The sequence below is a fragment of the Streptomyces sp. NPDC026538 genome, from assembly GCF_055567535.1.
The window spans coordinates 54,782-109,705 of record NZ_JBVHQG010000008.1 but is presented as its reverse complement, the minus strand read 5'-3'; the positions used below and the strand labels follow the sequence as shown (position 1 = coordinate 109,705).

Annotated in this window: 51 protein-coding genes and 3 pseudogenes (2 of these 54 only partly in view); 29 read left to right on the top strand and 25 right to left on the bottom strand. The window is 72.4% G+C overall.

From position 1 onward, the window contains the following. Window positions 1–545, top strand: partial view of a sirohydrochlorin chelatase gene (locus tag ACZ4N4_RS29985; RefSeq protein ID WP_450764167.1) — the 3' portion only. It extends 382 nt beyond the left edge of the window; 545 of the gene's 927 nt are visible here — the last part of the coding sequence; its start codon lies beyond the left edge, outside the window; the stop codon is at window positions 543–545. Between the two features lie 154 nt (window positions 546–699). Here the strand turns inward: ACZ4N4_RS29985 and ACZ4N4_RS29980 are convergent, their stop codons facing one another. Both ACZ4N4_RS29980 and ACZ4N4_RS29975 read right to left on the bottom strand, forming a co-directional pair. Next, window positions 700–1,731 carry a lactonase family protein gene (locus tag ACZ4N4_RS29980; RefSeq protein WP_467594577.1) on the bottom strand — a complete coding sequence of 344 codons (1,032 nt, stop codon included), beginning with the start codon at window positions 1,729–1,731 and terminating at the stop codon, window positions 700–702. Window positions 1,732–1,850: 119 nt separating this feature from the next. Then, window positions 1,851–3,338, bottom strand: coding sequence for an FUSC family protein (locus ACZ4N4_RS29975; RefSeq protein WP_467595145.1), 1,488 nt, complete (start codon window positions 3,336–3,338; stop codon window positions 1,851–1,853). A gap of 238 nt (window positions 3,339–3,576) precedes the next feature. Here ACZ4N4_RS29975 and ACZ4N4_RS29970 point away from each other — a divergent pair, with 238 nt between their 5' ends. Together ACZ4N4_RS29970 and ACZ4N4_RS29965 are read left to right on the top strand one after the other, a co-directional pair. After that, entirely contained in the window at window positions 3,577–4,053 is a 477-nt protein-coding gene (locus tag ACZ4N4_RS29970) for an Lrp/AsnC family transcriptional regulator (RefSeq protein ID WP_453563989.1), read from the top strand. Window positions 4,054–4,186: 133 nt separating this feature from the next. Beyond that, complete coding sequence (locus ACZ4N4_RS29965; protein WP_467594575.1) at window positions 4,187–5,629, top strand: MFS transporter; 1,443 nt, start codon at window positions 4,187–4,189, stop codon at window positions 5,627–5,629. 191 nt (window positions 5,630–5,820) lie between these two features. On the opposite strand, the gene ACZ4N4_RS29960 is transcribed toward ACZ4N4_RS29965, so the two are convergent. Beyond that, window positions 5,821–6,600, bottom strand: a complete 780-nt coding sequence (locus ACZ4N4_RS29960) for a LysR family substrate-binding domain-containing protein (RefSeq protein ID WP_467594572.1) — start codon at window positions 6,598–6,600, stop codon at window positions 5,821–5,823. Window positions 6,601–6,958: 358 nt separating this feature from the next. Here ACZ4N4_RS29960 and ACZ4N4_RS29955 point away from each other — a divergent pair, with 358 nt between their 5' ends. The 4 genes and pseudogenes from ACZ4N4_RS29955 to ACZ4N4_RS29940 all read left to right on the top strand — a co-directional run bounded on the left by ACZ4N4_RS29955 (window position 6,959) and on the right by ACZ4N4_RS29940 (window position 10,343). Further along, window positions 6,959–7,351 carry a DUF5997 family protein gene (locus ACZ4N4_RS29955; protein ID WP_450764179.1) on the top strand — a complete coding sequence of 131 codons (393 nt, stop codon included), beginning with the start codon at window positions 6,959–6,961 and terminating at the stop codon, window positions 7,349–7,351. 213 nt (window positions 7,352–7,564) lie between these two features. Next, window positions 7,565–7,972: pseudogene (locus tag ACZ4N4_RS29950) on the top strand (DUF4132 domain-containing protein); the annotation flags it as partial. A 388-nt stretch (window positions 7,973–8,360) separates the two neighbouring features. Then, complete coding sequence (locus ACZ4N4_RS29945) at window positions 8,361–9,266, top strand: helix-turn-helix transcriptional regulator (protein ID WP_453563982.1); 906 nt, start codon at window positions 8,361–8,363, stop codon at window positions 9,264–9,266. A gap of 336 nt (window positions 9,267–9,602) precedes the next feature. Next, window positions 9,603–10,343, top strand: a complete 741-nt coding sequence (locus ACZ4N4_RS29940; protein ID WP_467594569.1) for a class I SAM-dependent DNA methyltransferase — start codon at window positions 9,603–9,605, stop codon at window positions 10,341–10,343. Between the two features lie 52 nt (window positions 10,344–10,395). Here ACZ4N4_RS29940 and ACZ4N4_RS29935 read toward each other — a convergent pair whose 3' ends face one another. The 4 genes from ACZ4N4_RS29935 to ACZ4N4_RS29920 form a co-directional block, all read right to left on the bottom strand. After that, entirely contained in the window at window positions 10,396–10,857 is a 462-nt protein-coding gene (locus tag ACZ4N4_RS29935) for a hypothetical protein (protein ID WP_453563977.1), read from the bottom strand. After that, a complete protein-coding gene (locus ACZ4N4_RS29930) occupies window positions 10,854–11,282 on the bottom strand; it encodes an ATP-binding protein (protein ID WP_467594566.1) in 429 nt (142 codons plus the stop codon). Before ACZ4N4_RS29930 ends, ACZ4N4_RS29935 begins: the two co-directional genes overlap by 4 nt. 324 nt (window positions 11,283–11,606) lie before the next feature. Beyond that, complete coding sequence (locus ACZ4N4_RS29925) at window positions 11,607–12,395, bottom strand: zf-HC2 domain-containing protein (protein ID WP_467594563.1); 789 nt, start codon at window positions 12,393–12,395, stop codon at window positions 11,607–11,609. Between the two features lie 25 nt (window positions 12,396–12,420). Further along, on the bottom strand, window positions 12,421–13,023 hold the full coding sequence (locus ACZ4N4_RS29920; protein ID WP_453563971.1) for a sigma-70 family RNA polymerase sigma factor: 603 nt from the start codon (window positions 13,021–13,023) through the stop codon (window positions 12,421–12,423). Window positions 13,024–13,640: 617 nt separating this feature from the next. Between ACZ4N4_RS29920 and ACZ4N4_RS29915 the strand changes: the two genes are divergently transcribed. The 4 genes from ACZ4N4_RS29915 to ACZ4N4_RS29900 are packed head-to-tail and all read left to right on the top strand — an operon-like array spanning window position 13,641 to window position 15,686. Further along, window positions 13,641–13,937: a plastocyanin/azurin family copper-binding protein gene (locus ACZ4N4_RS29915; protein ID WP_453563969.1), complete on the top strand. Its 297-nt coding sequence runs from the start codon at window positions 13,641–13,643 to the stop codon at window positions 13,935–13,937. After that, window positions 13,934–14,938, top strand: coding sequence for a metallophosphoesterase family protein (locus ACZ4N4_RS29910; protein ID WP_467594559.1), 1,005 nt, complete (start codon window positions 13,934–13,936; stop codon window positions 14,936–14,938). The genes ACZ4N4_RS29915 and ACZ4N4_RS29910 overlap by 4 nt, the downstream gene beginning before the upstream one ends. Further along, window positions 14,935–15,387, top strand: coding sequence for a hypothetical protein (locus ACZ4N4_RS29905; protein WP_453563965.1), 453 nt, complete (start codon window positions 14,935–14,937; stop codon window positions 15,385–15,387). Before ACZ4N4_RS29910 ends, ACZ4N4_RS29905 begins: the two co-directional genes overlap by 4 nt. 26 nt (window positions 15,388–15,413) lie before the next feature. Beyond that, on the top strand, window positions 15,414–15,686 hold the full coding sequence (locus ACZ4N4_RS29900) for a hypothetical protein (RefSeq protein ID WP_467594556.1): 273 nt from the start codon (window positions 15,414–15,416) through the stop codon (window positions 15,684–15,686). 6 nt (window positions 15,687–15,692) lie between these two features. Here ACZ4N4_RS29900 and ACZ4N4_RS29895 read toward each other — a convergent pair whose 3' ends face one another. Next, window positions 15,693–16,115 carry a secondary thiamine-phosphate synthase enzyme YjbQ gene (locus tag ACZ4N4_RS29895; RefSeq protein WP_453563961.1) on the bottom strand — a complete coding sequence of 141 codons (423 nt, stop codon included), beginning with the start codon at window positions 16,113–16,115 and terminating at the stop codon, window positions 15,693–15,695. An 85-nt stretch (window positions 16,116–16,200) separates the two neighbouring features. Here ACZ4N4_RS29895 and ACZ4N4_RS29890 point away from each other — a divergent pair, with 85 nt between their 5' ends. Then, window positions 16,201–17,277, top strand: coding sequence for an NAD(P)-binding domain-containing protein (locus ACZ4N4_RS29890; protein WP_453563959.1), 1,077 nt, complete (start codon window positions 16,201–16,203; stop codon window positions 17,275–17,277). A 33-nt stretch (window positions 17,278–17,310) separates the two neighbouring features. Here the strand turns inward: ACZ4N4_RS29890 and mltG are convergent, their stop codons facing one another. Both mltG and ACZ4N4_RS29880 read right to left on the bottom strand, forming a co-directional pair. After that, entirely contained in the window at window positions 17,311–18,153 is an 843-nt protein-coding gene (gene mltG, locus ACZ4N4_RS29885) for an endolytic transglycosylase MltG (RefSeq protein WP_467594552.1), read from the bottom strand. A 338-nt stretch (window positions 18,154–18,491) separates the two neighbouring features. After that, window positions 18,492–20,279 (bottom strand): annotated as a pseudogene (locus tag ACZ4N4_RS29880) (ABC transporter ATP-binding protein); the annotation flags it as partial. A gap of 94 nt (window positions 20,280–20,373) precedes the next feature. Between ACZ4N4_RS29880 and ACZ4N4_RS29875 the strand changes: the two are divergent. Next, window positions 20,374–20,826 (top strand): MarR family winged helix-turn-helix transcriptional regulator, encoded by a 453-nt coding sequence (locus ACZ4N4_RS29875; RefSeq protein ID WP_450764219.1) that lies wholly within the window; start codon window positions 20,374–20,376, stop codon window positions 20,824–20,826. Between the two features lie 66 nt (window positions 20,827–20,892). Here ACZ4N4_RS29875 and ACZ4N4_RS29870 read toward each other — a convergent pair whose 3' ends face one another. Both ACZ4N4_RS29870 and ACZ4N4_RS29865 read right to left on the bottom strand, forming a co-directional pair. Next, entirely contained in the window at window positions 20,893–22,320 is a 1,428-nt protein-coding gene (locus ACZ4N4_RS29870; protein ID WP_467594549.1) for a cation:dicarboxylate symporter family transporter, read from the bottom strand. A gap of 185 nt (window positions 22,321–22,505) precedes the next feature. Then, entirely contained in the window at window positions 22,506–24,110 is a 1,605-nt protein-coding gene (locus tag ACZ4N4_RS29865) for a peptide-N4-asparagine amidase (protein ID WP_467594547.1), read from the bottom strand. A 130-nt stretch (window positions 24,111–24,240) separates the two neighbouring features. On the opposite strand from ACZ4N4_RS29865, the gene ACZ4N4_RS29860 reads away from it, so the two are divergent. Both ACZ4N4_RS29860 and ACZ4N4_RS29855 read left to right on the top strand, forming a co-directional pair. Further along, complete coding sequence (locus tag ACZ4N4_RS29860; RefSeq protein WP_467594544.1) at window positions 24,241–25,761, top strand: M1 family metallopeptidase; 1,521 nt, start codon at window positions 24,241–24,243, stop codon at window positions 25,759–25,761. A gap of 213 nt (window positions 25,762–25,974) precedes the next feature. After that, entirely contained in the window at window positions 25,975–27,972 is a 1,998-nt protein-coding gene (locus tag ACZ4N4_RS29855; protein WP_467594541.1) for an N-acetylmuramoyl-L-alanine amidase, read from the top strand. 24 nt (window positions 27,973–27,996) lie between these two features. Here the strand turns inward: ACZ4N4_RS29855 and ACZ4N4_RS29850 are convergent, their stop codons facing one another. Next, entirely contained in the window at window positions 27,997–28,710 is a 714-nt protein-coding gene (locus tag ACZ4N4_RS29850) for a L,D-transpeptidase family protein (RefSeq protein ID WP_467595143.1), read from the bottom strand. Between the two features lie 262 nt (window positions 28,711–28,972). Between ACZ4N4_RS29850 and ACZ4N4_RS29845 the strand changes: the two genes are divergently transcribed. From ACZ4N4_RS29845 to ACZ4N4_RS29830, 4 genes are all read left to right on the top strand, one after another. Beyond that, window positions 28,973–30,856, top strand: a complete 1,884-nt coding sequence (locus tag ACZ4N4_RS29845; RefSeq protein ID WP_467594538.1) for an ABC transporter transmembrane domain-containing protein — start codon at window positions 28,973–28,975, stop codon at window positions 30,854–30,856. After that, the gene (locus tag ACZ4N4_RS29840; RefSeq protein WP_467594536.1) at window positions 30,853–32,634 is read left to right on the top strand and encodes an ABC transporter ATP-binding protein; all 1,782 of its coding nucleotides are present in this window, start codon (window positions 30,853–30,855) and stop codon (window positions 32,632–32,634) included. Before ACZ4N4_RS29845 ends, ACZ4N4_RS29840 begins: the two co-directional genes overlap by 4 nt. Window positions 32,635–32,829: 195 nt before the next feature. After that, window positions 32,830–33,300 carry a DUF5709 domain-containing protein gene (locus ACZ4N4_RS29835; RefSeq protein ID WP_360494381.1) on the top strand — a complete coding sequence of 157 codons (471 nt, stop codon included), beginning with the start codon at window positions 32,830–32,832 and terminating at the stop codon, window positions 33,298–33,300. 45 nt (window positions 33,301–33,345) lie between these two features. After that, window positions 33,346–33,606 carry a type B 50S ribosomal protein L31 gene (locus tag ACZ4N4_RS29830; RefSeq protein ID WP_450764237.1) on the top strand — a complete coding sequence of 87 codons (261 nt, stop codon included), beginning with the start codon at window positions 33,346–33,348 and terminating at the stop codon, window positions 33,604–33,606. Between the two features lie 26 nt (window positions 33,607–33,632). On the opposite strand, the gene ACZ4N4_RS29825 is transcribed toward ACZ4N4_RS29830, so the two are convergent. Then, window positions 33,633–34,427, bottom strand: coding sequence for a metal-dependent hydrolase (locus ACZ4N4_RS29825; protein WP_453563945.1), 795 nt, complete (start codon window positions 34,425–34,427; stop codon window positions 33,633–33,635). Window positions 34,428–34,572: 145 nt separating this feature from the next. Here ACZ4N4_RS29825 and ACZ4N4_RS29820 point away from each other — a divergent pair, with 145 nt between their 5' ends. Together ACZ4N4_RS29820 and ACZ4N4_RS29815 are read left to right on the top strand one after the other, a co-directional pair. After that, a complete protein-coding gene (locus ACZ4N4_RS29820) occupies window positions 34,573–37,086 on the top strand; it encodes a DEAD/DEAH box helicase (RefSeq protein WP_453563943.1) in 2,514 nt (837 codons plus the stop codon). A 34-nt stretch (window positions 37,087–37,120) separates the two neighbouring features. Further along, window positions 37,121–37,987, top strand: coding sequence for an acyl-CoA thioesterase (locus ACZ4N4_RS29815; RefSeq protein ID WP_360494390.1), 867 nt, complete (start codon window positions 37,121–37,123; stop codon window positions 37,985–37,987). Here ACZ4N4_RS29815 and ACZ4N4_RS29810 read toward each other — a convergent pair. Both ACZ4N4_RS29810 and ACZ4N4_RS29805 read right to left on the bottom strand, forming a co-directional pair. Then, window positions 37,924–38,856 carry a DUF6397 family protein gene (locus ACZ4N4_RS29810; RefSeq protein ID WP_467594531.1) on the bottom strand — a complete coding sequence of 311 codons (933 nt, stop codon included), beginning with the start codon at window positions 38,854–38,856 and terminating at the stop codon, window positions 37,924–37,926. The two genes, ACZ4N4_RS29815 and ACZ4N4_RS29810, sit on opposite strands and share 64 nt — an antisense overlap. Window positions 38,857–38,982: 126 nt before the next feature. Continuing rightward, window positions 38,983–39,396: a roadblock/LC7 domain-containing protein gene (locus ACZ4N4_RS29805; RefSeq protein ID WP_453383530.1), complete on the bottom strand. Its 414-nt coding sequence runs from the start codon at window positions 39,394–39,396 to the stop codon at window positions 38,983–38,985. Between the two features lie 95 nt (window positions 39,397–39,491). On the opposite strand from ACZ4N4_RS29805, the gene ACZ4N4_RS29800 reads away from it, so the two are divergent. Continuing rightward, a complete protein-coding gene (locus ACZ4N4_RS29800; RefSeq protein WP_450764249.1) occupies window positions 39,492–39,920 on the top strand; it encodes a PPOX class F420-dependent oxidoreductase in 429 nt (142 codons plus the stop codon). 3 nt (window positions 39,921–39,923) lie between these two features. On the opposite strand, the gene ACZ4N4_RS29795 is transcribed toward ACZ4N4_RS29800, so the two are convergent. The 5 genes from ACZ4N4_RS29795 to ACZ4N4_RS29775 form a co-directional block, all read right to left on the bottom strand. After that, window positions 39,924–40,529 (bottom strand): GTP-binding protein, encoded by a 606-nt coding sequence (locus tag ACZ4N4_RS29795; protein WP_453563934.1) that lies wholly within the window; start codon window positions 40,527–40,529, stop codon window positions 39,924–39,926. A 227-nt stretch (window positions 40,530–40,756) separates the two neighbouring features. Then, a complete protein-coding gene (locus tag ACZ4N4_RS29790; RefSeq protein ID WP_450764253.1) occupies window positions 40,757–41,170 on the bottom strand; it encodes a DUF742 domain-containing protein in 414 nt (137 codons plus the stop codon). A 16-nt stretch (window positions 41,171–41,186) separates the two neighbouring features. After that, on the bottom strand, window positions 41,187–41,624 hold the full coding sequence (locus tag ACZ4N4_RS29785) for a roadblock/LC7 domain-containing protein (protein ID WP_450764255.1): 438 nt from the start codon (window positions 41,622–41,624) through the stop codon (window positions 41,187–41,189). After that, a complete protein-coding gene (locus ACZ4N4_RS29780) occupies window positions 41,621–44,122 on the bottom strand; it encodes a sensor histidine kinase (RefSeq protein ID WP_467594526.1) in 2,502 nt (833 codons plus the stop codon). Before ACZ4N4_RS29780 ends, ACZ4N4_RS29785 begins: the two co-directional genes overlap by 4 nt. A gap of 92 nt (window positions 44,123–44,214) precedes the next feature. Then, the gene (locus ACZ4N4_RS29775; protein ID WP_467594523.1) at window positions 44,215–44,988 is read right to left on the bottom strand and encodes an MHYT domain-containing protein; all 774 of its coding nucleotides are present in this window, start codon (window positions 44,986–44,988) and stop codon (window positions 44,215–44,217) included. Window positions 44,989–45,138: 150 nt separating this feature from the next. On the opposite strand from ACZ4N4_RS29775, the gene ACZ4N4_RS29770 reads away from it, so the two are divergent. Continuing rightward, on the top strand, window positions 45,139–45,738 hold the full coding sequence (locus ACZ4N4_RS29770) for a class I SAM-dependent methyltransferase (RefSeq protein ID WP_467594520.1): 600 nt from the start codon (window positions 45,139–45,141) through the stop codon (window positions 45,736–45,738). On the opposite strand, the pseudogene ACZ4N4_RS29765 reads toward ACZ4N4_RS29770, so the two are convergent. After that, window positions 45,735–45,875, bottom strand: a pseudogene (locus ACZ4N4_RS29765) (alpha/beta fold hydrolase); the annotation flags it as partial. The gene ACZ4N4_RS29770 and the pseudogene ACZ4N4_RS29765 sit on opposite strands and share 4 nt — an antisense overlap. Before the next feature lie 118 nt (window positions 45,876–45,993). On the opposite strand from ACZ4N4_RS29765, the gene ACZ4N4_RS29760 reads away from it, so the two are divergent. Next, window positions 45,994–46,290: a hypothetical protein gene (locus tag ACZ4N4_RS29760; RefSeq protein ID WP_453563923.1), complete on the top strand. Its 297-nt coding sequence runs from the start codon at window positions 45,994–45,996 to the stop codon at window positions 46,288–46,290. Window positions 46,291–46,425: 135 nt separating this feature from the next. Continuing rightward, window positions 46,426–47,268, top strand: coding sequence for a hypothetical protein (locus ACZ4N4_RS29755; RefSeq protein ID WP_467594517.1), 843 nt, complete (start codon window positions 46,426–46,428; stop codon window positions 47,266–47,268). Between the two features lie 52 nt (window positions 47,269–47,320). On the opposite strand, the gene ACZ4N4_RS29750 is transcribed toward ACZ4N4_RS29755, so the two are convergent. The 3 genes from ACZ4N4_RS29750 to xylA form a co-directional block, all read right to left on the bottom strand. Then, window positions 47,321–47,503, bottom strand: coding sequence for a hypothetical protein (locus ACZ4N4_RS29750; protein ID WP_181809683.1), 183 nt, complete (start codon window positions 47,501–47,503; stop codon window positions 47,321–47,323). Between the two features lie 248 nt (window positions 47,504–47,751). Beyond that, on the bottom strand, window positions 47,752–48,270 hold the full coding sequence (locus ACZ4N4_RS29745) for a hypothetical protein (protein WP_467594514.1): 519 nt from the start codon (window positions 48,268–48,270) through the stop codon (window positions 47,752–47,754). A 235-nt stretch (window positions 48,271–48,505) separates the two neighbouring features. Then, window positions 48,506–49,672 (bottom strand): xylose isomerase, encoded by a 1,167-nt coding sequence (gene xylA, locus ACZ4N4_RS29740; RefSeq protein WP_453563917.1) that lies wholly within the window; start codon window positions 49,670–49,672, stop codon window positions 48,506–48,508. Between the two features lie 232 nt (window positions 49,673–49,904). On the opposite strand from xylA, the gene xylB reads away from it, so the two are divergent. The 4 genes from xylB to ACZ4N4_RS29720 form a co-directional block, all read left to right on the top strand. Beyond that, window positions 49,905–51,350: a xylulokinase gene (gene xylB, locus ACZ4N4_RS29735; protein WP_467594510.1), complete on the top strand. Its 1,446-nt coding sequence runs from the start codon at window positions 49,905–49,907 to the stop codon at window positions 51,348–51,350. Between the two features lie 54 nt (window positions 51,351–51,404). Then, on the top strand, window positions 51,405–52,613 hold the full coding sequence (locus ACZ4N4_RS29730; RefSeq protein WP_467594507.1) for an ROK family protein: 1,209 nt from the start codon (window positions 51,405–51,407) through the stop codon (window positions 52,611–52,613). Window positions 52,614–52,983: 370 nt separating this feature from the next. Next, window positions 52,984–54,477, top strand: a complete 1,494-nt coding sequence (locus ACZ4N4_RS29725; protein ID WP_467595140.1) for an APC family permease — start codon at window positions 52,984–52,986, stop codon at window positions 54,475–54,477. After that, window positions 54,474–54,924 carry the 5' portion of an acetamidase/formamidase family protein gene (locus ACZ4N4_RS29720; protein WP_453563909.1) on the top strand. It continues 563 nt past the right edge of the window, so the window shows 451 of its 1,014 coding nt (coding positions 1–451); it begins with the start codon at window positions 54,474–54,476; the stop codon falls past the right edge of the window. Before ACZ4N4_RS29725 ends, ACZ4N4_RS29720 begins: the two co-directional genes overlap by 4 nt.

The following is a 54,924-nucleotide window of genomic DNA, read 5'->3' as shown; positions in this document are numbered from 1 at the left end:
GCCCGGACAGCGCGCTGCTGCGCCAGGTCCGCCAGGCCGTCATGGAGAGCCGGGTCGCCGCCGACCTGACCGACGTCCTCGGCCCGCACCCGCTGCTCGCGGAGGCGCTGCACGTGCGTCTCTCGGAGGCCGGTCTGGCCCGCGCCGACCGCGCCCGCCTGTTCACCGTGGCCACGGCCGCCGACGGCATCATCCTCGCCTCCGTGGGCGGCGAGGAGGCCGTGCAGGCCGCCGGGATCACCGGCATGCTGCTCGCCGCGCGCCTGGCCGTGCCGGTGATGGCAGCGGCGCTGGACCAGGAGGGTTCGATCTCCTCCATCGCCGAGCAGCTGCGGGCGTCGGGTTCGCAGCAGCTGGCGCTGGCGCCGTACCTGATCGGTCCCGAGATCGACGGGGGCCTGCTGACGGCGGCCGCCGAGGAGGCGGGGTGCGCCACGGCCGAGCCGCTGGGGCCGTACCCGGCGATCGGCAAGCTGGCGCTGGCCAAGTACACGACGGCGCTGGGGATCGCTCCGCAGCAGCCGCAGGGTGCGCCGGTTCGCTGAGTTGACGTGTGTGCCTCGACGGGTCCCTTCCCGGAAGGGACCCGTCGGCCGTTTCCGGAGTGGCGCGGAGGGTCTTCGACCGGCGCCCGGTGGGGTCTGAGGGCGCCCACGCGGCGGAGCCGCGCGTCCCTTGCGGGGCGCTGTCCGGCCGGGCTCAGTCGAAGATCACGCAGGAGGCCGCCGGGAGCTCCACCGAGCCGTCGTAGCGTGGTACGCCTGTCTCCTGGTCGATGGTGAACCAGGTGATGTCCCCGGAGCGTTCGTTGGCCGAGTAGAGGAAACCCCCGGATTCGGTGAGGTCCCGGGGCCAGTGGCCTCCGCACGGGACCGTGGCCGTCAGGTGGAGTTGGTCCCCGTCGACCGCGAACGTCGTCAGGACGTCCTCGCCCCGGGTCGCCGTCCAGACGAAGCGGCCGTCGGGCGATACGACGATGCCGGACGGATAGGCGTCGCCGGCCGGGGCGCCGGGCAGTACCGGGGTCTCGGCCAGGGGCTTCAGGGCGCCGGTACCGGCGTCCCAGCGGCAGACCGTGACGGTCGGGGTGAGTTCGTTGACCACGTAGGCGTACCGGCCGCCGGGGTGGAAGGCCAGGTGGCGCGGGCCGGAGCCGGGGCGCAGGGCGAACTCGCGGTGGACGGCGAGGGTGCCCTCGTTCAGGGTGCAGACCCGGACCGAGTCGGTGCCGAGGTCGACGCTGACCGCCCAGCGGCCGCTGGGGTCCGGCTGCACCTGGTGGGCGTGCGGGCCGCGCTGACGGCGCTCGTGCGGGCCCGATCCGGTGTGAGGGAGCACTCCGGAGGGGGCGCCGGCGAGGGTGCCGTCGGGGCGGACGGGGACCGCGCTGACACTGCCGGAGCCGTAGTTGGCGGTCAGGACGTGACCGTCGAAGACGCTGAGGTGGGTGGGGCCGCTGGCGTCGACCGGGACCGGCGGTCCGGCGAGCCGTGGCTTGTCGTCGTGGACGTGGTACGCGGCCACCGCGCCGTCGGCGGTCTCGCTGACCGCGTACAGGGTGTGGCCGCCGGGTGCGAGCGCGAGAAACGACGGGTCGGGGACGCCGTCGACGCCCTCCAGGAGGGCCAGGGCACCGCTGTGCGGATGGACCGCCGCCGTGACGACCCCCGGCCCGCCCGCCGCCGTGAACGATCCGATGAACGCCCTCCGCCGCCTGCCGCCGTCTGCCACCGGTGTCCCCTCTCGGTCTTCTCGGTTCTCGCCACGAGCCGGTACGAGTCAGTACGAGCCAGTCCCGGGCCGACGGTAGCAGTTTGCGGTCTAGACCAAGAGGTCCGGGGCGGCGCGTCTCAGGCGCCGACCAGGGGTGAGCCCGAGGGGGCGCGCAACGGCTCGGCGAGTTCGGCCAGGGCGCGCTCCAGGCCGTGCAGATGGGCCAGGGCGGGCTCGGTGGGCGGTTCGGCCGGGCCGGTGCTGTGTGCGGAGCCCCGGGTGAGCGCCTCCACGGCCGCCTCGACGCGCCAGCAGGCGGCGGCCAGCCGGGCGTCGTGGGAGGCCTCGGGGTCGGCGGCGACCGCGACCAGGCCACGGATCTCCCGGGCGCAGTCGTCCAGCAGGGCGAGGACGCGGCGGGCGCGGCGCCTGCGGCCGGGCATCGGGGTGAGCGGATGGACGAGGGGCGCGACCGAGAGCCGTACCCGGCCGAGCAGCTGCTCCAGTTCGGCCACCCGGGGTGCCGGGTCGGGGGTGGCGGACCCGGCGAGCCGGGCGGCGGCCTCGGCCGTGCAGGCGTGGACACAGCGCAGGGCGCGCTGGATCCAGGCGTCGGTGATGAGGTGGGTGGTGACCGGCAGCACGAACAGCACGGCGAGCCCGGCGCCGACGGCGCCCACCGCGGTCTCGGTGAGCCGGAGCGCCAGCAGGCCGGGGGTGAGGACGCCGAGGAGGCCGTAGAGCAGCTCGGCGAGCAAGGTCACCCAGAGCATCATCCAGGTGTAGGAGACGGCGGCCGAGTAGAAGATGCCGAAGACGGCGACCGCGACCAGCACGGCGGTGGGGACGGGCGCGCCGTGCACGGGGACGGCGACGAGCAGGCCGAGCGCGATGCCGAGGACCGTGCCGAGGACCCGGCGGAAGCCCCGGACCAGGGTCTCGCCGCGCGAGGCGGTGTTGACGAAGATCCACCAGGTGGCGCCGACCGCCCAGTACCAGCGCTGGCCCGACACCGCCTGGCCGACGACCAGCGCGAAACCCGCGCCCGCGGTGGCCTGGACCGCCTGCCGGGTGGTCACCCGGGCGAGGCCGCTGCCGGCGGGCGGGGCGGGTACCGGCACCGCGGGCAGGCGGCGCTCGTAGCACCACAGGCCGAAGCGGACGGCGGCCGCGCCGAGCACGGAGAGCAGCACGGCGGCGTACAGCTCGGGCAGCTGTCCGGGCGTGGCGTGCAGGAACTGGGCCACGAAGTAGGTCATGAAGGCGAACACGCCGAGGCTGTGGCCCCGCGGCCCCCAGCGGCGCGCGTACACGCCCGCGCCGACCACGGCGAGGAAGACCAGGTCCCGTGCGACGGGCACGTCGTGCAGTCCGGCCGCGGCGGTCAGCACGGGGAGGCCCACGGCGGGCAGCAGCGCCGTGGTGAAGGCCTGCCCGCGCACGGTCGCGTCGGCGACCGTGAACAGGGTGAGCAGCGCGGCGAGCCCGCCGGTGACGGCGCCCGTGAGGGAGTGCCCGGCCGCCCCGCAGAGCACTACGGCGAGGCCGATGCCCAGTACGGCCCGGGCGGCGAAGCGCAGCCGCACCCGCCCGGGGTCCGGAGCCGTGAACACCCTCTTCAGCACTGCTTTCCCTCCCATGGACCGCACAGAACGGCGCCGCGCGGACGGCACAGAAATGGCGCCGCGGGGATCCGCAGCGCCATCGACACCCCCCATGAGAGCATCGTCGGGCGACCGGCTCAAGTGTTCCCGATTTGACTGAGCCATCGGCCCACTCCCAACCCACGAGGCCGGCTACTCGGGGCACCAATGGCCCAGCTCAGCGCGGATCGACTGTGAGCCATTGGTACAGTCGCACTCCATGAGCGTGGACGAGCTCGACACCCGCATCCTGCGCCTGCTGCTGGAGCAGCCGCGCACCAGCGTGCGCGAGTACGCCCGGATCCTCGGTGTCGCCCGGGGCACCCTCCAGGCCCGCCTGGACCGGCTGGAGCGGGACGGTGTGATCACCGGCAGCGGCCCCTCCCTCTCCCCCGCCGCCCTCGGCCACCCGGTGCTGGCCTTCGTACACATCGAGGTCACCCAGGGCCACCTCGACGACGTGGGGGACGCGCTGGCCGCCGTGCCGGAGATCGTGGAGGCGTTCTCGATCACGGGCGGCGGGGACCTGCTGACCCGGGTGGTGGCGCGGGACAACGCCCACCTGGAGGACGTGATCCAGAAACTGATCAGCCTGCCGGGAGTGGTACGCACCCGCACGGAGGTGGCCCTGCGCGAACGCGTCCCGTTCCGCCTGCTGCCACTCGTGGAGTCGATCGGCCGGACGGCACGCGCGTAACGACATCCTTGGCCGCGGGCCGCACGCTCATCGTCGGCGGGCGGCCGCCGGGACTCACCCGGACGGACCAGTACCGCCAGCCGTTCGCTCCGCCGGTCGTGCGACATCTGTGGTGCCTGCATAGCGTGGCGGCATGACCACGACCTGGGCAAAGCCGCAGCGACCGGCCACCGAGGACCGGCGGTGGCGGGCGCTCGGGGTGTGTCTGGCGGCCGGCTTCATCTCGCTGCTCGACACCTCCATCGTGAACGTGGCACTGCCCTCGATCGAGCACGGGCTCGGCGCGACCGAGGCCGCCCAGTCCTGGGTGGTCTCCGGCTACGCCCTGACCTTCGGGCTGGCGCTCGTACCGGCCGGCCGGCTCGGCGACATGCGCGGGCGGCGCCAGGCCTTCCTCCTCGGGCTGGCCGCGTTCACGGTGGCGTCGGCGGCCTGCGGGCTCGCCGCGAGCCCCGACCGGCTGGTGGTGTTCCGGCTGATCCAGGGCGCGGCGGCGGGCATGGTGGCCCCGCAGACCTCGGGACTGATCCAGCAGATGTTCCAGGGCGCCGAACGGGCCAAGGCATTCGGGCTGCTGGGCAGTGTCATCGGCGTCTCGACGGCGGTCGGTCCGCTGGCGGGCGGCCTGATCATCGACGCGGTCGGTACCGGCGACGGCTGGCGCTGGGTGTTCTTCGTCAACCTGCCCATCGGGGTGGCCGCGTTCGCCGCCGGACTGCGGCTGCTGCCCCGGTTCCCCGCCTCGCCCGGCCGACGGGAGGAGTTCGACCCCGTCGGGGTGGTGCTCCTCGGCGCCGGGGTGCTCGCGCTGATGCTGCCGCTGGTGCAGGAGCAGCAGTGGACCGGGCGGCTGAAGTGGGCGCTGCTGCCGGTGGGCGGAGCGCTGCTGGGCCTGTTCTGGGTGTGGGAACGGCGGCAGGGACGGCTCGGCCGGGCACCCCTGGTCGATCTGGAGCTGTTCTCGCTGCGGTCCTTCACTCTCGGCGCGCTGATCAGCCTGACCTACTTCGCGGGCTTCACCACGGTCTTCTTCGTCCTCGCCCTGTTCCTGCAGAACGCCGCCGGATACAGCGCGCTGGCCTCCGGGCTCACGGTGCTGCCGTTCGCGATCGCCTCGGCGGTCGGTGCCGCCCTCGGGGGCCGGCTGGTGGTGCGGCACGGACGCAAACTGGTCGTCATCGGCCTCAGCGGGGTGGCCGTGGGGCTGCTCGGGATCGCCGCGGTGGCGTGGCTGGTGCCGTTGGAGGACCTGGGGTGGGCCGCGGCGGTGCCGATGATCGTCGGCGGGATCGGCTCCGGTCTCGCGGTCTCCCCCAACACGACGCTCACGCTCACCCGCGTCCCGGTGAAGCGGGCCGGAGCGGCCGGCGGGGTGCTGCAGACCGGCCAGCGCGTCGGCTCGGCGGCCGGAATCGCCGTGGTGGGCTCCGTGTACTTCGCCCACCTCGCGAACGGCGGCCGGGCCACCGAGGCGCTCCAGCTGGGCCTGCTCACGTCCGTCGGACTGATCCTGGTGGCGCTGTGCCTGGCGACCGCCGACCTGCGCGAGCGGTCGCGGGTGCCGGAGGACGACTGAGCCCAGGGTGTTCCGGGCCGGGATTCTCCTAGGCGGCCACCGCCTCGGTCGGGATCTCATGACCGGCTGACGTGTGACTCGTGACCGGCCGGAATGCGGCTCGTGACCGGCTCCTGGCGGGAGGCCGGCGACCGGCCGGCCCGAGGCCTACGACCTGCCGACGCGCCGCTCATCACCCGCCGGCTCGTGGCTCATGACCGGCGGCGGGGCTTTCCGCGTTTCGCGGGCTTGGCGGACTGGGTGCGCTTGGCTCCGCCGGTCCCGGACCGGCCCTGTGCGCCACGGCCCGCCGCGGTCGCCTTCTGTGGCCGTTTCGGCTGCGTCCGCCCGCCCTGGGATCCCTGCGGCGCCTGATCGGCCTGGCGGCCGCGCGTGCTGTTGACCGTGCGGCCGCGGACGATGCCGATGAAGTCCTCGACCAGGTCCGTGGTGGCCTCCTCGGGCCAGGACAGGGCGACGGTCGACTGAGGGGCGTCGGTGAGCGTCCGGTAGGTGAGGTCCCGGCGGTGGTGCAGCCGGGCCAGCGACTGCGGGACGACCAGCAGGCCGACGCCGGCGGCGACCAGTTCGACGGCGTCCTCGGTGGTGGCCGGGCGCTCGAAGGCGGGCTCGCCGGGCGGTGCGTCCCAGTCGAAGACGTCGTCCAAGGGGTGGAAGAGGACCTCGTCGGCGAGGTCGGCGACGGTGACCTCCTCGGCCGCCGTGATCACATGGTCCTTGGGTACGACGACCACAGAGGCCTCGGTGTAGAGGGGGATCGCGCTGAAGAACGTACGGTCCACCGGGAGCCGTACGAAACCCGCGTCCGCGTGCCCCGCGCGCAGCATGTCGGACGCCTCGGCGGCCGTGACCTGGTGGAGGCTGAGGGGGATGCCGGGCAGCCGCTCCTGCCAGATCCGTACCCATTTGGCGGGCGTCACGCCCGGGACGTACGCGAGCCGGAACGACGGTGTTTCCTCCGAGCCTGTCACCTGGCCAGGTTAACCGGCCGGGGGCGGCAGCCCCGCATCGGCCGGGAGCGGCAGCCCCGCATCGGCCGGAGATGGCGGCCCCCGTCGGCCGGAGACGGCGGGTCTGCATCGAGGGGTCTGCATCGACGGTGCTGGCGCCTCGGCGTCGGCCGCGGTCGGCGGCCCCATGTCGGCCGGAGACGGCGGCCCCCCGTCGGCCGGAGACGGCGGTCCTGCATCGACGGTGCTGGCGCCTCCGCGTCGGCCGCGGTCGGCGGCCCCGCGTCGGCCGTGGTCGGCGGTCCCGCGTCGGCCGTGGTCGGCGGTCCCGCGTCGGCCGTGGTCGGCGCCTTCCTACCCGGCCGATACCCTTGACCTCATGAGTTCGCACCAGACCACCCAGACGATGAAGCCCGCGACCGCGGCGAAGAAGCTGGGTGTGTACCTGCCCGCCACGCCCGCCGCTTTCCAGGAGGGCGTGGTCTCGCGCGCCGAGCTGACCGAACTCCAGGCCGACCCGCCCGAGTGGCTGCGCGAACTGCGGGCCAACGGGCCGCACCCGCGTCCGGTGGTCGCGGAGCGGCTGGGCGTGTCCATCGCGGGGCTGGCCCGCGGCGGGGTCACCGAGCCGCTCACCACCGAGCAGATCGAGGAGCTCAAGCGCGAACTGCCCGAGTGGCTGGCGAAGGAGCGCGCCACCCAGGCGGAGGTCCGCAAGGAGGGCGCACGGCTGAAGAACCTGAAGCGCGAGAAGGAGGCGGGGCAGGGCTGACGCCCTCCCCCGACTGACTTCCGCACGGCCCCGGTCCAGGCGTCTCCGCCTCGGACCGGGGCCGTTCCGGTATCCCGCCTCACGCCCCTCGGCGGCCCTTGTCACCCCTGATGAGGGGCGGTTCTCCTCCATCGCCGGGGACCGTGGAGGGCGTTGTCAGTGGTCTCCCCTACAGTCGCCATCACTTGATCAGTGCGGTGCGGGGAGGCAGGCATGGGGCGGGTGGCGGCCGGGGACTACGAAGTGGCCCTGGACGACGGGAAGGTGGTCTGCCACAACGCGGCGGGACGGCGGCTGAAGTCCGTGCCCGCGAAGCTCGCGGACGATCCGGCGGCGGTGGGACTGCGGCAGCTCACCGAGTGGCTGCAGCGGCGCGAGCGGCGGTGTCTGGCCGATGTGGAACGGTGGTTGACCCGTTCGCTGCCGGTGCCGCTGGAGGTCCTCACCCGCGTCTGGCCGGACCCGGCCTGGCAGGCTGCGCTGCGCGACCTCGTGGTCACCGGCGCCGACGGCGAGGTCGCCGGCTTCCTGCGGGACGGCGACGCCGAGCGCGGGATCGGCCTGGTGGATCTCGACGGCGACACCGTGCGCATCGCCCCCGACCTGGTCCGGCTGCCGCACTGGCCTTCCCGGGGAACACGGCCGCGGACACCCGCCGACTGCACCGGCACGGTCTCGCCACAGCCGGGGATATCCTCGACGAATTACTCGCGGCCGCGGCGGAACGCTCGCGCGACGCCTTCGGTCGCCTGCTGCCGGACACCGGCCGGTTCGCGCGGGCCTGGCTGACCGCGGCGCGCTACGCGGACGAGGTCGACCGTGTGCTGTGCGCCGCGGCCTGGGGCGGGTGACCGGGCCGACGACCGACGCGGGCCGCCACTCCCCCGTGCCGGCGGCCCGCACGACCGGAGTCGTCGAACCCGGTCCCGGTGCCCGGTTGAAGCATGCGGCAGCGGGCTGTCGCATGGGTATGCGTATAACTGCGTAGGGCGCGGGCAGAGAGGAACACGTGTTACTGGGGCTGGAGGGGGCCTACGAACGCCTCACCGGGCTGGCCGTGGCCGCGTTGAACGAGCGCGAGCCCGAACGACTGTGGCCGCTGCTCGCCGACGCGGTGACCGACCTGTGCGGCGGCGAGACGTTGATCTACAAGCTGGACGACTGGAACGAGGGCGAGGGCACCCTCGGTATGTCGGCCGCCGCGGCCGCCGAGTTGGGCCGGCTGGGCCACCGGGAGCTGGGCGTTCTGCGCTCGGGCTACCCGTTCGCCCACCACTACGCGGCCGGCCTCGGGCGTGTCCCCGTCACGGCCCGTCGGCTCGCGGGCAAGGCCTGGGCGGCGAGCGAGACCGCGCAGGTCCTCGGCCGGGCCCTGGACCTGGACCAGGTCCTGGCGCTCCCGCTGCCCGGCACGGTCACGCCGATCACCGGCTGCCTGGTCTACCGCTCCGGCGCGGACTTCACCGAGGACCACCTACGGACCGCCGAGCGGGCCCAGCCGCTGCTGGCCGCCGTCGAGCAGCAGCGCCAACTGCTCGAACAATGGCGCCGGTCGGCCGCGACAGCCGGCGAACCGGAGGAACGGGCGGCGGACTGCGCGCTGACGCCCCGTGAACTCACCGTACTGCTGCTGCTCACCGACGCCCTGACGGCGGACGCGATCGGCCGGCGTCTGGGCATTTCGGCCCGCACGGTGCACAAGCACGTCGAGAACATCTACCGCAAACTGGGCACCCGCGACCGTCTCAGCACCGTCCTGCACGCCCAGCGCCTGGGCCTGGTGCCCGCCCCCGACCGGTCGGCGGCCAGAAGGCGTGCGCCGGGCCACGTGCGTTCGCCGGGCCGCGGGCCGTCACCGGCCAGTGGGCGTCCGAAGGGCGGTGGGCGGCCACCGGAGGATCACAACGACCGGTAGCCGGGGACACGACGTACTGCGCCCGGGGCTCGGCGCGTCCCGGCTCACGGTGGATCACAACCTACGGTTCGCCCTCGTCGTCGCGTCGCCGTCCCCCCGCCGCCGAGAGCGGCCGGTACGGGCGGCGGGTCCCGGCGTCCCAGCCGCGTACGAGATGTCCACCGTGGTCATGTCCCCCACCTGATGCGCCGTGATCCGTCCGTGCGGCCCCCGTGGAAAGACCGTACCGGCCGCCACTGACAACGCGGCGTTCGAGGGAATTCGACCGAATCGGCGGAAGCGGAGCCGTGAAATTGCGTGGACGGCGGTTCCGGCCCCCCGACAGAGTGGCTGCCCATGACGAGCAGTGAGCTGTGGAGCCGCGCCGAGGCCGACCGCTACGACGCGGAGGAGACCGAGATGACCTCGGCGGCCGTGCTCGGGCCGACCGTCGAGTTCCTCGCCGAACTCGCCGGAGAGGGACGGGCGTTGGAGTTCGCCATCGGAACCGGCCGGGTCGGGGTGCCGCTCCGGGAGCGTGGGGTGCCCGTGGTGGGCATCGAGTTCTCCGAGCACATGGCGGCCGCGTTGCGCCGCAAGGTCGACGCCGAGACCCTGCCGGTGGTGATCGGGGACATGGCGACGACCACCGTGCCCGGCGAGTTCACCCTGGTCTATCTCGTCTACAACACGATCTCGAACCTGCTCACGCAGGACGAGCAGGTCGAGTGCTTCCGCAACGCGGCCCGGCATCTGGCGCCCGGCGGCCGGTTCGTGATCGAGTTGGGGGTGCCGCCGCTGCGGCTGTTGCCGCCCGGCCAGGTGGCGGTGCCGTTCGACGTGTCCCCGGGGCACATCGGTTTCGACACCTTCGACCTGGTCGAGCAGATCCTCGTCTCGCACCACCTCACCCGCGACGGCGAGGACGGCCGCTACCGCCGCGACGACTCGCGGCACCGGTATGCGTGGCCGGCCGAGCTGGACCTGATGGCCAGGATCGCGGGGCTCGAACCGGAGCGGCGCGTCGCGGACTGGGACGGTTCCCCGTTCACCCAGGACTCGACGAAGCACATCTCCGTGTGGCGCAGGCCCGCGTAGCCGGCAGCGCGGGGGCTGTTCAGCCCTGGGGCCCTGACGGGTCGGTCCGGTTTCAGGTGCCGGGCCGCCCGGCGGACGTCCAGGCGGCGTATTCCTGGCGGACGTAACGGCGGCGGCCGAGGCCCGGTGTGACCGAGTCGGGTAGGTGCGGGCCGGCCACCAGGTCGGGCCGGCGCCGGTCGTGTGCCACGAGTTGTCCGGCGGTCTGTGCGGCGGCGCCGGCCGGCCCGGGGTCGGAGCTCTGCAGGGCCATACGGTCCATGAGGGCCGCCCGGCGCAACAGCCAGGCGCGTTCGGCGACCGCGGCGTCGGCCGGCGGCCCGGCGACGGTCCTGGCCTGACGGCCGTCGCGCTCGGCCCCGAGGGCAAGTACCTGGTGCATCTCGCGGCGCAGGTCGGGCGCGTTCGCGTACGCCTCGTGCGGGGCCGGAGCGTCGATCCCCTCGCCGGCGCCCCGGGTGACGCCCTCGTCCGGTACGCCGGGGCCAACGCCGTGGCGTGCGGGGGCGGTCATGCCGAACACCTCAGGCAGGCGCGGACCTCGCGGCCGCTGCGCGTCTGGTGGATCTCGGTCGACTCTGCGAGGCACTGGACGATGCCGGTGCCGCGTCCGTGCTCGTCCGGGGCGATGTCGGGGCGGGGGCGCTCCACGGCGGTGCCGGAGTCGCTGACGACGATGTGCAGGGTGCCGAGGTCGAGCGTGAGCAGCAGGGTCATGCGCTCGCGGCCGTACCGGGCGGCGTTGGCCGCGAGTTCGTCGACGATGAGAACGGCGGAGTCCCGCTCGCTCTCGGGAACGCTCCAGGTCTCCAGCAGGTCGGCCGCGAAGTGCCGAGCGGCGGGAACGTGCGCCTCCTGCGCGGGCAGGGTGAGCAGTGCCTCGCGACGGCAGAGCGGAGAGAGCAGTGAGCTCAGGCGGGGCGAATCGGTTACAGACATGGTCTTCTGACTCTTCTGTGGATGTGCGGAGACCGGAACGTGGGAGAGCGGATCGTGGGAGACCGGAACGTGGGAGACCGTCGAGACATTCGATGAGCGGTCGGTATGCCGGGTCCTGTAGAGAAGCGCTCATTCAGTTCCACGGACGACGCATGCCGATCGGTTCGAGGAGTTCGCACCTTTTGTGGCGTATTTCCTGCCCGGTCAGATCAAGGCCGGCGGAAGACACGCGGGCCGTCGGGTGGCCGGGGATGGACAGACCTGTCCCCTGACCGGACACCGACGCGCCGAGCAGCCCCAGGGGCGTGCGGACCCCTCGCGACCTCACGCCCGGACCGTGACGAGCTTCTGACCGTTGCCGGCGACGATCTCGAAGTGCTCGATGGCACTCGGAGACATGGGGACCGCACCGGGGACCGTGGTGCCAGGAGGGTATTCGCCCGCCCGCCAGGTGGCGCCGTCCGCCCGGACCCCGCCGCGCCCGACCGCCTGCAGTCGGCAGGTGATCCCGGCCGGCGCTCCCTTGGCGGAGACCAGCAGGACGCTGCCCCAGGCAGAGGGTGAGACCTTCACCGAGGCGGTGACGCCGGTGGTGGGATCGTTTCCGGAGAAGGTGCGCACGGGAGCAGTCGCGGTCGGTCCCGGCTGCTTCGCCTCACTGCTCAGCGACCCGGCGGTCGCCAACCAGGTGCCGGCGACCGCTCCCGCCGTGAGCATCAGGGAGGCGGCGGCGCCCGCCAACTGCAGCCGCCACGTCCTGCGGCGCCGGGCCGCGGCTTGCCGCAGCAACCTCTCCAGCACCCCCGCCTCGCGCGCCGGCGGCACCTCGCTCGGGGCAGGCCGAGCGGGCGGGGCGCCCTGCGCACTCTCGGCCGCCCGCGCCACCAGCCGGCCCGCCAGGTCCTCATCGGCGGCCGGCACCGTCCGGCCTGCGGCTTCGGTCGCGGTCACCGTCGCCAGCAGTGCGGGCAGTCCCGCCAACTGTGCGTGTTCCGCCCGGCACTCGGCGCACCCCTCGAGATGGTCACGCACCTGTTCCATCTCAGCCGGAGGCAGCGTGCCCAGGACGTACCCTCCCAGCGCCAGCCGGAGGGCGTCGCACTCCGCACTCATGGTCGCCACCTCCCGCACGGCGTGGTCATGGCTCGATGCCCCGTTCCCGCAGCGCCAGCCGCAGGGCGTGCAGGGCGTAGTACGTCCGCGACTTCACGGTGCCCAGCGGGATGCCCAGCACCTGCGCGGCCTCCGCCATGGTCCGGCCCCGGTAGTAGGTCTCCAACAGGACGGCGCGGTGGTCCGGGGACAGCGCCCGGAGGGCGTCGGCCACCGCCCAGCTCTGCAGCGCCTGCTCGATCTCGTCCTCGCCCGGCGCCTGCTCCGCGGCCCGCTCGAGCGCCTCGCCGCCGACCTCGGCCGGCCTGGCCTGCCGGGCCCGGTGGGCATCGATGACCAGGTGCCGGGCGACCGTGCACAGCCACGCCCGGGCCGGGCCTCGTGCGGGCTCGAACGCGTCGGGATGCTGCCATGCCCGCAGCAACGTCTCCTGCACGACGTCCTCCGCCCATTGCCGGTCACCCGAGGTCAGCCGGAGCGCGTAGTGGAGCAGTGGCCCCGCGTGCTCGACATACAGGGTGCGCAGCAGTTCCTCGTCCGTGGTCGAAAGTGTCCCTGTACCAGAGACACGGTCCGCGGAGCGATCCGGATCGGTCCTCGGGCCACGTTTTCGGGAACGCCAGGACATAAGACGATCGTCGCTCACACTTACGCCTTTGTCCTGTGATGCACCGCATCGGCGCGATCACCCTCCGTGAGCGCCGCCAGGCTCACGCGTGCGGGACGCCGGCGGCCCGACCAGCCCGCGGCGGTCGCAAGAAAGCGCCACGAGAAAACACCACAAAAAGGTGTGAACCGACCGAACCGTTCGCTCCCGCCGCCCGTGGAGTCACACAAGAGCCGAAGTACGCGGCACGCCTTGCCCGCACCTCAGGCCGATCCCGGCCCTCGGACAGGGAACTGCCGCCTACCGCCCGAGACTTCGCTTCGTCCGCGCACTCGGTCGGCGTACCGCCCATCTCAACCCGATCATGAGGAACGAACAGCATGTACCCGTACCTTCGTACACCCGGCCGGCGGTCACGCACCGCGGCCGGACTTGCCGTCGCCTCCGCCGCCACCGCCGGCGCGCTGGGGCTCCTGAGCGCATGCGGCCAGTCGTCGCATTCCTCACCCTCCGGCGCCGGCGCCGTCACGCCGGGGCAGGGCCAGCATCGGACGGCCGGGATGCCCGGCGCCTCCGGACCGGAAAGTGCTGCACGCTCCGCTCGCGGCGCCTCACCCATGCCCAACATGAGCATGCCCATGAGCGCCCCGAGCACCGGAACGCCGACCGAGCCGGTGGCCGGGAACGCCGTAGCGATCAAGAACTTCGCATTCTCCCCGGCCACCGTGAAGGTCAAAGTGGGCACGACGGTGACCTGGACCAACCAGGACACCGACCCCCACACCGTCACCAGCTCCGGAACGGGCGGCCCGTTGCATTCGGCGGCCCTGACCACCCACGCCGCCTACAGCTACCGGTTCACCCAACCCGGCACCTACGCCTACCTCTGCACCATCCATCCGTTCATGACCGCCACCGTGGAGGTGACCCGATGACCGAGTACCTCGACCCTCACCAAGAAGCACCGACCGGCGGCACCGAGCAGCCCTCCCGGGAACACGACATGACCCGGCGCCAACTCCTCCGGCATGCAGGATGGTTCGGCGGGGCCGTGGTGCTGACCGTGGCCGGTGGCGAGGTGGTCAGTCACATCGCCGGCTCCAGGGACACCGCCGCCGGCGCCGCCCCGGCGGCACTCGCCACGACAGCGAACGGCGCCCTGCGCTTCGTGCAGGTCTCCGACAGCCACATCGGCTTCCAGGGTCCGGCGAACACGGACGTGGCCGGCTCCTTCACCGAAGCGATCCACCAGGTCAACTCGCTCGGTTTCCGGCCCGACTTCGTCATGCACAGCGGCGACCTCACCCACCTTTCCACGGCAGCCCAGTTCGACCAGGTCGGACAGATGATGACCGGCATGGAGACCGACCGCGTCTTCACCGTGCCCGGCGAGCACGACTCCATCGGCGACGCGGGCCGCGCCTACCGGCGGACCTTCGGCAAGGGCACGCTCGGCGACGGCTGGTACAGCTTCGACACCCACGGCGTGCACTTCATCGCCCTGGTCAACACCCTGAGCCTGGAGAAGCTCGGTCATCTGGGCCACGAACAGATCGAGTTCGTGCGCAAGGACCTCAAGGGGCTGCCGTCGGACACACCCATCGTGGTCTTCAGCCACATCCCGCTGTTCGCCATGTACCCGCGGTGGGGCTGGAGCACGGACGACGCGTTGCAGGTCATCGCGCTCCTGCGCCGCTTCTCCTCCGTCACCTGCCTCAACGGGCACGTGCACCAGCTGTTCACGAAGACGGACGGCAACATCACCTTCCACTCCGCCACCACCACGGCCTACCCGCTGCCGAAGCCCGGCCGGGCTCCCGCCCCCGCGCCTCAGGTCGTCCCCGCCCGACAGCTCAAGGACGCACTGGGCATTCGCACCGTCGGCTACCGCCGGGGCGACCGGGAGCTGGCGATCAAGGATGAGAGGCTGACATGACACCCGGAAGACTCCTCGACCCGGCCCTGCGGGTGGCGACCGCCGCCACGCTCGCCGCGAGCGGATACATCCACGCCCGGCTCTACGCCGACGGGTACCGCTTCATCCACATCATCGGTCCCCTGTTCCTGGTCCAGGCGAGCGTGTCCTTCGCGGTCGCCGCCCTGCTGCTGATCGGGATGCCGCCGCTGCTGACGGTCGCCGCCGGCGGCGTGGCACTGGGCGCCCTCGGCGGGTTCGCCGCCTCCCGAACCGTAGGCGTCTTCGGATTCACCGAACACGGGCTGCAGCCCGCCCCACAGGCCCTGCTCAGTCTCCTGGCCGAATCCGGGACCCTGCTGCTCCTCGCCGTCCGGCAGGCGAGCGTGACCAGACGGCGCCGTGCTGCCCGGCCTCCCCTCAGGCCACCGGTCTGGGACCGGGCCACCCTCCACACACCACCCAAGTGACGGAACCACGGAACACGGGAGTCCCCATGTCACCGCGAACACGCCCAGCGACCGCCGGACCGAGCCCACACCTGCGCAGGCTGACGGACAGCGTGCGCGCCCTGCTCGGCCTCGACGACGACACAGCCGTCGTCATCCGCCAGTTCCAGTACGACGAACCCGGCCATCCACCACGGAAGACCGTCGTCGCCGTGCTGCCCATGGACGGCGAGGCACACCGCTGGACGCTCCACCGTCCTCCCGACCAGATCACCGAGCAGGCCCTACGGGCCGCGCTGCTCCCCCACCTGCCGAACTGACGACCGTCATCCGAGGAAGCTCAACCGGACCCGGCGGTCGGGGTTGTCCTTGTTCGTGTCGACCAGGCACACCGACTGCCAGGTGCCCAGCGCCAGCCGGCCGTCGATCACCGGAAGGGTGGCGTGCGGGGGTACGAAGGCCGGGAGGACGTGATCGCGGCCGTGGCCGGGACTGCCGTGCCGGTGCTGCCAGCGGTCGTCGGCGGGGAGCAGGGTGTGCAGGGCGGCCAGCAGGTCGTCGTCGCTGCCGGCGCCGGTCTCGATGACCGCGATCCCGGCCGTCGCGTGCGGCGTGAAGATGTTCAGCAGCCCGTCGCGGCCGGCCGCTGCCTCGCGCAGGAAGGCCTCGCAGTCGGCGGTCAGGTCGACGACCCGCTCGCGGGTCCCGGTGGCGACTTGGAGCACTCGTGTGGTGAAGGCATCCGACATGCCCCCATCCTCGCCCATCCGCCGGGTCGCCCGCGTCGGCGGCAGTGCCGGGAAGATCCCCACCCGGCCCTCTGTTGGTAGAAGCGTGAACAACTTGCGCGAGGTCGAGGTAGTCGTCATAGGCGCTGGTCAGGCGGGTCTGTCCAGCGCCTATCACCTGCGCCGCACCGGTTTCGAGCCGGATCGCGACTTCGTGGTCCTCGACCACTCCCCCGCCCCCGGCGGCGCCTGGCAGTTCCGGTGGCCGTCGCTGACGTACGGCAAGGTCCACGGGATGCACGCGCTGCCGGGCATGGAGCTGACCGGGGCCGATCCCGCGCGGCCGTCCGCCGAGGTCATCGGTGAGTACTTCGCGGCCTACGAGCACACCTTCGGCCTGCGGGTACGGCGCCCGGTGAACGTCCGCACGGTACGCGAGGGCGAGGGCGGACGGCTGCTCGTGGAGACGGACGCCGGGGACTGGTCGACGCGGGCGCTGATCAACGCCACCGGCACCTGGGACCGGCCGTTCTGGCCGCGTTACCCGGGCCAGGAGACCTTCCGCGGGCGGCAGTTGCACACCGCGCAGTACGCCGGGCCCGAGGAGTTCGCCGGGAAGCGGGTGGTGGTCGTGGGCGGCGGGGCCTCCGGCACCCAGCATCTGCTGGAGCTCGCCCCGTACGCGGCCGCCACCACCTGGGTCACCCGGCGGCCGCCGGTCTTCCGCGAGGGGCCCTTCGACGAGGGCGCGGGCCGGGCCGCGGTGGCGCTGGTGGAGGAGCGGGTACGGCAGGGGCTGCCGCCGCGGAGCGTGGTCTCGGTGACCGGGCTGCCCCTCAACGACGCCATCCGGCAGGGTCTGAAGGACGGTGTCCTGGACCGGCAGCCGATGTTCGACCGCCTCACTCCGGACGGGGTGGCATGGAACGACGGCCGGCATGCCGACGCCGACGTCATCCTGTGGGCGACCGGTTTCCGCGCCGCCCTCGACCATCTGACGCCGCTGCGGCTGCGCGAGCCGGGCGGCGGGATCCGCGTCGAGGGGACCCGTTCGGTCGTGGATCCGCGGGTCCACCTCGTGGGATACGGCCCCTCGGCCAGCACCATCGGCGCCAACCGCGCGGGCCGCGAAGCGGTCCGTGACATCAGGCGGCTGCTCGCGGGGGAACCGGTCGCCGCGTGAGGTGTGCGGCCTTGCGCGTGACGTGCCGGCGCCTCAGCCGGACGACTGCGAGGCCTGCGGTGACTGCGGTGACCGCTGGGCCTGCCTCTTCCGCTCCGCGTTGAAGTCGGCCACATTGCGCTGGTGCTCTGCGTAGTCGGCGGTGAAGCGCGTGTCCCCCGGCTTGACCGTGACGAAGTACAGCCAGTTCCCCGGCGTCGGGTTCATCGCGGCGCGCATGGCGTCCTCACCGGGGTTGTCGATCGGGCTGGGCGGCAGGCCCATGCGCTGGTAGGAGTTGTACGGGTTCTCGACACGGGTGTCGTCCGCCGTGGTGTCGAGGGTGCTGCGGTTGAGGCCGTAGTTGAGGGTGGAGTCCATCTGCAGCGGCATGCCGCTCTGCAGCCGGTTGAAGACGACCCGGGCCACCTTCCCCATGTCGGCCTTGTTCGCCGCCTCGGCCTGGACGATGCTGGCGATGGTCACCGCCTGGTAGACGTTCATCGCGTCGCGCTGCGCACCGGCCGCGACGGGCGCCCTGTCGAACCGCTGGTTGGCGGTGTCGACCATGAACCGCAGCACGGACTGCGGGGTCGCGCCCTTGTCCAGGGGATAGGTGGCAGGGAAGAGGTAACCCTCGGGGTTGCCCCCGGCGTCGCCGGGCAGCTTCAGGCCCGCGGTGCCCACGGACCGCCTGGTGCTGCCGGCGGGCAGGGCGAGCGCCTTGTCGACGGCGTCGTAGATCTGGGACGCGCGCCAGCCCTCGGGGATGACCAGGGTGGCGGACCTGACGGCCGCGCCGTGGGCCAGGAACAGCAGCGGCACCGTCACGGCGGCGCCCGCCACGACGGCGACGGCCGCGACGAGGAGGAGCCTGCCCCGACGCGTCAGCCGCATCCTGTTCCGCCGGATCACCCCCGGCCTGATCGTGTTCCGTCGGACCGCGCTCCCTCGGACCGCTTTCCGTCGCGGAGTGTTCATCTGCATGCGGGAACGTTAGCCCGCATAAAGCCCTAAACCCGACATATCGTCAGCTTGTCGACCTCATCTTGTCGCCTTCGGCTCGCCGAAGGCGACTTGCGGAACGCGACCTGCCGACTTCAGCTCGTCGGCGGAGTCACCCACTGACGCCCCCGTTCGCCTCGTCGGCGCCCCGGCCGTCTGGCCGTCTCCCACTGGGCCGCGGCGTCGGTCCCGGCCGGCCCCTCGCCCGCCGTCTCCGCTGCCGCCGCCGTCTCCACTCGGGCGTCCCGGCGCACCAGCGCCGCGTACCGTCCGTCGAGTTCCAGCAGCTCCTCGTGCGTGCCCCGTTCGGCCACCTGGCCGGAGTCGAGGACGACGATCTGGTCGGCGCCGCGGATGGTGGACAGCCGGTGGGCGATGGTGAGGGTCGTCCGGTTGGCCGACAGGGCGTCGATGGCTTCCTGGACGGCGTGTTCGGTGCGGTTGTCCAGAGCGCTGGTCGCCTCGTCGAGGATGAGGACCGGCGGGTCGCGCAGGATGGTGCGCGCGATGGCCAGCCGCTGCTTCTCACCGCCGGAGAAGCGGTGACCGCGTTCGCCGACGACGGTGTCGTAGCCGTCGGGCAGGGCGGCGATGTGGTCGTGGATCTGGGCCGCGCGGGCGGCCGCGTGGAGTTCCTCGTCGGTGGCGTCCGGCTTGGCGAAGCGCAGGTTGTCGGCGACCGAGGCATGGAAGAGGTACGTCTCCTGGGAGACGACGCCGACCGCGCGGGCGAGGGTGTCGAAGTCGAGGTCCCGGACGTCGACGCCGTCCAGGGTGACCCGGCCGCCGGTGACGTCGTAGAGCCTGGGCACCAGGTAGCCGAGCGTGGACTTGCCGGCGCCGGTCGGTCCGACGACCGCCAGGCTGCCGCCGGCCGGGACGGTGAGGTCGATGCCGTCGAGGACGGGGCCGCTCTTGTCGTCGTAGCGGAACTCGACCTTCTCGAAGCGCACCTCGCCCTTCACCCGGTCGAGGTGGACCGGCTCGTCCCGCTCGGTGATGTCGATGGGCAGGTCGAGGTACTCGAAGATGCGCTGGAAGAGGGCGAGCGAGGTCTGGATCTGGACGCCCGTCTGCAGCAGGCTCACGGCCGGGCGGAACAGGCCCTGCTGGAGCGAGACGAAGGCGACGATGGTGCCGAGCGAGATCTTCGGGCCGTCCAGACGGAGGGCCATACCGGCGGTCCAGTAGATGACGGCGGGCATCGCGGCCATCACGATCGTGATCACGGCCATCCGCCAGCGGCCGGCCATGTTGGAGCGTACTTCCAGGTCGACGAGTTGCTCGGACTCGTCCGAGAAGGAGGCGGTGAGCGAGTCGGCGCGGCCCATGGTCCGGCCGAGCAGGATGCCGCTGACGGAGAGCGACTCGGTGACCGTGGCGGCCATCGCCGCCATCTGCTTCTGGCGTTCGGTGGTGATCTTCTTGCGCTCCTTGCCGACCCGGCGGCTGATCCACACGAAGGCCGGGAGCAGGACCATCGACACGATGGTGAGCCGCCAGTCGAGGGCGAGCATCGCGACGATCGTGGCGACCACGCTGGTCAGGTTGGAGACCAGGGAGGTGGCCGTCGAGGTGACGGTGGCCTGCATGCCGCCGATGTCGTTGGCTATGCGGGACTGCACCTCGCCGGTGCGGGTGCGGGTGAAGAAGGCGAGCGACATGCGCTGCAGGCGGCCGTAGACGGCGGTGCGCAGGTCGTGCATGACGCGCTGGCCGACGGTGGTGGATATCAGCGTCTGCAGGACGCCGAAGATGCTGGTGAGGACGGCGCTGAGGATCATGCCCAGGGCCAGCAGGCTGAGCAGTCCGGTGCGGCCCTGCGGGATCGCGGTGTCGAGGATCGCCTTCAGGAGGAAGGGGGTGGCGACCGAGACCAGCGAGGCGGCGCCGACCAGCAGGCCGACGATGGCGAGCCGGCCGCGGTAGGGGCGGAAGAGGCGGAGGATACGGCGCACCTGGCGGGGTTGTCCGGCCGAAGTGCTGTCGGGGGTCCAGTTGATCTCGTCTCGGGGCATGGCTCCTACGGAGGGTGTGGTGTGTACGGATTCACGGAGCATAGCTCACTGTTACCTATACTCACAATGAACATAGTCCTGATATTGTTCCCGTATGAGCACCCCCGACTCCGACGGCCCGCTCGCCGAGCAGCTGCTACGCCTGACACGCCGGGTGTGGCGTATCCAGAAGCGCCATCTGCAGGCGCGGGATCTGGGCGTCACCCCGGCCCAGTCTCGGCTGCTGCGCACCCTCGCGCACTACGACGCTCCCCCGCGCATGGCCGACCTCGCCGAGCGGCTGGAGGTGGTGCCGCGCGCGGTGACGACGCTGGTCGACGGCCTGGAGGCGAGCGGCAAGGTGTGCCGGGTGCCGGATCCGACGAACCGCCGGGTGACCCGGATCGAGATCACGGACGAGGGGCACGAGACCCTGCGCGAGCTGCGGGCGGCCCGGAGGTCCGCGGCCGAGGAGATCCTGGCTCCGCTGTCGGAGGAGCAGCGGGAGGTGCTGGGCGGCCTGCTGGACACGCTGGTCGACGGGGCTGCGGTCGCGAAGCACTGCTGAGACACGACGAAGCGGCTCCCCTCCGGGATTTGGGAGGGGAGCCGCTCTCCTTCCGCATTCCGCACGTCAGCGTTCGGACACGGACTCCTTGTCCGGCACCTGCGCGGGCACCTCGGCCTCGGTGACCGCGACTTCGGCGACCGCGACATCGGCGGGCGCAACGTCGGCGGGCGCAGCGTCGGTGACCGGGACGTCGGTGGCCGCGTCCTCATCGCCCAGCACCTTCTTCGCCCGCGCGACGTCCAGCGCGCCCTCCCAGCGGGAGACCGCGAAGACGGCGACGCAGTTGCCGAGCAGGTTGGTGACGACGCGCATCGAGTCCATGATGCGGTCGACGCCGAGCAGCAGGGCGACGGCACCGGCCGGGATCGCCCCGAGCGAGGAGGCGGTCGCGGACAGGGCGAGGAAGGCCGAACCGGGGATGCCGGCCATGCCCTTGCTGGTGAGCATCAGCACCAGGACCACGGTGATCTGCTGACCCAGGCTCAGGTCGACACCCACCGCCTGGGCGATGAACAGGGTGCCGATGGAGAGGTAGAGCGAGGCACCGTCGAGGTTGAAGGAGTACCCGGTGGGCAGCACCAGGCCGACGGCGTCGTCGCGGGCGCCCGCCCTGCGCAGCTTCTGCATCACGCGCGGCAGCACGGACTCCGTGGAGGCGGTGCCCAGTGCGAGCAGCAGTTCCTCGCGGATGTAGCGGACGAACTTCCAGAGGCTGAGCCCGGTGAGCGCCTTCAGGGCTACCGCCAGCAGGGCGACGAAGAGCGCCGCGGCCGCGTAGCACAGGACGATCAGCTTGGCGTAGGTCTCGATGACACCGAGGCCGTACTGGCCGATCAGCACGGCCATCGCACCGAAGACGGCGATCGGCGCGAGGCGCATCACGAAGCCGACGATCGCGAAGATGATCTCCTGCGCCTGCTCGATGGCCGGCAGCACCTGCGGCACCTTGGTGTGGCCGAGGTGGAGCAGGGCCGCGCCCACCAGGCAGGCCAGGACGAGCACCTGGAGCAGGGAGTTGTCGGCGAAGGCGCCGATGAAACTGGTGGGCAGGGCTTCCAGGACGAACTCGGTCGTCGAGGGCAACGAGCCGCCGCCCGTCTTCGCGTCGACCGCCTTGGCGCTCAGTGTGGCCGGGTCGACATGCATTCCGGAGCCCGGCTGGACGACGTTGGCGGCGACCAGGCCGATGACCAGCGCGAGCGTGCTCGCCACCTCGAACCAGATCAGGGCCTTGAGCCCGATCCGCCCGAAGGCCTTCAGATCACCGGCCTTGGCGATGCCGACGACGACCACGCAGAACACCAGCGGGGAGATGATCGTCTTGATGAGCCGGGTGAAACCGTCGCCGAGCGGCTGCAGGTCCGAGGCGAAGCCGGGCCACAGCCTCCCGACGACGATTCCGAGCACGAGCGCGCAGGCGACCTGCGCGAAGAGAGAGGTACGCAGTATGCGTGCGGCGCGTCGCGGCAGGGACGGTACGGACTGCGGCACGGGCACTCCTGGTGTGGGGGGGTCGACTCGCGGAAGCCGAGCGGGACTTCCGCGACAGCGGGACTTCTGCCATACGGAAAGCGGTTTCCGTGTCGATCACTCTGGAGGGTTTCTTGATCCCGTCCGAGACCACCGGGTATCAGCCGTGTAAATCACGCGCCTGGTGACGCATCGCACCAATCGGTTCAGCAGCCGCTGCGGTCCTCCGTCAGCACCCCCTGTTCGGTGGCGAGCGAGCGGTCGTAGCATCCGCCGGACCCGTACAGCCGGTAGCGCTCGCTCGACGTACCGACCGCGTGCCGCTGGTCGCGCGGCACATTCAGGGTGTACGTCGCGTCACCGCGGTAGGTGTCGTCCAGCCGCGACCATCCGCGCCCGGGCCGGCGGACCGCCGCCCGGTCGCCGAGGGTGAGTTCGGTGCGCAGGCGATCGTCGGTGCCGACGGTGGTGGCGCCGTTCATCGTGTACGTCCGGTCGGTGCGTGTCGTCCGGGACCTCCCGGCCGCCTTCACCGTGACGTTCTGGTCGTCCGTCCAGACGGCGTCGAGCGCGTCCGTCGTCTCACCGTTGTTCCAGCGGTGCGCGGACGTGTTGGCCAGCGTCCGGCTGACGGTGGTGGTCACCCGGCCGTGCGAGGTGTCGACATACCCGGAGACGGTCAGCCGGTGCCCGGCGTCGGTGTCGACCCGGTACTCCCCGGAGCCCGGGGTGTACACCGAGGAGTTGACGGGGTCGGAGGCCCTGACCGCGGTCAGCTCGCCGGTGACGTGGGCGCGGTGCGCGTCCTGCCAGACCAGCACGTTCACGGGGGCGCTCCAGCCGGCCTGGCCCTCGGGCACCCCGGCGACGGAGACCTCGACCCGGTGCGGGCGGCCGTCGTCGAGAAGCCCGGCGAACGGCGTCAGGTCGTATTCGATCGGCTTGACGTCGAAGGCGCGGGGGCCCGGAACGACGTACCAGAGGAAGGGGTTGGACCAGCCGCCGGTCCACACGTTCGGGAACGGCGCGGCGATTCCGGCCGGCCGGCCGTCCACCGCGATCTGCACCTCGCGGTACGGCCCCTTGTCCGCCTTGCAGGAGTACGACGCCGGGTCGGCCACCGTCAGATACCAGAACTCCTCGCAACCACCGCCGGACCCGGTGGCGTACACCTCGGCGACGATGCGCTCGCTGTTGCGCGGGGCGGTGAGGGTGGTACCGCCGTCCAGGGTGAGCACCTTGTCGGGGACCGTGGCCCGGGGGCGCCCCGCGTAGAACGTGAGCGTGACCTTGACGTCGATGACGCCGGTGTACGTGTCGTCGACGACGTTGCCGATCAGCATCTCGACGTCCTGCGTGCCGCGGAAGGTGTCGCTGTAGCGGGTGACGTCCTTCTCCACGTGCCACTCGATGCCGTCGGGCGAGGGCTCGGGGGTGGAGGTGCGCAGCACCTCGACGCCTCCGACGTGCAGATAGCCGAGCCGGTCGTACTGACGGCCCTTCACCTTGCCGTCGAGCCGCAGCACCACCTTGCTCCAGCGGTCGCCGCAGCCCTGGGGTGGCGTGTAGGTGCCCCGGTACGGCATGAAGTCACGGAACTGGGCCTCCGCCAGGGTGACTTGGCAGGACTTCGCGCCCTTGGGCACGGACACCGGTGGGGCGGCGGTCACCGGGTCGTGCCAGTCGGTGCCGAACTCCGCCGGGACGTCGGCGGCTACGGCGGCGGAGGCACCCGTACCGAGGAGCGCGCTCACCAGGAGGGGCACCCCGGCCAGCCCGGCAAGCATGGACATGACGATCCGTCTTCTCATGGCCGGTGTTCTACGGGGAGTTGGCCGCCGGCCGCAATGAGGAGACCGGCCGACCGCTCCGCGACCCGCGTGGACCCACGCCAGGAGAACAAAAAGTGCTATAAGCGGATCTTACTGACACAGTGCTCCCATGGAGATCACGACCGCTCGCGTCCGTCGCGCGGCCCTCGCCCTCGCCCTCGGCGGTGCCGTCGCCCTCACCTGCGACGCCGTGCTCGCCGACCTCCCGCACCGGAGCCACGGCTCCCCCGCCCCCGGCCCCTCGGCCGCCGCCTCCGACCCGGCCCCGGCGCCCGGCGCCCCGGGCATCGGCGACCCGCTGATGCCGCTGGACGGCAACGGCGGCTACACGGTGCGCCGTTACACGCTCGACTTCGACTGGCGGGCGCCCGAGACGCCGTTCGAGGCCGGCGCCACCATCAGCGCCACCGCCACCCAGGCCCTGTCCCGGTTCGACCTGGACTTCGCCGGCAACACCCTGCACAAGGTCACCGTCGACGGCGCACCGGCCGGCGCCGTACGGGACGGTGACGAACTCGTCGTCACGCCCGCGCGACCGATCCCCCGCGGCCACGCGTTCGCCGTCCGCGTCACCTACACCGCCGACCCTACCCAACGCCGGCGGCGCGGCGACGCGATCCGGGAGTACGGCTGGGTCCCCACCGCCGACGGCACCCTGCTCTGTGCGCAGCCCGACGGCGCCAAACTGGTCTTCCCGGTGGACGACCACCCCAGCCTGCGAGCCCCGGTCACCTTCCGCATCACCACCCCCGCGGGGCTCCGCGCGGTGGCCAACGGCCGGCTCGTCGACCGTGCCCAGCGGCCGGGCGGGCGCGTGCGCTGGACGTACGACTCCGAGGAGCCCATCGCGGCCCAGCTGATCCAGGTGGCGATCGGGAGGTTCACGGTCGTCGACAGCACGGGCCCACGCGGCCTGCCCGTCCGGGACGTGGTGCCGGACGGCCTGGTCGCGGACACCGAGGCCGACCGCGCGCTCACGCCGGAGCACCTCGCCTGGCTGGAACGGCGGCTCGGCCCGTACCCGTTCCGCCGCTACGGCGTGCTGGTCGGGGACACCGACCTGCCGGTGGCGCTGGAGACGCAGTCGCTGTCCGTCGTGCCCAAGGACGACCTGCTCGGCGACCGGGTCGACGCCGAACGCAATCTCGTCCACGAGCTGACCCACCACTGGACCGGGGACAGCGTCGCCATCCGGCGGTGGTCCGACCTGTGGCTGAGTGAGGGTCATGCCCGGTTCTACGAGCGGCTGTACTCCGACGAGCACGGCGGCGTCCGCATGGAGGACGCCATGCGGGACGCGTACGAGCAGCACGACCAGTGGCGCCACGACGACGGAGCCCCCGCCGAGCCGACGGAGCCGACGCTGTTCAAGGTGATGCGGTACGACGGTTCGGCGCTGGTTCTGTACGCCCTGCGGGAGAAGGTCGGTGACGAAACGTTCGACCGGATCGAGCGCACCTGGGTGACCAGGTACCGGGGCCGCGCGGCCGGCACCAAGGACTTCGTCGCGCTCGCCTCCGAGGTCGCGGGCGAGGATCTGACGCCCTTTCTGACGCCCTGGCTGTACGGCCCGGACACCCCGCCGATGCCCGGGCATCCCGACTGGCGGGTGGACCCGGTCGAGGACTGAGTCGGGACGTCCGGCGACCGTCCCTCGGACGCGATCCGCTGCCGCCGACCGGGTGGCCTCTGCCGGACCGCTGGTCCACCCGGTTGACGTTCGGCGCGCCGTGCCGCGCCGAACACGGAAACGTACGGGGGGTGACGTTAAGGGCGATCCCTTCGCCCTGGTTGCGACGAGCGTGGTTGGAGACCCTCAGCAAGCGGTTGGAGACCCTCCGGTATGAGAAGAACTGTCGCCCCACGTGTGCCCGGCGCCCTGCGGAACTGCCGACTGACGGCCTGTCTGCTCGCGACGGCCGCGCTGCTGCCACCGCTGCTGATCCTCCCGGCGTCGGGCGCCGACGAGGCGCAGGACCAGCGCCTGCAGAACGCCTTCACCGATGCCGCCCGCGAGTTCCACGTGCCGCGCAGTGTGCTTCTGAGCGTGTCCTACATGCAGTCGCGCTGGGACTCCCACCCGGGCACCCCCAGCGTCGCGGGCGGCTACGGGCCGATGCATCTGGTGGAGACCGGCAGCGGCCGCGCCCCCGCCCCGGCGGCGGCGCCGGCGCCGGCGGCGCCGGACGGCCCTGGGAACAGCCCCCTCGCGGGGACGGTGTTCGCCGCGGGCGGGCACGCCGTGCAGCCGGCGGACCTGGAACGCGCCGCACGGCTGATCAAGGTCCCGCCCGCGGCGCTGCGGACGGACGCCGTCGCCAACGTACGCGGCGGCGCGGCCCTGCTGGCCGCCGCACAACGGCATCTCGGCAAGCCGCTCAGCAACAACCCGGAGGACTGGTGGCAGGCGGTGGAACGTTTCCCCGGCACCCGTGACATCGCCACGGCCACGACGTACGCCGACGACGTCTTCACCCTGATCCGCCGGGGAGCGCACCGCACCACCGCCGAAGGCCAGGAGGTCACGCTCGCCGCCTCCCCCGGCGTCCGCTCGCACCCCGGCCCGCAGGTCCCGCACCGGCCCAAGGAGGTCGAGTGCCCTCGGGAGCTGTCCTGTGACTGGCTCGCCGCGCCCTACGAGGAGATCGACGAGGACGGCGACTACGGCAACCACGACCTGGCCGACCGGCCCCGGGACCAGAAGATCGAGTACATCGTCATCCACGACACCGAGTCGACACTGCCGAACATGTTCAAGACCGTGCAGGACCCGACCGAGGCGTCCTGGCACTACTCGATCCGCTCCAGCGACGGCCACGTCACCCAGCACGTCAGGACCAAGGACGAGGCCTGGCACTCGGGCAGCAAGTTCGTCAACGGTCGTTCGATCGGCATCGAACACGAGGGGTTCCTCGCCCACCCCGGCACCTGGTACACGGAGCAGATGTACCGGTCCTCGGCCCGCCTGGTGCGCTTCCTGGCGAAGAAGTATGGCGTCCCGATGGACCGGCAGCACATCTTCGGCCACGACAACGTGCCGGCCCCGACCGGCGACAGCATCCCCGAGATGCACGAGGACCCCGGTCCCTTCTGGGACTGGCAGCACTACTTCGACCTGCTCGGCGCGCCGTTGAAGGCCACGGCCGGACCGGACAGCGACATGGTGATGATCCTGCCGGACTACGCGACCCACAAACCGCGGTACACCGGGTGCGAGGGCGACGGGAAGCGGTGCCAGCCGCACGGCTCCAGCGCCGTCCGCCTGCACACCCAACCGGCCGACGACGCCCCGCTGATCCAGGACCCGGGCCGCAGGCCGGACGGCGACGAGTCCACCGAGGACGTCAGCGACCTCGGTTCGCGCGTCTCCACCGGCCAGACCTTCGCCGTCGCCGACCGCCGGGGCGAGTGGACGGCGATCTGGTTCCAGGGCAACAAGGCCTGGTTCAAGAACCCCAAGGACCACCCGACGGCCGTCGGCGCGAGCGGCCGCATGGTGACACCGAAGGAGGGCCTGGACGAGATCCCGGTGTACGGACGCGCCCTGCCGGAGGAGGAGGCCTACCCGGAGGGAATGGAGGAGGAGACGGACTCGCCGCTCCCGTACAGCCTGCGCGCGGGCCAGCGCTACGTGACCCAGTCCGGTGTCGGCAGTTCCTATGTCGACAGATCGACCTTCTCCGGGACGCCCCAGCCCGTGGTACTGGGCCAGGAGAGGTACTACGAGATTCAGTTCGGCCACCGGCTGGCCTACGTCCGGGCGAACGACGTGGACCTGGTGCACGCGAGCACCGGCACGGCCGGGGCGCCCGAGCAGCAGTCCGCCCCGGCCGGCCGGTGACCCGGCACGGCACCCGGGGTCGCGCTAAGTCAGCAGGTCCGCCCGGTCTCCCATCACCACGACGGGATCGCGGTCCGGGTCGAGCGTGCGGAGCAGGACCCGCATGGCCTCCTCGGAGAGGCCGATACAGGCCGAGGTGCCGCTGCCGTGGTCGAGGTGCAGCCAGATCTTGCCGCCCCGTTCGGCTCCCCAGGGGCGGGTGGCGTCGTGCGGCGGTGCGCCTCGCAGCCGGTTGTAGTCGATGGCGATGACGTAGTCGAAGTCGTGCCGGTACGCCGGCCTCCAGTAGGACGGGGGCGCGTAGGCCGTCTCGTCGTGGGTGTAGGAGAGCCGGGTGCCCGGGTCAGGGAGCACACCGCCCGCGTCGGTGACGGTGAACACGCCGACCGGGCTGCGTCCGTCGCCCGCGTAGTGGTCGGTGGTCCAGCCGTTCCGGCCGTTGCGGGCGGGCCAGCTGCCCACCGGGTGCCAGCCGTCGTCCCGCCGGCTGTAGAGCACGGCCGTGGCGTCGGCCGAGTCGTCGCCCTCGCCGTACACGGCCAGGACCTGGCCGGAGTCGGCGGGGATCTCCGCGTGCAGCCGCTCGCCGACGCCGGGCAGCGCGGTCGGGTCGCCGACGGAAACAGCCGGCCAAGGCTGCGGGACCCTGCTCGCCCGGACGGCTGCGCCGGGCAACCCCGACACTCCGTTCTTCGCACCGCCGCCGTTCTCCGGTCCCCCGCAGCCGGCCAGGGCCATCAGGACGGTCGCGGAGGCCACCGCCGTCACGACCGTCGCACACCGAACGCTCTTGATCTGCACCCGGCCATCCTGACATCACATATCGGCACATTGACTGACTTTACGAACAAAGGCCCGCGTGTTGGGCGGCGAGCCCCTGACCGGAAGCCGGCGGATTTCACCGACCGTCCGGGAAAACCGTTTGATTTCGACCACGCTCCGACGCGAACCTTTCACGGCTTGTCGCCACCTTCCCGCCGACACGAGCCGCTGGGACGTCATGCAAATTCAAGATCTTCCGTATTCCGATCCGGGCGTGCCGGACGCACGTTCGGGTCCCCGATTCCTGTGGTGGCTCGGGCGGAACCAACTGGGTGGCCAGCTCAAGGCGCTGGCCTGGGGACTGCTGCACTTCGTGGCCGTCTCCGCGCTGCCCTTCTGCGTGGGGTTCGCCGTCCAGGCCGTCGTCGACCGCTCCGGCACCCGTCTGGCGCTGACGGGCGCTCTGCTCGTGCTGTGCGGTGCGGCCATCGCCGTCGGCGACACCTTCCTGCACCGGGCCGCCGTCACCAACTGGATCACCGCGGCCGCCCGCGTCCAGCAACTGCTCGCCCGCAAGGCCGCCCAGCTGGGCTCGGCGCTGACCCGGAGGGTGGCGGCCGGCGAGGTGGTCGCCGTCTCCACCGGCGACGTCGAGAAGATCGGCTGGTTCGTCGAGGCGGTCTCCCGGTTCACCGCCGCCGCCCTGACGGTCGTCGTGGTCGGCGTCGGCCTGCTCTTCTACCAGCCCGCACTCGGCTGGGTGGTCGCCGCGGGACTGCCGCTGGTGGCGCTGGCCGTGCTGCCGCTGCTGCCCCGGGCGACCCGGCGCGCCGACTTCCAGCGCGCCAAGGCCGGCCGGGCCACCGAGTTGGCCTCGGACACCGTGGCGGGGCTGCGGGTGCTGCGCGGCATCGGCGGTGAGGACCTCTTCCTCGACCGCTACCGCCGTGCCTCCCAGGAGGTGCGCCGGGCCGCCGTGCGCAGCGCCCGGATGTGGTCCCTGATCGCCGCGATCCAGGTGCTGGTGCCCGGGCTGCTGCTGATCGCGGTGGTCTGGCACGGCGTCCACCTCGCCCGGCAGGGCCGGGTCACCGTCGGTGAACTGGTCACCGTCTACAGCTCGGTCATGATCCTCAACTACCCGTTGCAGCACTTCACCGAGATCGCCATGGCGTACTCCTTCTCGCGCCCCTCGGCGAAACGGGCCGCCCGGGTGCTCTCCCTGGAGCGGGCCACCGACACCGGCGGTTCGCGCGCGGACGCGGTGCCTGAGGGTGACCTGTACGACCCGGACACCGGTCTGCTGGCGCCCGCGGGCCGGCTGACCGCCGTGGTCTGCGGCGACCCCGACGCGGCCGGCCACCTCGCCGAACGGCTGGGAGGCCACCCCGCCGAGGCCGCCGCCTCCGTGCTGCTCGGCGGTGTACCGCTCGACGAGCTGCCCCTGGAGACCGCCCGCACCGCGGTACTCGTCCAGGACAAGGACCCGGTGCTGCTCTCCGGTTCGCTGCGCGAACTGCTCGACGTGCCGGCCTCCGGCGCCGTGCGGGCCGAGGAGGCGCTGGCCGCCGCCCAGTGCGCGGACGTCCTGGAGGCCCTGGTCCAGGGCTCGTTGGACGTCACCGACCCGCTGGACGCCCGGATCACCGAGCGGGGCCGCTCGCTGTCGGGCGGCCAGCGCCAGCGGCTCGCGCTGGCCCGGTCGCTGATCACCGACCCCGAGGTGCTCGTCCTGGACGAGCCGACCTCCGCCGTCGACTCGCACACGGAGGCGCGGATCGCGGAGGGCATCCGCGAGGTGCGGTCCGGCCGTACGACCGTGCTGTTCACCTCCTCGCCGCTGCTGCTCGACCGGGCCGACCGGGTGGTCCTCGTCCACGAGGGCGAGGTCGAGGCGGTCGGCGTGCACCGCGAACTGGTACGCACCGACCCCCGGTACCGGGCGGTGGTGACCCGGGAGACGGACGACGAAGCCGCCCTCCGGAAGACGAGGGACGGGGACGCCGCCCTGCGGGGCGGCGCGCTCAAGGAGACAGGGGCCGCGCTACGAGGCGGCACGCCCGAGGAGAAGGAAGCCGCGCTGCGAGGCGGCGCGCTGGAAGAGATCGAGGAAAGCGCATGATCGGTGTCGCACCACCGGCGTACGACCCGGCGGCCCCGACCACGGCCACCACCCTGCCCGTCGGCGCCACCTCGACCGTGCGCGCCTACGTGGCCGAACTGTTCCGCCGGCATCGCCGGGCCCTCTCCGTCCTCGTCCTGGTCAACACCGTGGCCGTGATCGCCTCCATGGTCGGCCCGTACCTGCTCGGCGGACTGATCGAGCGGGTGTCGGACGGTGCCCGTGACCTCCATCTGGGCCTGACCATCGGCCTGTTCGTGCTCGCGCTGGCCGTCCAGGCCGTCTTCGTGCGCGAGGTACGGCTGCGGGGCGCCGTGCTCGGCGAGCGGATGCTGGCCGACCTGCGCGAGGACTTCCTCGTCCGGTCCGTCGGGCTGCCGCCGGGCGTCCTGGAGCGGGCGGGCACCGGTGATCTGCTGTCCCGGATCACCACCGACATCGACCGGCTCGCCAACGCCATGCGGGAAGCCGTGCCACAGCTGTCGATCGGCGTCGTGTGGGTGGTGCTGCTGCTCGGCGGCCTCGTGATCACTGCGCCGCCGCTGGCCGCGGCCGTGCTGCTCGCCCTGCCGATCCTGGTGATCGTCTGCCGTTGGTACTTCAAGCGGGCGCCCGCCGGCTACCGCTCCGAGGCCGCCGGGTACGCGTCGGTGGCCGCCGCCCTCGCCGAGTCCGTGGACGCCGGGCACACCGTCGAGGCACACCGGCTCGGTGCCCGGCGCATCGCCCTGTCCGAACGCCGGGTCAAGGAGTGGACGGCGTGGGAGCGCTACACGCTGTGGCTGCGCTCGGTGCTGTTCCCGGCCATGAACGCCACCCACACCACCGTGCTCGGCTCGGTACTGATGATCGGCGGCGCCCTCGTCCTCGACGGCCGGCTCGACGTGGGCCAGCTGACCACGGGCGCCCTCATCGCCCAGATGCTCGTCGAGCCGGTGAACCTGATCCTGCGCTGGTACGACGAGGTCCAGGTCGCCCAGGTGTCGCTGGCCCGGCTGGTCGGCGTCCGGGACATCGAGCCGGACGCCGGTGACGCCTCGCTGGCCCCCGAGGGCCGTGCGGTGCACGCGGACGAGGTCCGCTTCGGCTACCTGCCGGGGGTCGACGTGCTGCGCCGGGTCTCCCTGGAGGTCGCGCCCGGCACCCGCCTGGCCCTGGTCGGGCCCTCGGGTGCGGGCAAGTCCACCCTGGGCCGGCTGCTCGCCGGGATCTACGCGCCCCGCGACGGCCGGATCACCCTCGGCGGCGCCGAGCTGTCCCGGATGACCGCCGAACGGGTCCGCTCCCATGTCGCCCTCGTCAACCAGGAGCACCACGTCTTCGTGGGCTCCCTGCGCGACAACCTGCTGCTCGCCCGGACCGGCGCCGAGGACGCCGAGCTGTGGGCGGCCCTGGGCGCGGTGGACGCGGACGGCTGGGCGCGGGCCCTGGAGCAGGGTCTGGAGACCGAGGTGGGCTCCGGGGGCCTCACGCTGACCCCGGCGCAGGCCCAGCAGATCGCGTTGGCCCGGCTGGTCCTGGCCGACCCGCACACCCTCGTCCTGGACGAGGCGACCTCGCTGCTGGACCCGCGCGCGGCCCGCCATCTGGAACGGTCCCTGGCCCGGGTCCTCGACGGCCGCACCGTGGTCGCCATCGCGCACCGGCTGCACACCGCCCATGACGCGGATGTCATCGCCGTGGTCGAGAACGGCCGGATCAGCGAGCTCGGCAGCCACGACGAGCTGGTGGCGGCCGACGGCGCCTACGCGGCGCTGTGGCGGTCGTGGCACGGGTGACCGGCCGTGGCACGGGGTGCGCGCCGCAGGTCGCGCCCCGTGCCGTTGCGCGGGTACGAGCAGGGGTGGAAGGCTGGAGAGCGGCACCGGTTCGGGGACGGGCCGGGAACCGGAGGGTTCGCGGCGCGTGAAGCCCGTGCCGAGCGTGCCGGCGGCCCGCCCCTCGGACCGCCGCCTCACCCCCTGGAGGTAGCCGTGACCACCGCCGACGGATGGGGGGACGACGTCTACCAGCCCGACGGATCCGAGATCCGCGAGGACACGGGACTTCTCGACGTGGAGGACACCCTGGAGTCCGACGGCGTCAGCGATCCCCTGGACCGGGGCTGGTCCCCGCCCGAGCGGCCGTGGGCCGTGGAGCACACCGGGGTCACCGCGGCGGAGGGCCACCGGGGCGAGACCCTGGACCAGCGGCTCGCCGAGGAGCTGCCCGATCCGGCCGCGCCCGACGGCGACGGCATCGGCGACTGTCAGGGCAGCGACGGCGAACTCCTGGACAACGAGGTCGGCGATCTGCGCTCCGGCCGCCTCGTGGCGCCCGACGAGGGGGCGCACGAGGACGACGAGAACGGTCTCGTCGCCACCGACGTCGGCATCGACGGCGCCGGGGCCTCCGCCGAGGAGGCCGCGATGCACATCGTCGACGAGGACACCGCCTACGGCTGAGCACCCCGGCCGTCCCTGCCCGAACGCCCCGTCCGAGGAGCCGCCATGCAGCAGGACAAGCACCCCGACTACCACCCCGTGGTCTTCCGCGACCGCGCCGCCGGATACGCCTTCCTGACCCGGTCCACCGCGACCAGCGACCAGACCATCGACTGGGACGACGGCGAGACCTACCCGGTGGTCGACGTGGAGATCTCCTCCGAGAGCCACCCCTTCTACACGGGGAAGGCCCGCACGGTGGACACCGAGGGCCGTGTCGCCGCGTTCGAGCGGCGCTACGGAGGTGGCTCCGGAGAGGCCGGCTGACCCTGGAACCCCTGGGGCCCCTGCGGTCAGATCACGTTCAGTGCGGCCGCGCAGCCTATGCCGCCCAGCACCATGAACACGGGCATCAGCACCCTGAGCTCGACCCAGCTGCCCGCGCGGAACCGCATCACCTTCGGCGGGCCCAGCGGGTACCAGCGCTTGCGGCCGATCGGGATGGGCCACAGGATCGGGCAGCCGGAGACGGTCAGGGCGTCCCCGATGTCGTGCACCAGCGCCCCCAGCACCACCGGCAGCCCCAGCCACAGGTACTCCTGGCCGGGCTGGGTGAACAGCCAGTCGGAGCCGTTGCCCGGCTTGTCCAGGACGCCCGCCAGGATCCAGGCGCTGGTCGCCGCGAGCAGCCACACCAGCACGTCGCTGCTGGAGCCGCGGGCGGCCCGCCACAGCAGGCCCTCGATCGCCAGCACCATGTGTGCGAAGAGGATCGCCAGCACCGCCCAGCGGCCGCCGAGGATCGCCGCGGCGGAACAGCTCCCGCCGATCAGCACCGCCCATACCCAGGTGTGGGTCAGTGTGCGGTGGCCGCCGGAGCGGCGCGGGTCGCCCGGCTTCCGGGTCGACTTGTAGACGGCGTAGGAGATCTTGTCGACGATCTCGCAGAGCCAGCGCGACAGCGGTCCGAAGGCGCGCGAGATGGTGGCGGCCTTGTGGTCGAGGTCCGGGGCGAGCGCGGCGCCGGCGCAGATCAGCGCCCCGACCAGGAGCACCGGCCAGGGCATCCCGTGCCCGGCCGCGGCGGCCGCGGCTCCGACGCCGAGCCAGGCGGCGGCTCCCGACAGTGAGTGAGCTGGTCCCATCATGGCCGCTGTGCGCCCCATTCCTCGTGTGCCGCTGTCCAGTTGACCGGGTGCGATGACGCTCCGTCGGCGACACAGCATAGGGCTCTTGATCTTCGGGCTCGCAGCCGATTCCCCCCTCGGGGGTCGGGCCAGGCAAGATGGGTGCGTGACCCTCATCGATCGACTGCCGCCGACCGCCGACCCCGACGCCCTGTACGAAGCCTTCGAGTCCTGGGCTCAGGAGCGCGGTCTCACGCTCTACCCCCACCAGGAGGAGGCGCTGATCGAGGCGGTCTCCGGGGCGAACGTGATCGTGTCGACGCCGACCGGCTCCGGCAAGAGCATGATCGCCGCGGGCGCGCACTTCGCCGCCCTGGCCCGGGACGAGGTCACCTTCTACACGGCGCCGATCAAGGCGCTGGTGTCGGAGAAGTTCTTCGAGCTGTGCAAGATCTTCGGCACCGAGAACGTCGGCATGCTCACCGGCGACGCCTCCGTGAACTCCGACGCTCCCGTCATCTGCTGCACCGCCGAGGTTCTCGCCTCGATCGCCCTGCGCGACGGCAAGCAGGCGGACGTCGGCCAGGTCGTCATGGACGAGTTCCACTTCTACGCCGAGGGCGACCGCGGCTGGGCCTGGCAGATCCCGCTCCTCGAACTGCCGCAGGCGCAGTTCATCCTGATGTCCGCCACCCTCGGCGACGTCTCCTTCTTCGAGAAGGACCTCACCCGCCGCACCGGCCGCCCCACCTCGGTGGTCCGCTCGGCGACCCGCCCGGTACCGCTGTCCTACGAGTACAAGTTCACCCCGCTCACCGAGACGCTCACCGAACTGCTGGAGAGCAGGCAGGCGCCGGTGTACATCGTGCACTTCACGCAGGCGCAGGCGGTGGAGCGGGCGCAGGCGCTGATGAGCATCAACATGTGCTCGAAGGAGGAGAAGGAGCAGATCGCCGAACTGATCGGCAACTTCCGCTTCACCACCAAGTTCGGCCGCAACCTCTCCCGGTACGTCCGGCACGGCATCGGCGTCCACCACGCCGGCATGCTGCCCAAGTACCGGCGGCTGGTGGAGAAGCTCGCCCAGGCCGGTCTGCTGAAGGTCATCTGCGGCACCGACACCCTGGGCGTGGGCGTCAACGTGCCCATCCGCACGGTGCTGTTCACCGCCCTCACCAAGTACGACGGCAACCGGGTGCGCACGCTGCGCGCCCGTGAGTTCCACCAGATCGCCGGCCGGGCGGGCCGGGCCGGATTCGACACGGCCGGGCTGGTGGTCGCGCAGGCGCCCGAGCACGTCATCGAGAACGAGAAGGCGCTGGCGAAGGCGGGCGACGACCCGAAGAAGCGCCGCAAGGTGGTGCGCAAGAAGGCGCCGGAGGGCTTCGTCGCCTGGACGGAGACCACGTTCGAGAAGCTGATCGCCTCCGAGCCGGAGCCGCTGACGTCGCGTTTCCGGGTGACGCACACCATGCTGCTGTCGGTGATCGCGCGCCCGGGCAACGCGTTCGAGGCGATGCGTCATCTGCTGGAGGACAACCACGAGCCGCGCAAGCAGCAGCTGCGGCACATCCGCCGGGCGATCGCCATCTACCGTTCGCTCCTCGACGGCGGCATCGTCGAGAAGCTGGACGAGCCGGACGCGACCGGCCGTATCGTCCGCCTCACGGTCGACCTCCAGCAGGACTTCGCGCTCAACCAGCCGCTGTCCACGTTCGCCCTCGCCGCGTTCGAGCTCCTCGACCCCGAATCGCCGTCCTACGCTCTCGACATGGTGTCCGTCGTCGAGTCCACCCTCGACGATCCGCGGCAGATCCTGGTCGCTCAGCTGAACAAGGCGAAGGGCGAGGCGGTGGCCGCGATGAAGGCGGACGGCGTCGAGTACGAGGAGCGCATGGAGCGCCTCCAGGACGTCACCTACCCGAAGCCCCTGGAAGAGCTGCTCTTCCACGCCTACGACACCTACCGCAAGAGCCACCCGTGGGTCGGCGACCATCCGCTGTCGCCGAAGTCGGTCATCCGGGACATGTACGAACGGGCGATGTCCTTCACCGAGTTGGTGTCCTTCTACGAGCTGGCCCGCACCGAGGGCATCGTGCTGCGCTACCTGGCGAGCGCGTACAAGACGCTGGACCACAACATCCCCGACGACCTCAAGTCCGAGGATCTGCAGGACCTCATCGAGTGGCTGGGCGAGATGGTCCGCCAGGTCGACTCCAGTCTGCTGGACGAGTGGGAGCAGCTCGCCAACCCGGAGGAGATGACCGCCGAGGAGGCCCAGGAGAAGGCCGACGAGGTCAAGCCGGTCACCGCCAACGCGCGCGCCTTCCGGGTCCTGGTCCGCAACGCGATGTTCCGCCGCGTGGAGCTGGCCGCCCTGGACCACGTCGACGAGCTGGGCGAGATGGACGCGGAGTCCGGCTGGGACGCCGACGCCTGGGGCGAGGCGATGGACAAGTACTGGGACGAGTACGAGGACCTGGGCACCGGTCCCGACGCGCGCGGTCCCAAGCTGCTCGTGATCCAGGAGGAGCCGCAGAACGCGCTGTGGCGCGTCCGGCAGATCTTCGACGACCCGAACGACGACCACGACTGGGGCATCAGCGCGGAGGTCGACCTGACGGCCTCCGACGCCGAGGGCCGCGCGGTCGTCCGCGTCACCGATGTCGGCCAGCTCTGACCCGGCCCGTTCTGACCTCAGGAGAACCCCACCCATGACGAACCCGGCCGAGAGACTGGTCGACCTCCTCGACCTCGAGCAGATCGAGGTCAACATCTTCCGTGGCCGCAGTCCCCAGGAGTCCATCCAGCGGGTCTTCGGCGGCCAGGTGGCGGGCCAGGCGCTGGTCGCCGCCGGCCGCACCACGGAGGGCGACCGCCCGGTCCACTCGCTGCACGCGTACTTCCTGCGACCGGGCCGGCCCGGCGTGCCGATCGTGTACCAGGTCGAACGGATCCGGGACGGCCGGTCGTTCACGACGCGCCGGGTCACCGCCGTGCAGCAGGGCCGCACGATCTTCAATCTGACCGCCTCCTTCCACAAGCCTGAGGTGGGAGCTTTCGAGCACCAGCTGCCGCCGGCCCGCGAGGTGCCGCACCCGGAGTCGCTGCCGACGCTCGCCGAGGAGATCCGCAAGTATCTGGGCGAGCTGCCCGAGCAGTTGGAGCGGATGGCGCGCCGCCAGCCCTTCGACATCCGTTATGTCGACCGGCTGCGCTGGAATCACGAGGAGATAGCGGGCGCCGAGCCGCGCAGCGCGGTGTGGATGCGCGCGGTCGGTCCGCTGGGTGACGATCCGCTGGTGCACACCTGCGCGCTGACCTACGCCAGCGACATGACCCTTCTGGACGCGGTGCGGGTCCCCGTCGAACCGCTGTGGGGGCCCCGGAACTTCGACATGGCCTCGCTGGACCACGCCATGTGGTTCCACCGGCCGTTCCGTGCCGACGAGTGGTTCCTGTACGAGCAGGAGTCCCCCATCGCCACGGGTGGCCTGGGACTGGCCCGCGGGCGGGTCTACGACCTGGAGGGGCGGCTGCTGGTGTCGGTCGTCCAGGAGGGGCTGTTCAGGGCCTTGTAGTGCAGACGCAGCCAGCGGCGCAGGCCGCGCGGCCGCCCCGGTCGGGCCGGTGCCGGGTGCGGCGATGGCGGGGCGGCGGTGTGCGGCTGCTCGGCAGGGCGGGGCGCGGGCCGGAACGTGCGGGCCTCCGCCACGGCCCGTGCCAGGTCGTTCCGGAACCAGTCGATCTCGTCCGGCTCGTCAGCCGTCATCAGTTCCTCGGCGAGCAGCGCGGTTGGCGAGCCCGGTGTGCCGTGGGCGGGCGGGGCCGGCCGGAGGGCCTTCACACAGGCGCGCTCGTGAGGATCCGTCAGAGCCTCGTCGATCTCCTCGGGGTCCAGAAAGCCGGCCACCGCCCCGGCCCGCTCCCACGGGCCGTCCGCCTCCCTCAGCAGGAAACCGCGGTGGCGTCCGCGCCAGTTGCGGGCCCGCCGGTCCGCTCCCGCCCTCAGCCGGTCACGCAAATCCTCGGGCGTACGGCCGGTGAGCAGCGGTGCGTTCTTCTCGTCGGCCGCGAACCGCCGTAGCTCCTCGGCCAGGTAGAGCCAGACCACGGCCCGATAGCGGTTCGGATACCAGTTCACGGGGGTCACCAGGCCGAGTTTCGCGAAGCGGGTGAACCTGCCCGCCGGGATCTCCATCAGGGCCGCGCCCTCGGTCGTACCGACGGCTCGCACGCTCTCGCGGAGGGACTCCGCCCGGTCCTGGAGCCGCTCGATCTCGGCCCGGGTGACACGCCGGCCTCCGCCGCCGCCCTCGTCGGGTACTGTGCGGATCCGGCCAAGATGTACCGCGAGGTCGAACTCGCCTCGCCTGAGGCCCAGTTCACGGGCGGCACGGCTGAACGTGCAGCTGAGCGGGCGGGGTCGGGCGATGGTGGTGCCGGCCATGGTCGTACTCCCCCGTGGAGCGGGTGGCTCGCGCCGGATGCGCTCGCCGTGGAAAAACCGTAGCCGCTCCGGCGGATCTCCTGGCGGGCCTGTGGACAACTCCGCAACAGAGGGTGAAACAGCAGGTCAGAGGTCCACTGTGGAGGAACGCTCCGGCTGCCGGGCGTCCACGCCGAGGTGTTCGCCGACCCGGTTGACGAGCAGCGTCATCTCGTAGGCGATCTGGCCGATGTCCGCCTCCGCGCCGCTGAGCACGCACAGACAGCTGCCGGTTCCGGCGGCGGTGACGAACAGGACCGCGTCGTCGTACTCGATCATCGTCTGGCGGACCTGGCCCGCACCGAAGTGCCGTCCGGAGCCCTTGGCGAGGCTGTGCAGCCCGGAGGCGACGGCGGCCAGATGCTCCGCGTCCTCCCGGCGAAGGCCGGTGCTCGCTCCCGTCACCAGCCCGTCGTTCGACAGGACCAGCGCGTGCCGTACGTGCTCCACGCGTTCGGTCAGGTCGTCGAGCAGCCAGCCGAGTCCCTGGTTCTGCGCCATGTCGTAGCGTCTCCCCGTGTGCCGTCTCCCCCTGGCTGGAGGATCTCCCCGCCAGCCTTCCCCACCACCGGCGTCCGGGCAAGGAGGATGGGGACATGGCACAGAAGATGACCGACGAGGAATGGCGGGCGTTCGTCTCGCACGGCACCCGCACCGGCAAGCTGTCCACCGTCAACGCCGACGGCAGCCCGCACGTGGCCCCCGTCTGGTTCCTGCTGGACGGGGACGACCTGGTCTTCAACACCGGCAAGGACACCGTGAAGGGGCGCAATCTGACCCGCGACGGGCGGGTCGCCCTGTGCGTGGACGACGACCGGCCCCCCTTCCATTTCGTGGTGCTGAACGGGCGCGCCCGGCTGTCGGAGGAATCGGGGCCGTTGCGTGACTGGGCCACCCGGATCGCGGCCCGTTACATGGGAGAGGACAGCGCGGAGGAGTTCGGCGCCCGCAACGGCGTCCCGGGCGAGCTGCTGGTCCGGGTCACCGTGGAGAAAGTGGTGGCGCTCAAGGACCTCACGGGCTGACGCTCAGCCCACCGAGTCGAGGAGCCGGGCGGTGTGCATCCGCCCGGCGTACTCGACGAGTCGGATCAGCACCTCCTTGCCGGAGTCCCGGTCGCGGGCGTCGCACAGCACCACGGGCGTGCCCTGGTCCAGGTCCAGAGCACGGGAGACGTCACGAGCGCCGTAGCTCCGGGCGCCGACGAAGCAGTTGACCGCGACGACGAACGGGATGTGCCGGTGCTCGAAGTAGTCGACCGCCGGGAAGCAGTCCTCCAGGCGGCGGGTGTCGGCGAGGACGACGGCGCCGAGGGCTCCCTGCGACAGTTCGTCCCAGAGGAACCAGAAGCGGTCCTGGCCCGGGGTGCCGAAGAGGTAGAGGGAGAGCCCGGAGCGGATGGTGATGCGGCCGAAGTCCATGGCGACGGTGGTGGTGACCTTCTGGTCCACACCGTCCGTGTCGTCCACCAGCTGGCCGGCTTCGCTGAGCATTTCCTCGGTGCGCAGCGGCCGGATCTCGCTGACGGCGCCGACCAGGGTCGTCTTCCCGACGCCGAAGCCGCCGGCGACCAATATCTTGAGCGCCATGGCCGACGTGTCGTCGTCGGCGGGCTCGGAGTGCTCGGAGACCATGATCACTTCTCTCGTGAGGGCCGGCTACGGACGACATGCTCAGAAGGCTCGGAGGACTGGGGACACCGCTCGGGCTTCGCAAGGCGCTGCTCGGGCTCAACGCGACGCCGGTCGGGCCGGTCGGGACGCGAAGCCAGCATCATGCCAACCGTCGGCCCTTCGCGGGCGGTTGGACCGGAACGCGTCTGTTCTGACCGGGGCGCGCCCGGTTGGTTCCGGATGCTCATCTACAGTGCCCGCAATCCCGCGATGACCTCGCGCAGAATCCGTTCGTCGGGAAGCTGGGCCGGTGGCACCGGACGGCTCACCGTGACGCAGCCCAGTTCCAGCAGATCGCCCAGGAGCACCCGGACCACGCCCACCGGAAGGTCAGCGCCTGCGGCGAGTTCGGCGACGGACTGCGTCTCCACCCGGCACAGGTCGATCAGCGCCCGGTGTTCGGGGCCGAGCGCGGTGTCGTCGTCGACGCCGGGCGCGCCCGGGTCCAGTGTGACCAGGGCGATCAGGTCGAACCGCACTCCGGTGGGGCCGGGTCTGGTGCGGCCGCCGGTCATGGCGTAGGGACGGACCAGGGGCCCGGCCTCGCCGTCGTACCACTGGCTGCCCGGCTCACGCGCGGCGTCGGTCGTGTACTCGGTCATCGGTGACGCTTCCGGCTCATCCGGCGGCGGGCGGCCGGGCGGCCATCCGCGGCGCTGTGTAGAGGTGCTCGCCGACGCGCTTGACCAGGCGCGCCATCTCGTAGGCGACCAGGCCGATGTCGGCGGTGACGGCGGTGAGCACGGCGAGGCAGGAGCCGTCGCCGGCGGCGGCCACGAAGAGGAAGGCGTCGTCCATCTCCACCATGGTCTGGCGCACCCCGCCTGCCCCGAAGTGCCGTCCCGTGCCCTTGGCGAGGCTGTTGAAGCCGGAGGCGACGGCGGCGAGGTGCTCGGCGTCCTCGCGCCCGAGGGCGGTCGAGGCGCCGACGGCCAGGCCGTCGTTGGACAGCACCACCGCATGCCGTACTTCCTCGACCCGCAGCACCAGGTCGTCCAGCAACCAGTCGAGTTCGCCGGAGTGGCGGTCGGCCCTCATGCTCGGGTCCTGGATCATGCGCGGTCTCCTTCGGTGCTGTCGGTGCCCTCTTCGGGTTCCGGAACGGCTGCCCGGCCGGGTTGCCTGCCGCCGCCGCGCGCCCAGCCGTCGCGGTAGGCCGTCATGCGGTCGCGGACGACTTCGGGGGTTCGATCGTCCTCGCGCCGGGCGGGCGCGGGTTCCTCGGTGCGTGGATCGCGCAGTTGGGGGGCGAGGCTCGCCTGCCGCACCCGGCGCGGGAGGTCGTCGTCGTTGGGTTCGGAGTCGTGCGGTGGGCGGTGCGGCCTCAAGGTCGTGACTCCGGGGGGTGGTGGCTCGGGCGCCGGGCGCGGGGTGGTGTGGGTGGTGGCCAGAGCGGGACGGACGGCCGGGCCGGGGGCGGGTGGAAGAGCGGTGCCCGGCACGCGCGCGTACTCGCGTTCCGGTGCCTGTTCGAGGCCGGCCGCCGGACGGCCGGAACGTTCCGCCGTACCACCGTGCAGCAGGGCCTTCGGCAGCAGCACCACCGCGGTGGTACCGCCGTAGGGGGAGGTGCGCAGGTGCACCTTGATGCCGTGGCGGGCGGCGAGCCGGCTGACGACGAAGAGGCCGAGCCGGTCGCTGTCGAACAGGTCGAGGGCCTCGGACTGCTCGATGCGCCGGTTGGCCTCGGCAAGGGTCTCCTGGCCCATGCCGAGACCGCGGTCCTCGACCTCCAGCGCGTAGCCGTTGCCGACGGGTTCCCCGGAGACCCGCACGCGCGTGTGCGGCGGTGAGAACTGGGCGGCGTTTTCCACGACTTCGGCGAGCAGATGGGTGAGGTCGGCCACGGCCGCGCCGATGACGGCCGCCTCGGGGAGCTGGCGTACCTCCACGCGCGCGTAGTCCTCGACTTCCGACACCGCGGCCCGTACGACGTTGGTCAGGGAGACCGGCATGCGCCAGGCCCGGCCGGGGGCCGCCCCGGAGAGGATGATCAGGCTCTCCGCGTGGCGGCGCATACGGGTGGTGAGGTGGTCCAGGCGGAAGAGGTCGCTCAGCTCGTTGGGGTCGTCGGAGCGGCGTTCCATGCTGTCCAGCAGGCTCAGCTGGCGGTGGACCAGGACCTGGCTGCGGCGGGCGAGGTTGACGAACACGCCCGAGATGCCGCTGGCGAGTTCGGCGCGCTCCACGGCGGCGCGCAGGGCGGCGCGGTGGACGGTGCCGAGGGCCTCCGCCACCTGTCCGGTCTCGTCCTCCGCGGGCGGCCCCGAGGGTGCCTCCGCCCGGATGTCGATCTCCTCGCCGCCGCGCAGCCTGCGCATCGCCTCGGGGAGCTTGCGCCGGGCGATCTCCAGAGCGCTGTTGCGCAGGCTCACCAGCTCGACCACGAGGCCGCGGCCGATGCGTACGGAGATGACGAGCGAGGCGGCCACGGCGAGGAGACCGAAGACGACGGCCGCTCCGGCGGGAGTGAGCAGACCGCGCGCGAACGGATCGGCCCGGCCCGCGACCACGTGGGCCGTGCCGGTCTGGATGGTCTGCATTCCGTCCTGCACGCGCGCGTGCGCGATGTTCCAGGTCGCTTCCGGGGCCGCGTCGAGCGCCTTGGCTCCGGGTTGGCTCGCGAGGATCCTGTCCTCGGCGGCGCCCAGCGCGGTGTAGTCGTCGCCGCCGGCGAGCCGGCGCCAGGCGGTGCGCTGTGCGCCGGGCAGGTCGGCGGCGGCCGCGTCGGTCAGGACACGGCGGGAGCCGACGGCACCGGAGAACAGGCGCAGCCGCTCGCCGTCCAGGCCGCCGGTCTGCCGGGCGCCGGCGAGGACCGCGTCCTCCTGGGCCAACGCCTCTCCCGCGCGGGAGAATTCGAGCAGCACGCGCGCCTCGGCGCCCATGTCGTCGGCCTGGACGCCGGTGAGGGCACCGTCCACGGCGAAGGCCGTGTCGATGGTCTGTGTGTACCGCTCGTAGGTCTCGTCCCAGCCGGCGCCCCGGTTCCGAACCGCCGTCCGCAGGGTGCGCAGTTGCTCGGCGCCGGTGACGAAGGTCCGCAGGCGCCCGGCGACGTCGGAGGGCAGTTCCTCGCTGTCGGCGACGGTGCTCCCCCTGCCGAGCCGCAGCTCGGCAACGGCCTGGTCGGAACGGGCGCCGAGGCTCTTGAGGGCACCGGCCTGTTCGGCGGTGGGGTCGGTCGCGTACCGGACGGCTGCGGTGCGCTCGGCCTGGAGCGCGGCGACGGCGGCGGCGACCGGGGTCCGCAACGCGGCGTCGACGCGCTGGGACTGGCGCAGCCGGGCGACGTCCTGTGCGGTGCTGACCGTGGCGTACGCCCACAGGGCGAGCAGGGACATGACCGGCACCATGAGCAGGCAGACGACCTTGGCCCGTACGGTCCGGGGGCGGATCCGCCAGCCTCCGCCGGGCGGGTTGTCGGCCGGGGTGCCGACGACGTCGTCGACCGGTTCTTCGGCGGGTGGTCCGGCGTGCGCGCGACGGCCGCGCGGCGGGCGCGGGGACGGTGTCTGCGGGCCTGCTGTGGGGGTCCTACGCGGTGTACGCATGGCCTCCTCGCTCGGGAGTGGGTCGGGGCACATCGGGGCCGGTGCCGGTCGGCGTGCGGCGCTCGGCCGGGGCGGCCGCGGGCTGGGCCGGGTCAGCGTGCGGCGCTGGTGACGGGCCGCTGGGCCGAGGCGGACGCCTCGCGCTCCCCGGCCGTGGGCGAGAGTGCGACGAAGGCCGAGGTGAGGAACAGATAGGACCCGAGGCCGACGGCGAGGGGGAAGATGAACTGCATCGCCGTCGCCCCGGGCAGGGGGGTACCGGAGGGCGTGACGTGCACGCTGACCGCGAACATCCCGGTGTAGTGCATGCTGCTGACGGCCGCCCCCATGACCAGGGAGGCGATGGTGACCGCCACGGGTGACTGGATGTTGAGCGCCGCCCACAGGGCCGCGGTCGCGGCGGCCACCGCGATGAGCACCGAGAGCCCGACGAGCACCGGGTCGTAGTGCACGTCACCGTGCAGCCGGACCGCCGCCATGCCGAGGTAGTGCATGCTGGCGACGCCCAGGCCGGTGGTGAGCCCGCCCAGCAGAAGTGCTCGGTTGCGGTCACGGCCGTAGCCGACGGCGAAGACGCCGGCGGTGACCACGATGACGGCGACGAGCAGGCTGAGGATGGTCAGCGGCACGTCGTAGCGGATGTCGGTGCCGCTGACGCCGAAGCCGAGCATGGCCACGAAGTGCATGGTCCAGATGCCGGTGCCGAGCGCGGAGGCCGCGGTGAGGAGCCAGTTGCGGCGCGAACGGCCTGTGCTGCCGAGCGCGCGGACGGTGCAGCGCAGACCCAGTGCGGCGCCTATGCAGGCCATGACGTACGACAGCACGGGGGTCAGCCAGCCGAAGGTGGCGTGGTCCAGGTGTCCCATGGCCAAGGGACGCTAGGGGGCACGGAAGCATAAAGGGGGCGCATTTCGAAAGGTGTTGCAATATGACCCGGAGATGTGTCGGAACGATCGGGTCCGGCTCGAACGTGCGCACAGGTTCGTCCTCCGTGACGGTGAGGGAACATGCGGAACATGAGCGACGACCACACGCACGTTCAGGAGTTCTTCACTGCGCGAGCGGCCGACTGGGACACCAGATTCCCCGACGACGGTCCCGCGTACGCGGCGGCCGTGACGGAGTTGGGGCTGCGCTCGGGTGACCGCGTGCTCGACGCGGGCTGCGGCACGGGCCGCGCGCTGCCACCGCTGCGCGCGGCCGTGGGGCCCTCGGGCGCGGTCCTCGCGATGGACCTGACCCCGGCGATGCTGCAGGCCGCCGTGCGGGCCGGCCGGCACCGTGACGGGCGCCTGCTGCTCGCCGACGTGGCCGCGCTGCCGGTGCGCTCGAAGTCCCTCGACGCCGTGTTCGCCGCGGGTCTGATCGCTCACCTGCCCCGGCCCGCCCGGACCCTGCGGGAGTTGGCGCGCGTGGTCCGCCCCGGCGGCATGCTCGCCCTGTTCCATCCCATCGGCCGCGCCGCCCTGGCGGCGCGTCAGGGACGGCGGATCACGTCCGACGACCTGCGCGCGGAGGGCAACCTCGGTCCGCTGCTCGCCGGCTCGGGCTGGCACATGGCCTCGTACGTGGACGAGGACGCCCGATTCCTCGCGCTGGCGGTCCGCGGGGGCTAGCCGGCGACCGCCGCGGCGAAGGCGTCGGGACGATCGAACGCGATGTCGTGCCCGGCGCCGGGAACCGTCACCCCCCGCACTCCGGAAGCCTCCAGCCGCTCCCGCCCGACGAGTTCACCGCTGAGCTCACCCTGGAGGCCGAGGCCGACCGAGGCGTCCCGAGCGGGCCCTCTTCTGTCGCCGGGACTTCAACTCTACGTTCGGTAGGGAACGACGAATGTTCGCAAGCGACACCCGACAGGAAAGGTGGCCGGCGTGTTCGACCGGATGCGCAAGTACGCGGACAGATTTCGTGGCACCGGGGGCGCGGAACCGCCGGAGCGGCGCAAGAAGCGTGCACACAACTTGTTCGAGGCCGCGGCCGCCTATGTCGCGGCCCGCGCGGAGGACGACCAGGACCGGATCGAGGAGGCGGCGGGCTGGGTGTCGCCGGAGGCGCTGTCGTTCGGGGTGAGCGAACTGGCCTGCCGTGCCGTCGTCGCGCTGGCGCGGGAGCGCGAGGAGTCGCCGCGGACGGTGGCGCGCGACCTCCTCGGGCTGCCGGTCGCCTGAAGCTTCGCCCCGCCGAGGTCGTTTCGTCCCCTCCCGGTGGAAAACTGCAGCTCCGGGTGTGGTGGCCGGTCGTGACAACGGCCTTCCGCTCACACTAGGGTGCGCGCCGTTGGACGAACGACATGGGAGGCAGGCATGGCCGGGACGGACGAGGAGGCCCTCGCCGCCGCGGACGAGGCGCTGTACGTGCTCACAGCGGTGCTGCTCACGCCGGCGCAGTTTCCGAGCGTGCTGGGCGACGACTACCCGGAGGCATGCGCGGCCCTGGAGCTGGCGCCGCGCGCCGACGGCTACGGACTGGTGCTCGGCCAGGACGGTGGCGGGGCGCGCTGGACGGTCGTCGTCGACGACGTCTCGCTGGTCGCCGTCGCGATCGCGTCCTGGGACTGCGGCATGGAGCACGACCTCTCCCCGGACGAGCGCACGGTGGTCGCCGCCCTGCCCGGCTGGCCGCTGGCGGTCGCCGTGGCGGCCCCGAACGTGCCCGCGCCGCACGACCCCGGCCCGGAGATCGCGGACCGGGTCCCGCTGACCCCGCCGGACACCAGTTCCTGGGGCCCGGCGCAGCGGCGGCTGGGCGCGGACGAGATCGCCCTCCAGTGGGCGGTCTGGCGGGAACAGATCGGCGCCGACCACTTCCCGGCGCCGACAGCCGCAGCGTCGGAAGCCCCTGAGGACGCCGCCGGGGAGGGCGAGGCGGCCCCGAAGGGTCACCTCGGCATCCGGCGTGTGCTGGCCGAGGCGCGGGCCTATGTGGACACGCCTCCGCCGCTCGGCCGGGTCCGCTCGTCGTTCGCCCCGGGCGACGCCCGTACGCTGCGCGCCGACGGGCCCGGCTGGTCGATGGTGGCCCGCACCGACGACATCGCCTTCGTGCTTCTCGACGAGGAGCCCGGCGAGGTCCTGCCCGTCGGCCGGGGCCCGGAGCTCCCCGGCCTCCTGGAGGCCCTCGACAAGATGGCCGTACGGCCTCTGTGAGCCCTCCCGGGCCGCATCCCCGCCGAGGGGACCGCGGCCTCGGGCGGGTGCCTCAGCGGCCGATCTCCTTGCGCGTGACCCTGCGCAGCCTGCGGCGCTGCGAGGGGTCGAGGGTGAGGTAGGCGGCCACCGGGACACCGACCACGATCAGGAACGTCACCCACCAGGGCAGCCATATCAGCAGGATGAGCCCGACCGCCACACCTCCTGCGGCGATCTTCGCGTTCTTCGACATCAGCGTCGCCTCCTTCGCGGCCACTGCCGCTCTCTGATCTGAAAACGGGCCCGCGCCTCCCGCGGTTCCGGACCGCGGCCCTGAGACATCCCTGACGAGCGACCCCTACTGGTCCCTGATACCGGGTCGAACAGCTTGTGAAGCACTCCCGCTTCAGCCTAGCCACTCCCGGTCGGCTGCCGGGACGGGCGGTTCTGCGATTTGCCGGTCCGCGCCGGTCCGCGGAAACGATGACCGGCCGGCGACGGTTAGCCCGGCAGCGAGGGCAGCAGTGAGTCCAGACCGCTCGGCAGCCGGCTGGGGAGTTCCGACGGCCAGTCCGTAGGGAGGTTGCTCGGCAGTCCCGACGGCAGGCCGCTGGGCAGACCCGACGGCAGGCTGGTGGGCAGCTCCGTCGGGAGGCTGAAGGAGGGCCGTGAGGTGCCGGATGTGGTCGGGCTGCTCGTGGTGGACCTGTCGCGGGGGGAACCGTCGCCGCCGGACATCATCAGGACGACGGCGACGACGGCCACGGCGGCCACCAGCAGGACCAGGACCGCGTACAGAGGACCCCTGCGTCGGCGGGGCGGCTCCGGGGGCGGCCCCGGCGTCCAGCCGACGGCGGTGGGCGGGTCGTAGTCCCCGAAGCCCCCTCCCGCGGGTGGCCCGAAGCCCTCTCCCGGGGGTGGTCCGAAACCTTCGTACGGGGGTGGGTCGTAGCCGCCGTCCGGGGGCGGGGTGCCGTTCGGCGGGCCGGGCGGGCGGGGCGGTACGGGTGGCATGGCCATACCGCCAAGAGTCACCGCGTACCGGTCACCGCGCGAGCCCCGCGCGGGAGTTGATACGGACTCATGCAACGGATGGCACGATTCCGGAGCATTTCCCGCGCGGACGGTCGCACCGGCGCCGGCAACCCGTACGGCCGCGGACAACGCAACCGCGGCAACGCGACGTCGGCGACGCAACGACACGCGCGCGTGCGGGCGTTCGCTCCGAGAGCCGCCCCCACGCGCGCGTAGGTGTTCAGCCCCGGGCGCCCAGCAGGTGGTCCATCGCCAGCTGGTCGAGCTGCTCGAAGGCCATCCCGCGTGCGGCGACGGCGTCCGCGTCGAACTCCTCGAAGGCCGTGCGGTCGGCGAGGAGCGCCTGCAGGCCGTCGGCGGCCGTCGGCTGGGCCAGCTGGTCCAGGCGGGAGGCACGCAGGGCCTCCTGAACCTCCGGGTCCGCGCGGAAGGCGGCCGCACGCTCCTTGAGGATCAGGTAGTTGCGCATGCAGCCGGCGGCAGAGGCCCATACGCCGTCGAGGTCCTCGGTGCGCGGCGGCTTGAAGTCGAAGTGCTTCGGGCCCTCGTAGCCGGCGCTCTCCAGCAGGTCGACCAGCCAGAAGGCGGCCCGCAGGTCACCGGCGCCGAAGCGCAGGTCCTGGTCGTACTTGATGCCGGACTGGCCGTTGAGGTCGATGTGGAAGAGCTTGCCCGCCCACAGGGCCTGCGCGATGCCGTGCGGGAAGTTCAGGCCGGCCATCTGCTCGTGGCCCACCTCGGGGTTGACGCCGTACAGCTCGGGGCGCTCCAGGCGCTCGATGAAGGCGAGCGCGTGGCCGACGGTGGGGAGCAGGATGTCGCCGCGGGGCTCGTTCGGCTTGGGCTCGATGGCGAAGCGCAGGTCGTAGCCCTGGGAGGTGACGTACTCGCCGAGGAGGTCGAAGGCCTCCTTCATGCGGTCGAGAGCGACGCGCACGTCCTTGGCGGCGCCGGACTCCGCGCCCTCACGGCCGCCCCAGGCGACGTACGTCTTCGCGCCCAGCTCGGCGGCCAGGTCGATGTTGCGGACGGTCTTGCGCAGCGCGTAACGGCGCACGTCACGGTCGTTCGCGGTGAACGCGCCGTCCTTGAAGACCGGGTGGGTGAAAAGGTTGGTGGTGGCCATCGGGACGGTCATGCCGGTCGCGTCGAGGGCCTGGCGGAAGCGCTTGATGTGCGATTCGCGCTCGGTGTCCGAGGACCCGAAGGGGATCAGGTCGTCGTCGTGGAACGTCACACCGTAGGCGCCCAGTTCGGACAGGCGCTGCACCGTCTCGACCGGGTCGAGGGCGCGGCGGGTGGCGTCGCCGAACGGGTCCCTTCCCTGCCAGCCGACGGTCCACAGGCCGAAGGTGAACCTGTCCTCGGGGGTGGGCTGGAAGCTCATGCCGCGGCTCCTTGCTTGATGCCTGTGCTGGGTGAGTGTGCTCGACGTCGGTCGGACACACGGTCGGGCCGACTATTTCGTCATGGCCGTTTACAAATTAGTATGCCGACGCATCCCTGGGAAGGGTCACCCTGTCCCCGAGGGATGAAATCCGGGTCGCGACACCCCGGTGAACCAGGAAAACTGCAGGTCAGGCCAGACCGCGAGACGCGGAAAAAAGGGAGAGAGCCCGATGTCAGCAGCCGAGGGTCCGCTCGTCGTCGGCGTGGACACGTCCACGCAGTCCACCAAGGCGCTGGTGGTCGACGCGTCCACCGGCCAGGTCGTGGCGAGCGGCCAGGCGCCGCACACCGTGTCCTCCGGCGCGGGCCGGGAGAGCGATCCGCGTCAGTGGTGGGACGCGCTGTGCGAGGCGCTGCGCCAGTGCGGGGACGCGGCGCACGAGGCGGCGGCCGTGTCGATCGGCGGGCAGCAGCACGGTCTGGTCACGCTCGACGAGCGGGGCGAGCCGGTGCGGCCGGCCATGTTGTGGAACGACGTCCGTTCGGCGCCCCAGGCGCGGCGGCTGATCGAGGAGCTGGGCGGCCCGAAGGCCTGGGCGGAGCGCACCGGCAGTGTTCCGGGCGCGTCGTTCACGGTCACCAAGTGGGCCTGGCTGGCGGAACACGAGCCGGAGGCGGTCCGTGCGACCAGGGCCGTGCGGCTCCCCCACGACTACCTCACCGAGCGCCTCACCGGACAGGGCACGACCGACCGAGGTGACGCCTCCGGCACCGGCTGGTGGGCGTCGGCGACCGAGGCGTACGACGAGGAGACCCTCGCACACGTGGGCCTGGACCCGGCGTTCCTGCCCCGGGTGGTCCGCCCCGGCGAGATCGCCGGCACCGTGCGCGACAGCCACGAGCTGCCGTTCTCCAAGGGCACCCTGGTCGCGCCGGGTACGGGCGACAACGCGGCGGCCGCGCTGGGGCTCGGGCTGCGTCCGGGCACACCTGTGCTGAGCCTCGGCACATCGGGCACGGTGTATGCGGTCTCGAAGCACCGCCCCGCCGACCCGACCGGTACCGTCGCGGGCTTCGCCGACGCGCACGGCGACTGGCTGCCGCTCGCCTGCACGCTGAACTGCACGCTCGCGGTCGACCGGGTCGCGGGGCTGCTCGGCCTGGACCGCGAGGCCGTCGAGCCCGGCACCTCGGTCACGCTGCTCCCCTACCTGGACGGCGAGCGCACGCCGAATCTGCCGAACGCCTCCGGGCTGCTGCACGGCCTGCGCCATGACACCACCGCCGGGCAGCTGCTGCAGGCCGCCTACGACGGCGCCGTGCACGCCCTGCTCGGCGCCCTGGACCTGGTGCTCGACGCGGACGCCGACCGGACCACGCCGCTGCTGCTGATCGGCGGCGGCGCCCGGGGCCGGGCCTGGCAGGAGACGGTACGGCGGTTGTCGGGGCGCCCGGTGCAGGTGCCCGAGGCGAAGGAGCTGGTCGCCCTCGGCGCCGCGGCGCAGGCGGCCGGGCTGCTGACCGGCGAGGACCCGGCGGCGGTGGCCCGGCGCTGGAACACGGCGGCGGGACCGGTGCTGGACGCGGTCGAGCCGGACACAGCGGCGCTGGCCAGGATCTCCGGGGTACTCTCCGACGCGGCCCCGCTGCTGGAACGGGCGCCGGAGGACCGCTGACCGCACGGGAGACAGGTCGCAGGACCGTCCAGGGGACTGAGGATTGATCAACGCATGACCGCACCGCTGCACGAGGCCCGCCCGACGGCGACCGGCCGCGCCCTGCCGGACACCCAGCAGGGCATGCGCCGGCGCAATCTCGCGCGCGTGATGCACGCGGTCAGCGCCGAGGGTCCGCTGTCGCGGGCCGCGGTCGCCTCCCGCATCGGCCTCACCAGAGCGGCCGTGTCGACCCTCGTCGACGAGCTGATCCGCTGGGGGCTCCTGGAGGAACTGGGCCCGGAGCGGCCCAGCCGCGTCGGACGGCCGGGCTCGGCGCTCGCGGTGAGCCGGCGCGGCCCGGCCGGTATCGGGGCGGAGGTCGGGGTCGACCATCTCGCCGTGTGCGCGGTGGATCTGCGCGGCGAGGTACGCGCGCGCGCCGTGCGGCACGGCGCGAACCGGGGCCGGGCGCCCAAGCCGGTGGTCGAGGAGCTGACCGAGTTGGTCCGGCGGGTCGTCGCGGACGCGGAACGGGACGGCCTGTGGCCGGCCGGTCTCGCGGTCGCCGTCCCCGGCCTCGTGGCCCGTGACGGGCACACGGTCGTCCACGCCCCGAACCTCGACTGGCACGACACCGACCTCGGCGCGCTGCTGCCCGCGGACCTCCCGCCGACGGTGGACAACGAGGCCAACTTCGGCGCCCTGGCGGAGCTGTGGCTCGGCGATGCCACCCCACCGTACTTCCTGCATGTCTCCGCGGAGATCGGTATCGGCGCGGCGGTCGTCGTGGACGGTCAGTTGCTGCGTGGGAAGCGGGGTTTCGCGGGCGAGCTCGGCCATGTGCCGGTCCATCCCGACGGGCCGCACTGCGCCTGCGGCGGGCGCGGATGCCTGGAGCAGTACGCCGGCGAGGAGGCGGTGCTGCGCGCGGCCGGTCTCGAACCCCGCGAGGACGCGGTGGGCCTGCTCGCGCAGCGGGCGGGCGAGGACCACGAGGGAGTACGGCGCGCCCTGTACGACGCCGGTACGGCCCTCGGTATCGCCCTGACCGGCGCCGTCAACCTTCTCGACCCCGAGTCGGTGGTCCTGGGCGGTGCCCTGGCCGGCCTCGCCCCGTGGCTCCTCCCGTCCCTGGAGACCGAACTGGCCGACCGCACAACCGGCCCGGCCTGCCCGGTCACCGTCTCCCGTCTCGGCTCCGAGGGCCCCCTGCTGGGCGCCGCCCACTCGGTGGTCCGTGCCGTACTGGACGACCCGGCGACGGTGGCGGAACGGGGCTGAGGACCGGCCGCCCCCGCCGATCCGAGCACAGGCCGCCCGGCCGGTGCGATCCGGCCGACCAGCCGGTCCTCAGGCCCAGCCGCCCAACCGGTCCGACGCCTGGCACCCAGCCGGTCCGAGGCCTGGCCGCCGAGCCGGTCCGACGCCTCGCCGACGCCTCGCCGACTGGCGGTTGCCCGCGGTCGACCGGGCGTCCCGCGCTTCTTGCCTCACCCGTTCGGGTAGCGAGGTTTTCCACAACCGCCGCCCTGTCCACGGAATCACTCGGCGCTCTTCTGCCCAACCCGCCAGCGCCGTACCGTGATTCACGCGAAGCGGTCCGTGGGACCGATGGGTTCACGCACGTCGGGGGGTGTGTATGACCGAGGAGATGGCCGGAGCGGCGGACGCAGGGCTGCGGCGGGACGCGGTCGGGCTGCGGGAGGTGCTGTTCCAGAGCGTCACGGCGATGGCGCCCGCGGCCGCCGTCGCCGCGTCCATTCCGTCGGGGGCGGCCTTCGCCGGAGGCAGTCTGCCGCTGGCGGTGGTGATCGCTCTGGTGGCCTGTCTGTTCACCGCGTCCTGTGTGGCCGAGCTGGCCCGGGAGTTACCGGCGGCGGGCTCCGTGGCCACGTACGCCGCGCGCGGGCTGCATCCGGCCGTGGGGTTCCTGGTCGGCTGGGGCTATGTGTTCGTGGAGGCGCTGGTACCGCCGTTGCTGCTGCTCCAGCTCGGGTTCACCGCGGCGGGCACCCTGCACGAGGAGTGGGCCTCCTGGCCGGCCGATCTGTGGTGGCCGTGGTCGCTCGCGGGCGCCGCCGTCATAGCCGTCACCGGGTATCTGGGGGTGCGTGCCTCGGCGCGTTTCGGGACGGTCCTCGGGGTCTTCGAGATCGCGGTCTTCCTCGTCTTCGCCATCTGGCTGATCGGCAAGGCCGGTTCACACAACACCCTCTCCGTGTTCGGTACCTCGCACACGGCGACGGGGTACGGGGGCATCAGCGGGGTGTTCGCCGGCTCCGTCTACACCGTGCTGGCGTTCGCCGGTTTCGAGGCAGCCGCGCCGCTCGCCGAGGAGACCCGCGACCCGCGCCGCACGATGCACCGCGCGGTGCTCGGCGCGGCCCTGGGGATCGGCCTGTTCTACGTGGTGACGACCTATGCGATGACCGTGTACTTCGGGCCGGACCGGTTCGCCGGCTTCGGCGCGGCGGGCGACGCGTCCTGGGAAGGTGTCGCCCGGGCCTCCTTCGGGTTCTTCTGGGTGCTGGTGTTCCTCGCCGTGGTCAACTCGACGATCGCCAACGCCAACGCCTGTGCCAACGTGTCCACGCGGACGGCCTTCGCGCTGGCCCGCATCCGGGTGCTGCCGCGCGTCCTCGCCACGCTCCACCCCCGGTACCGCTCCCCCGTCGCCGGTATCGCCGTCCAGACGGTCGTGGCGGTCGGCGCCGTGCTGGGGTTGGGCTTCGGTTACGACCCGGTGACCGGGTTCCTGCTGCTGGCCACGGTGATCGTCACGGTGGTCATCGGCGTCTACATCGTCGTCAACCTCGCCTGTGCGGGCTACTTCCTGCGCCGCGGTCGCGAGTCCCTCCGCCCCGTACGGCACCTGCTCCTGCCGCTGCTGGGCATCGTGGCCTTCGTGCCCGCCCTGCTCACCGCCGCCGGTCTGCCCGTCTTCGACTTCGTGACGAAGCTGACCGCCCCGGTGTCGTACGCCGGTCCGGTGGTCGGCGTCTGGATGGCGGCCGGAGTGGTCGTGCTCCTGGTGCTGATACGCCGTCACCCCGAGCGCATAGCCGAGACGGCGCGTGTCCATCTCGAAGAAGGCGACGACCGAGCAGACGCCGTCGACCGGCGGAACGGAGACCTCCCGCGATGACCGACCCCCTCATCCTCACCGTCCGGCCCGGACCGGGCGAGTACGCGTGGACGTTCGGCGGAGCGCCGCCGGTGGCGCGGATCGCGCCCGGCACCGTGCTCGACCTGTACACGGAGGACTGCTTCGCCGGACGGGTGCGCTCCGAGAAGGACCTGGTGTCCGAGGTGTGCGAGTTCCCGTTCCTCAACCCGCAGACCGGGCCCTTCCACATCGAGGGCGCGGAGCCCGGGGACACCGTCGCCGTGCACTTCGTGTCCATCGAACCGGCGCGGGACTGGGCGGCCTCCACGACGGTCCCCCTGTTCGGCGCGCTCACCTCGACGCACACCACGGCCAGCCTGCAGCAGCCGCTCCCGGAGAAGGTCTGGATCTGGCAGCTGGACCGGACCCGGCGTACCGCCCTGTTCCGGGCCCATGAGGGCGATATCGAGCTGGAGCTGCCGCTGG

Excerpts from the sequence above, each read along its gene's own strand:
- ACZ4N4_RS29800 (WP_450764249.1), top strand. The coding sequence starts at position 39,492 with ATGGCACAGAAGATGACCGACGAGGAATGGCGGGCGTTCGTCTCGCAC.
- ACZ4N4_RS29785 (WP_450764255.1), bottom strand. The coding sequence starts at position 41,624 with ATGATCCAGGACCCGAGCATGAGGGCCGACCGCCACTCCGGCGAACTC.
- ACZ4N4_RS29795 (WP_453563934.1), bottom strand. The coding sequence starts at position 40,529 with ATGGTCTCCGAGCACTCCGAGCCCGCCGACGACGACACGTCGGCCATG.
- xylB (WP_467594510.1), top strand. The coding sequence starts at position 49,905 with ATGTCAGCAGCCGAGGGTCCGCTCGTCGTCGGCGTGGACACGTCCACG.
- ACZ4N4_RS29750 (WP_181809683.1), bottom strand. The coding sequence starts at position 47,503 with ATGTCGAAGAACGCGAAGATCGCCGCAGGAGGTGTGGCGGTCGGGCTC.
- mltG (WP_467594552.1), bottom strand. The coding sequence starts at position 18,153 with ATGCGGCTGACGCGTCGGGGCAGGCTCCTCCTCGTCGCGGCCGTCGCC.
- ACZ4N4_RS29910 (WP_467594559.1), top strand. The coding sequence starts at position 13,934 with ATGACCGAGTACCTCGACCCTCACCAAGAAGCACCGACCGGCGGCACC.
- ACZ4N4_RS29955 (WP_450764179.1), top strand. The coding sequence starts at position 6,959 with ATGAGTTCGCACCAGACCACCCAGACGATGAAGCCCGCGACCGCGGCG.
- ACZ4N4_RS29970 (WP_453563989.1), top strand. The coding sequence starts at position 3,577 with ATGAGCGTGGACGAGCTCGACACCCGCATCCTGCGCCTGCTGCTGGAG.
- ACZ4N4_RS29730 (WP_467594507.1), top strand. The coding sequence starts at position 51,405 with ATGACCGCACCGCTGCACGAGGCCCGCCCGACGGCGACCGGCCGCGCC.
- ACZ4N4_RS29930 (WP_467594566.1), bottom strand. The coding sequence starts at position 11,282 with ATGTCTGTAACCGATTCGCCCCGCCTGAGCTCACTGCTCTCTCCGCTC.
- ACZ4N4_RS29895 (WP_453563961.1), bottom strand. The coding sequence starts at position 16,115 with ATGTCGGATGCCTTCACCACACGAGTGCTCCAAGTCGCCACCGGGACC.
- ACZ4N4_RS29965 (WP_467594575.1), top strand. The coding sequence starts at position 4,187 with ATGACCACGACCTGGGCAAAGCCGCAGCGACCGGCCACCGAGGACCGG.
- ACZ4N4_RS29725 (WP_467595140.1), top strand. The coding sequence starts at position 52,984 with ATGGCCGGAGCGGCGGACGCAGGGCTGCGGCGGGACGCGGTCGGGCTG.
- ACZ4N4_RS29940 (WP_467594569.1), top strand. The coding sequence starts at position 9,603 with ATGACGAGCAGTGAGCTGTGGAGCCGCGCCGAGGCCGACCGCTACGAC.
- ACZ4N4_RS29745 (WP_467594514.1), bottom strand. The coding sequence starts at position 48,270 with ATGGCCATGCCACCCGTACCGCCCCGCCCGCCCGGCCCGCCGAACGGC.
- ACZ4N4_RS29825 (WP_453563945.1), bottom strand. The coding sequence starts at position 34,427 with ATGATGGGACCAGCTCACTCACTGTCGGGAGCCGCCGCCTGGCTCGGC.
- ACZ4N4_RS29770 (WP_467594520.1), top strand. The coding sequence starts at position 45,139 with ATGAGCGACGACCACACGCACGTTCAGGAGTTCTTCACTGCGCGAGCG.
- ACZ4N4_RS29920 (WP_453563971.1), bottom strand. The coding sequence starts at position 13,023 with ATGTCCTGGCGTTCCCGAAAACGTGGCCCGAGGACCGATCCGGATCGC.
- ACZ4N4_RS29810 (WP_467594531.1), bottom strand. The coding sequence starts at position 38,856 with ATGGCCGGCACCACCATCGCCCGACCCCGCCCGCTCAGCTGCACGTTC.
- ACZ4N4_RS29875 (WP_450764219.1), top strand. The coding sequence starts at position 20,374 with ATGAGCACCCCCGACTCCGACGGCCCGCTCGCCGAGCAGCTGCTACGC.
- ACZ4N4_RS29925 (WP_467594563.1), bottom strand. The coding sequence starts at position 12,395 with ATGAGTGCGGAGTGCGACGCCCTCCGGCTGGCGCTGGGAGGGTACGTC.
- ACZ4N4_RS29840 (WP_467594536.1), top strand. The coding sequence starts at position 30,853 with ATGATCGGTGTCGCACCACCGGCGTACGACCCGGCGGCCCCGACCACG.
- ACZ4N4_RS29860 (WP_467594544.1), top strand. The coding sequence starts at position 24,241 with ATGGAGATCACGACCGCTCGCGTCCGTCGCGCGGCCCTCGCCCTCGCC.
- ACZ4N4_RS29790 (WP_450764253.1), bottom strand. The coding sequence starts at position 41,170 with ATGACCGAGTACACGACCGACGCCGCGCGTGAGCCGGGCAGCCAGTGG.
- ACZ4N4_RS29815 (WP_360494390.1), top strand. The coding sequence starts at position 37,121 with ATGACGAACCCGGCCGAGAGACTGGTCGACCTCCTCGACCTCGAGCAG.
- ACZ4N4_RS29935 (WP_453563977.1), bottom strand. The coding sequence starts at position 10,857 with ATGACCGCCCCCGCACGCCACGGCGTTGGCCCCGGCGTACCGGACGAG.
- ACZ4N4_RS29915 (WP_453563969.1), top strand. The coding sequence starts at position 13,641 with ATGAGCGCCCCGAGCACCGGAACGCCGACCGAGCCGGTGGCCGGGAAC.
- ACZ4N4_RS29805 (WP_453383530.1), bottom strand. The coding sequence starts at position 39,396 with ATGGCGCAGAACCAGGGACTCGGCTGGCTGCTCGACGACCTGACCGAA.
- ACZ4N4_RS29855 (WP_467594541.1), top strand. The coding sequence starts at position 25,975 with ATGAGAAGAACTGTCGCCCCACGTGTGCCCGGCGCCCTGCGGAACTGC.
- ACZ4N4_RS29830 (WP_450764237.1), top strand. The coding sequence starts at position 33,346 with ATGCAGCAGGACAAGCACCCCGACTACCACCCCGTGGTCTTCCGCGAC.
- ACZ4N4_RS29775 (WP_467594523.1), bottom strand. The coding sequence starts at position 44,988 with ATGGGACACCTGGACCACGCCACCTTCGGCTGGCTGACCCCCGTGCTG.
- ACZ4N4_RS29865 (WP_467594547.1), bottom strand. The coding sequence starts at position 24,110 with ATGAGAAGACGGATCGTCATGTCCATGCTTGCCGGGCTGGCCGGGGTG.
- ACZ4N4_RS29755 (WP_467594517.1), top strand. The coding sequence starts at position 46,426 with ATGGCCGGGACGGACGAGGAGGCCCTCGCCGCCGCGGACGAGGCGCTG.
- xylA (WP_453563917.1), bottom strand. The coding sequence starts at position 49,672 with ATGAGCTTCCAGCCCACCCCCGAGGACAGGTTCACCTTCGGCCTGTGG.
- ACZ4N4_RS29845 (WP_467594538.1), top strand. The coding sequence starts at position 28,973 with ATGCAAATTCAAGATCTTCCGTATTCCGATCCGGGCGTGCCGGACGCA.
- ACZ4N4_RS29850 (WP_467595143.1), bottom strand. The coding sequence starts at position 28,710 with ATGGCCCTGGCCGGCTGCGGGGGACCGGAGAACGGCGGCGGTGCGAAG.
- ACZ4N4_RS29900 (WP_467594556.1), top strand. The coding sequence starts at position 15,414 with ATGTCACCGCGAACACGCCCAGCGACCGCCGGACCGAGCCCACACCTG.
- ACZ4N4_RS29780 (WP_467594526.1), bottom strand. The coding sequence starts at position 44,122 with ATGCGTACACCGCGTAGGACCCCCACAGCAGGCCCGCAGACACCGTCC.
- ACZ4N4_RS29905 (WP_453563965.1), top strand. The coding sequence starts at position 14,935 with ATGACACCCGGAAGACTCCTCGACCCGGCCCTGCGGGTGGCGACCGCC.